Below are 56,061 nucleotides of genomic sequence, written 5' to 3'. Positions count from 1 at the left end.
GGAGGTGGACGAGGCGTTCGCCGAGATCGTGCAGGCCTGGGCCTTCCGGCTCGGCGCCCTCAACCAGATGGTCGGCTCGGTCGAGCCGCGTCCGATCGTGTGGGAGAACATCAGGTCCGAGATCGCGCGCGCGGCCCTTGCGCAGGAGCCGCCCGTGCCTGCCGAGGCTTCGCCACCGCCGCCTGTGCCGGAGTCCTCGCCGCAGATTGCGGAGTCCCCGACCGAGAGCTCGCAGTCGGCAGAGGGGCAGCATCCCGAAACCGGGCAACCTGAGACGTCGCGTCCCGAGCCGGACGCCATACCTGACATCGCGCCGCAATTCATCCCGCAGGTCCATGCTCCGGATGTCAACGTCGTCCGTGCGCCGCAGGCGCCGGTCGCCGACGACAGCAATGTGATTGGCCTCGAGGGCCGCGTGAAGCGCTGGCGCAACGTCGCGTCCGCCGTCGGCGCGCTTGCGGCCGCGCTGCTCGTCACTCTGTCGCTGCAGATCTTCCTGCCCGACGCGCTGCCGGGCGCCTTGCGTCCCGCGCCGCGCATCCAGACGGTCGAGGTGAAGACCCCGGCTGCGCCGCTCGCCGCCTCCGCGCAATATGTCGCGCTGCTGCAGGACCAGGGCGGCGGCCCCGCTTTCATCCTCACCATCGACGGCGCGACGCGGAATTTCACGGTGCGGAAGGTCGGCGCGACGCCGGAGCCGGGCAAGAGTTTCGAGCTCTGGCTGATCTCGGACAAGCTGCCGCGCCCGCGCTCGCTGGGCGTCATCGGCGCGAGCGATTTCACCGCGCGTCCGCTGCTCGCCTCCTACGATGCCGAGGTCGTCAACGGCGCGACCTACGCCGTCACCGTCGAGCAGGCCGGCGGTTCGCCGAGCGGCCAGCCGACCTCGGCCCCGGTGTTTTCCGGCAAGCTGATCGAGACGGTGCCGCCGGCCCAGCCGCAGGCGCCAGCGAAGAAATAGGTGCGCCGCTCATGCGGGCTACGACGCTGTCGCCACTGTCCATCCCGCCGTCGCATCCCGACAAGTGCCCCCGAATCCGCCCCTGATTTGAACCTCCGCTCAGTCCGCGGCGTCAAATTCCCGGAATTTGAAGTCCGTGATGCCGGAAAGGGCGAGAAAATCAGATGGATGCAGCGAGAACGCCGGGCATCTTCCTTCATCAATATGCAGGCCTGCCGCACGGCGCGGCGTTCGAACATTGGCGCGAGCGGGCCGTCGGTCCCTGCGGCCTCGATATCGGGCCGAGCCGTGGCGACAGCATCGATTGCCGGCTGCAGATCAGCGTCATCGACAACATCGCGCTCGCCATTCCGGAAGGCGCCTCGGCGCAATATTCCCGCACCCAGAGCCACCTTGCCGACGGCAGCGACGATCTCGTCCTGATCGCGGCGCAGGCGGGGCTCGTCCGCGTCGGGCAGAACGGCCACACCGTCGAGCTAGCGCCCGCACAGATGGTGCTCGTCGACATGAGCGTGACCGGGACCGTCGGCCACACCGATGCAGACCGCTTCACCACCATTCGCATGCCGCGCCGTGCGCTGCTCGATATCAATCCGCGCGCCGAGGACAAGCTCTCGCAGGTGCTCATCGACGGCGCGGTCGCCGAGACCATCTTCCGCTACCACGCGCTCGCCGCCAATCACGCGCCGCATCTCGATGCGGTCGGCCAGCGCCTGACGGCGCAGCACATGGTCGATCTCGTCGGTCTGCTGCTCGGCACCGATGCGGAGCACGCAAGCCGCGCACGCGGCCGGGGGCAGGCGGCGGCTCGCCTCGATCTCATGCGCGCCGACGTGCTGTCCGCGCTCGGCCGCAACGATCTCTGCCTCGCAGAAGTCGCGACGCGCTCGGGATTGAGCCCACGCCAGGCCCAGCGCCTGTTCGAGCAGGCCGGCACGACCTTCACCGAATTCGTGCTGGAGCAGCGCCTGCTCCATGCGCGCAAGCTGCTCGGCGATCCCCGCGCCAGGACGCGCAAGATCAGCGACATCGCGCATTCCTCGGGCTTCTCCGATCTGTCCTATTTCAACCGCGCCTTCCGCAAGCGCTTCGGCGCGACGCCGTCGGAACTGCGCGAGGCGTAAGTCGCGATTTCGTGCAATGGTACGGCGCTGCCGGATTTGGTCGATGCCGGTTGTTGAGCTATATCTGTCTGCGCGGGCAGACCGCAGGATTGCTCTGGAAAGTGGAGTAGGCGGTCATGGCGCGTATCGTCGTGCTCGGCGCCGGGTTTGCAGGCCTGTGGGCGGCCATCGGCGCTGCGCGCAAGCGCGCTGAGATCGGTGCTGACGGCGATATCGAGATCCGTCTCATCGACCGCCACCCCTATCACAATATCCGCGTGCGCAATTACGAGGCCGATCTCGGCGAGGTCGCGCTGCCGCTAGCGCAACTGCTCGATCCGATCAGTGTCAGCCACGGCGTCGGCGAGGTCGAGGCCATCGATCCGGCGCGGCGCGAAATCTCGCTCGTCACCAGCAGCGGTAAGGAGACGCTGGGCTATGACCGCCTCGTGCTGGCGCTCGGCAGCGAGGTGATGCGGCCCGACATTCCCGGCATTGCCGAGCACGCCTTCGACGTCGACACCTATGCCGCGGCGCTCCGCCTCGAAGACCATCTCACTTCGCTCGGACGCAGCGCGCCGTCGCCGGGGCGTTCGACCGTCGTGGTGGTCGGTGCCGGCTTTACCGGCATCGAGGTCGCGGCCGAGATGCCAGACCGGCTCACGCGCGCTGGCATCACCGGCAGCGGACGCATCATCCTGGTCGATCCCAATCCGGCGGTCGGCGCCACCATCGGCGCGCAAGCGCGTCCCGTCATCGAGACGGCGTTGTCGTCATTGGAGGTCGAGACGCGCCTCGGTGTGCGTGTCGCGTCGATCGATGCGGCCGGCGTGCATCTCAGCTCCGGCGAGTTCGTTGCGGCGCAGACCGTGATCTGGTGTGCGGGCATGCGTGCAAGCCGGCTCGCCGCGAGCCTTCCGGGCGCGCGCGATCGCCTTGGGCGCCTGCTGGTCGATCCCTTCATGCGCATGGCGGATCTGCCTGGCGTGTTCGCGGCCGGCGATGTTGCCTCCAGCGTGGTCGATGGGCTGCATCCGACCGTGATGTCCTGCCAGTTCGCGCGTCCCATGGGCCGCTTCGCCGGCCACAATGTGGTGGCCGACCTCGCCGGCCTGCCCATGCTCCCGCTGCGGATCGACTGGTACGTGACCGTGCTCGACCTCGGCGGCTGGGGCGCGCTCTACACCGAAGGCTGGGATCGCGAGGTGAGGGCGACCGGCGCGGCCGCGAAGGCGACCAAGCAGACCATCAATCGCAAGCGCATCTATCCGCCGCTGACTGGCAGCAAGGACGAGCTGTTCGCTGCCGCAGCGCCGATCGTGCAGGCGCCGCCGCCGTCTTATGGGGCGGGGTAGGACGCTCGCTGAAGGACGACGGCTGGGACGCCACGCTCCGTCATTGCGAGCGCAGCGAAGCAATCCAGAATCTTTCCGAGGAGACAGCCTGTATTGCTTCGCTGCGCTCGCAATGACGAGGCACCCCAGACATGAGAAAGCGCCCGTGGGGGGCGGGCGCTTTCTGTAGTCGACTTGGGGTTGGGGTCGTCTACATATCCACGTGGCGACTTTGGGGGGCTGGTAAAGAGCCGCGTGAATTCAAAAAACTCGTCAGATCTCCTCAGCGAACGAGGGACGCGTCCGAACTGGTGACAACGACCGGCTTGCCCGCCTTGATGACGCGGGCGGTCTGGGTCAAGCCTTCATCCGAACCCGAGCGCGCCGTCATGCCAAAGCCCGCCACCGCGATCCCTGCGACGAGCACCACGACCACAATCTTCAAATGGGTCGAGCGATCAGCGCTGTAGATCGAGTGGTTCATGGAAGCCTCCTGCCGCCATCTACCCGAAGTAGTCGCCGGCCCATTCAGGCAGGTTCATGCTTCCGGTGCCCAACAACCTAGTATTGACGGGATTCGTTCCCAAGGGGCGATCACAAGAGCGTGACAGGACGTGAAAGATCGCGATCAGAAGCGACCCTTGATCGTGCTTTTTTATAACTATTTCAAAGCTGTAATGTGCCTCCCGAGCGCGTTTGCCGCTTTTGGTCCACAAGGCGCCAGGAACTCAAAAACCATTTGCCTGTGGCCGAAAAACATACGGCTTCTTAAGGCAAATCAGATGCTTCCGACCGTTTTCAACCTCGCCCTGGGGTGGATTTCAGCCTGCGACAGCACGGTGGTCTGGGCCCGGAACCGTTCCACCAGGGACCGCACGAACGGCCGAATGGCTGCGGAGGTGACCAGCACCGGCGCCTCGCCTTCGCGGGCGGCGCGCTCGAAGGCCTCGCGCACGGCGGTCATGAACTCCGACAGTTTCGAAGGCTGCATCGCAAGGCTGCGCTCCTCGCCCTGGCCGATGATGGATTCGGCGAAGGCCTGCTCCCATTTCGCCGACAGCGCAATCAGCGGCAGGTAGCCGGCGTACGAGGTGTTCTGCGCGCAGATCTGCCGCGCCAGGCGGGCGCGGACGTGCTCGACCATGGTCGCGGGATTGCGCGAGAACGCCAGCGAATCCGCGATGCCTTCGAGGATGGTGGAGAGGTCGCGGATCGAGATGCGCTCGGCGAGCAGCAGCTGCAGCACGCGCTGGATGCCGGAGACCGTGACCTGGCCCGGCACGATGTCCTTGACCAGCTCACTCTGCTCCTTCGGCAGCTCCTTGAGCAGCTTCTGCACCTCGCCATAGGACAAGAGGTCCGACATGTTGGCCTTGAGCAGCTCGGTGAGATGGGTCGAGAGCACGGTTGCGGCGTCGACGACGGTGTAGCCCTTGAGCGAGGCCTCCTCCTTGAGACTGGCATCGACCCAGGTCGCGGGCAGGCCGAAGGTCGGCTCGGTGGTGTGGATGCCGGGCACCTGCACCTGGCTGCCGCCGGGGTCCATGACCATGAACTGGTTCGGCCAGATCTTGCCGGTGCCGGCGTCGACCTCCTTGATCTTGATGATGTAGGTGTTGGCTTCGAGCTGGACGTTGTCGAGGATGCGCACCGCCGGCATCACGAAACCCATCTCGATCGCGAGGGAGCGGCGCAGCGCCTTGATCTGCTCGGTGAGGCGGTCGGTGCCATCAGGGCCGTTGACCAGCGGCAGCAGCGCGTAGCCGAGCTCGATCTTGAGGTCGTCGATCTTGAGCGCGGCCGAGATCGGCTCTTCTGTCGCGGCAGCACCGGGCGCACCGGGCATCCCCGGCGCCGGAGCGGCGTGAGCGGCTTCCTCGGCCTTGACGGCGGTCTTCTTGTGGTTGCGGGCGTTCCAGGCCAGCGCACCGGCGCCGGCGCCGAGCGCGAGGAACGGGATGGTCGGAATGCCCGGCAGCGCCGCCAGCACCAGCATCACCGCCGAGGACATCGCGAGCGCCTGCGGATAGCCGGAGAACTGCTTCATCAGCGCCTTGTCGGCGGCGCCGGAGACGCCGGCCTTGGAGACGAGCAGGCCGGCCGCGGTCGAGACGATCAGCGCCGGCACCTGGGTGACGAGGCCGTCACCGACGGTCAGCAGCGTGTAGGTGCGGCCGGCGTCGGCGAAGGACATGCCCTGCTGCGCCACGCCGATGATCATGCCGCCGACGACATTGATGAAGACGATCAAGAGGCCGGCGATGGCATCGCCCCGGACGAACTTGGAGGCACCGTCCATGGCGCCGAAGAAGCCGCTCTCGTCCTCCAGCTCCTTGCGCCGTTCCTTGGCGACCTTCTCGTCGATCAGGCCGGCGGAGAGATCGGCGTCGATCGCCATCTGCTTGCCGGGCATGGCGTCGAGGTGGAAGCGGGCAGCGACTTCGGCGATGCGGCCCGAACCCTTGGTGATGACGACGAAGTTGACGATGATCAGGATGGCGAAGACGATGATGCCGATGACGAAGTTGCCGCCCATCACGAAGTTGCCGAAGGCCTCGATGACGTGACCGGCGGCAGCCGTGCCCTCGTGCCCGTGCGACAGGATCAGGCGGGTCGAGGCCATGTTGAGCGACAGGCGCAGCATGGTCGAGATCAGAAGGATGGTCGGGAAGGCCGAGAATTCGAGTGGGGCCTGGATGAACAGCGACGTCATCAGGATCAGGATCGAGAGCGTGATCGAGATCGCCAGGAACAGGTCGAGCACGATCGCGGGCAGGGGCAGGATCAGCACCACCAGGATGGTGAGGATGCCGAGCGCCAGCGCGATGTCGCCGCGCTTGAGGACGGTGACAATGTCGTTGAGGGAGGGGATGCCGGGCTTCGCGTTGCCTACGCCCTGTCCCGCGGTGACGTCAACCATGGTAGCTGCCTCCCCGCGCGACTGCCGTCCGCGCGCCCCAAACGTCTGCGCGGCGGCCGAAGGGCCGCCGTTCCGAAAGTGAGGCACCGCACTGGCGTCCACGGGGGCTCTCCCGTTCTAAACGCGGCCGACGACACTCGACTTCACCTGGCAATTTTTGCCCGGTGTATGGTTAGCAAAGGGTTAACGGAGGGGGAGGGAAGGGGGCGGTCCGGGGTGTTTCGGATCCCGTGGTGTCATTCCGGGGCGCCCGGAGGGCGAACCCGGAATCCATCGTGCGGCGGAGTTGGTGGGTGGATGGATTCTCTGATGCGCAATTGCGCATCATAGCTCGCGCCAAGGGGGCGCGCCCCGGAATGACGGCTGAGGGAGGCCGCTCCCTACTTCGCCTTCTGCATCTTGGTCACCGTGTAGCCCGACGCCGCCTCCTCGGCTTCGAAGGTCACCTTGTCGCCGACCTTCACCTGCTTGAGCATCGCCGCGTCCTTGACGCGATAGACCATGGTCATCGGCTCCTCCATGCCGAGGCTCTTGGCCGGTCCGTGCTTGAGCGTGATCTTGCCGGCGCCTTCGTCGATCTTCTTGACCTCGCCGCTGATCGCGGCACCCTCGGCCGCGAGGGTTGCAGTCGCAAGGCCGACGGTCAGCGCCAGCGCGGCAGTGATACGGATGATGCGGTTCATGTGGATCTCCTTTCGCGTTACTTCACGGTGACTTGGCCGACCATGCCGTACTCGCGATGGTCGGGAATGAGGCACGAATATTCGAAGGTGCCGGGCTTGCTGAACTTCCAGAGGATCTCGGCCGTCTTTTTTGGTGCAAGCCGCACCGCGTTGGGATCGTCGTGCTCCATGTGCGGATGCTTCTTCATCTGATCCGCATGCGCGAGGTTCTCCTTGGTCGTGGCCAGCAGGAATTCGTGGTCTTCCTTGCCGATGTTGCGCAGCACGAAGCGGATCTGCTCGCCGCGCTTCACCTCGATTTTTGCGGGCGTGTAGTCCATCTCGTTCATCAGAATCTCGATGGTGCGTGCGGGCTTCCGGGGATCGCCGGGCTCGCCGGCCGAATAGTTTCCGTGCCCGTGCTTGTCGTGAGCAACGGCCGGCGCACTCGAAAGTGCAGCCAGCGCGAGGCCGAGCTTGATCGTGGTCTTCATCGTGGTCTCCAGTTGGTGGTTCATCGAAACGCTCACATCTTGTGCTTCATCGGCGGACTGCCGGATTTGTGCCGCGCCGGCTCCGAGGCGGGTGCGGCCACTTCGTAGGCGACGGTGCCTTGCGGGAATTTGTACGGACCGGGGTCGCGGTAATCGTCGCGCGCGAGGTCTTCGCGGATCTTCATCACGGTGAACATGCCGCCCATCTCGATCGCCCCGAACTGGCCGGTGCCGGTCATCATCGGCAGCGTGTTGTCGGGCGTGGGCATCTCCATGTTGCCCATCGCCATGCCGGTCGAGCCCATGGCCATGCCGTCGGGCGCGAGCTTGCCGACGGCTTTGGCGAGATCCTTGCGCGACACGCCGATCAGGTTGCGCACATCGTGTCCCATCGCGTTCATGGTGTGGTGTGACTTGTGGCAATGGAACGCCCAGTCGCCGGGATTGTCGGCGAGCACGTCGAACACCCTGACAGCGCCGACCGGGACGTCGGTGGTCGTCTCCGGGATCTGCGCGCTCTCCTGAATCCAGCCGCCGTCGGTGCAGGTCACCGCAAAGCTGTGACCATGCAAATGGATCGGATGGTTGGTCATGCTGAGATTGCCGATGCGCACGCGCACCTTGTCGCCGAGCCTGACCGGCAGCGGATCGATGCCGGGAAAGACCCGGGCATTCCAGGTCCACATGTTGAAATCGGTCATCTCGTTGACATGCGGCAGATAGGTGCCGGGGTCGACGCGATAGGTGCTCATCACGAAGACGAAGTCGCGGTCGACGGGCCGGAAATTCGGATCGCGCGGGTGCACGACGACCATGCCCATCATGCCCATCGCCATCTGGACCATCTCGTCGGAATGCGGGTGGTACATGAAGGTTCCGCTCTTCTTCATCTCGAATTCGTAGACGAAGGTCTTGCCCGGCTCGATGTGCGGCTGGGTCAATCCGCCGACGCCGTCCATGCCGCTCGGAATGATCATGCCGTGCCAGTGCACGGTGGTGTATTCGGGCAGTCTGTTGGTGACGAAGATGCGGACCTTGTCGCCCTCGACGGCCTCGATGGTCGGGCCCGGCGATTGCCCGTTGTAGCCCCACAAATTCACCTTCATGCCCTCGGCGAACTCGCGCACCACCGGTTCTGCGACGAGGTGGAATTCCTTCCAGTCGCCGTTCATGCGAAACGGCAGCGACCAGCCGTTCAGCGTGACCACGGGGCGATAGTCGGGACCGCTGGTCGGATGCAGCGGCGGCTGCATCACCACCTTGTCCATGGTGGGCGCTTCCGGAATCGAAGCGGCCTGCACGCGGCCTTGAATAGCCGACGCGCCGGCAAGCGCGGCTGTGCCTAGAAATCCTCGGCGCGAAAACATCTTGGCCTCCATCTCAGTGGCCGCCGCCATCGGCAGGTGCTGCCGCGGCGATGGTAGTTGGATTGTCGCTGACGGCCGCCGGCGCGCCGCCGCCGTTGACGGCGGTCTGCAAATCGGCCTGGGCGAGGAAGAATCTCTGCCTGGCGTCGATGGCGCCGCGCAGAGCCGCGAGGCGCTGCCGCGCTTCGGTGAGCAGCGCGAAGATATCGACCTGCATGCTGGAGAAGCGCAGCTGCATCTCCTCGGTGATGATTTTTCGTAAGGGGATGATCTCGCGCTGGTAGTGGCCGGCGATGTCGTAGCTGGAGCGATAGACGCGGTAGGCATCGCGCGCCTCGGAGCGCACGTTGACGGCGCGCTCGGTCAGGCGGTTGAAGGCAAAGTTGTAAGTCTCGGCGGCCTGGCGCACGCGCACCTCGCCGCCGTCGAAGATCGGGATCTGGAATTGCACGTCGAAGCCGCGCTCGCGGAACGGCGGCCCTTCCGGATCCTGGGTGCGGCGCGAGATGCCGGCGAGATCGAGCAGCGTCACGAAACGCGTCGCCTCGGTGAGGTTCAGCGCCTTCGCCAGCGCGGTCAGCTCCAGCCGCGCGATCTGCAAGTCGATGCGATGCGCCACCGCATCGGCCTCGATCGTGGGCAGGGCGAGCGGCCGGCGCGGCAGCGGCGGCAAGGCGTTGGGCAGGCGGAAGTCGAGACCGTCGTCCCACAGCCCCATCAGGCGCGCCAGCCTCTCGCGCGCGCTCGCTGCCGTCTGTCGTGCGGTGGCGAGGTCGGCGGTGGTCTCGGCGTAAAACACCTGCTCGCGGGCCTGGTCGAGCTTGTTGAGCGAACCGGTCTCGCCGAGCTTGACCGCGAGCTGTGCGGTCGATTCCGCCGTCGCCTTGGCGTCGGTCAGCAGCACCACCATCTCGTTGCCGGCGACAGTGCGGACATAGGCGCGGCGGACGTCGGCGGCGAGCCGCAGCGTCGCCAGGGCCGCACGCAATTGGGCCTGCCGAAAACGTTCGCGGGCGATGTCGGAGCGGAACGGCAGGGTGGCGAGCGCGAGGATGTCGCCGACCACCTGGCGCTCGATCTCGCTGGCGCCATTCCCTGTAATCCGCGAGACCGCGAACACCGGATTGGGCGGCAGGCTCTGCTCGACGAGATCGGTCTCGGCCAGCGCCAGCTCGTTATAGGCGGCCTGCAGCCCCTTGTTGTTGAGCAGCGCGATTTGCACGGCGCTGTCTGCGCTGAGCGTCCGCGACAGCAACTGGCGAACGCGCGCGTCGACCGCGCCGGCGCCCTCGGCCGTTCGCACAAAGGCGACGTCCTTGTTGATGGCTTGGCTGGTCAGATCCGAGACACCAGTCATGCCGCTGTCGGGCGAGAAGGCGGCACAGCCGGAAAGGCTGAGCGCCGTGAGGACGAGCAGGCCTCGCGCAAGATGGCGTGTCATGGCGCGCTCCTACCTGTCCTGCTTCGGCTGCGGCGTCACCGCATCGTTGCGGCCGCGCCACGGCGCCGGCGTTGCAGGCCGCAGGCTGGTATAAGGTGCGATGGTCGAGCGATAGCCGATGCGCGCCACCTTCGCCGCCGCCGGATCGGCGGGGTCGGCGCTGGCGATCTGTGTCGTTGCCGGCATGCAGCCGGACAGCGCCAGCGCGGCAAAGGCGAGCAGCAGCCAATCGAATCGAAAATGTCGTCCACCCACCGCAGGTGCGGCGGACTTCGCCCCGGAAAGCGTAAACATGACTAGTCCTTGATCTGGAGACCACAGGTTCGCGCGCGCAAAAGCGCGCTCGGCCCGAAATCGTCGCGTCAGATCAGGCGATGGGGGGGCGGTAGTGCTGGGGCGGCGCGGCGCTGTGCAGGCTGGGCACGATCTCGGGCGCGCAGGTCGACGTCGGCTGGACCGGTGTGGCGACGCTGGGCAGATCGGCCGGCAGCGCGCTGACGCACATCATTGCACAGCACGGGCCCACCGTTCCCTTGCCGCCGTGATGATTCGGAGCAGGTGCGTCCTTCGCGGCGGTCTGGGAATCAGTTCCCACATGCTCGTGCGGAACATCGCCATGGCTCGCAGCCATGTGATGATGCACCGGAACGAGATCAGCCTCGTCACCGAGGCAAGGCGCCGGAGCACTGCCCCAAGCCAGGCTTGCGGCCGGCGCGAGCACGCAGAACAGATAGGCGAGGGCGATGATTCGCCCCACCCTGATCCGCATCGATCGTGTCAACCGCAGCAACATCCCGCCGATATGCTCCTCGCGCGGGCAATGTTGCACGCGCTTGTTGCAAACTAATGGCAAAAGACGCATTCGCCAAGAACTTATTACCGCAGTGCACCGCGCATGCCCAATATCGCGGCACGCTGGTTGACCATGCGGCGGTCCGCGAACATGGTCCTGCCCGTGCACGCGCCAAACCATCCAGGGCAAACCCCAGCCTCCTTTACCCCTGACTCCCGTCAGGCCTGGGTGCGGCTCGTCATTGCCCTCGTGATCGGCTCGATCGGCGCTGTCGGCATGTGGGCGGTCGTGGTCGTGATTCCCGTGGTGCAGGCCGAATTCGGTGCCACGCGCGGTGCGGTGTCGCTGGCTTTCACCCTGATGATGTTCGGCTTCGGGCTTGGCGGCGTGATCGCCGGCAAGATCACCGACCGATTCGGCATCGTGCCGGCGATGGCGATCAGCATCGCCTTCCTCGGAATTGCCAACGTGCTCGCGGGCCTGTCGGGCCAGCTCTGGCAGTTCGTGGCCGCCTATTTCCTCATCGGGCTCGGCACCTCCGCGACCTTCGCGCCGCTGATGGCCGAAGCCTCGCACTGGTTCGAGCGCTATCGCGGGTTGGCCGTCACCATCGTCGCCAGCGGCAATTATGTCGCGGGCACGATGTGGCCGCCGATCGTGAGCTGGGGCACGCAGGAGATCGGCTGGCGCTATACCCATATCGGCATCGGCATCGTCTGCGCTGGCCTGATGGCGGTGCTCGTGCTGATCCTGCGCGCGCAGATGGGCAACGACCATATCCGCGATCATGCCAATGCACCGCCGCCGCGGGTCGATCTGAGGCTCTCGACGAATACGCTGACGGTGCTGCTCTCGATCGCCAGCATCTCCTGCTGCGTGGCGATGGCGATGCCGCAGGTGCACATCGTCGCCTATTGCGGCGATCTCGGTTATGGCGTCGCGCGCGGCGCCGAGATGCTGTCCTTGATGATGGGCTGCGGCATCGTCAGCCGGATCGGCTCCGGCTATCTCGCCGACAAGATCGGCGGCATCCGCACGCTGCTGGTGGGATCGCTGGCGCAGGGCTTTGCGCTGGTGTTCTATCTGTTCTTCGACAGCCTGACCTCGCTGTATCTGATCTCCGCGATGTTCGGCCTGTTCCAGGGCGGCATCGTGCCGAGCTACGCCATCATCGTGCGCGAGGCGATGCCGGCGAGCGAAGCTGCAACCCGTGTCGGCATCGTGATCTTTGCGTCCGTGTTCGGCATGTCCTTCGGCGGCTGGGTGTCCGGCGTCATCTTCGATGCCACCGGCTCGTATGCCGCGGCGTTCGCCAATGGCGTGGCGTGGAATGCGCTGAACATCGGCATCGTCGTGCTGCTCTTGATCCGCGCGCGGATGGGCTCGGTCAAGGCCGGCCCGGGTTTTGCGACCTAAAGTTTGAGCATGATCTTTTCGGAAAACCGCTACACCCTTTTTCGGATCATGCTTTAAACGGCCTGTCCCGCCTTCAGCAGCGAGCAACCGGTGATCTTGTAGCTGCCGTCGCTCTGCTGCTCGAGCGTGTAGAGCGCCTCCCAGGCCTCGCCGTTGGCATCGATGATATGGACGCGCTGGGCGATCCAGCCGCCATCGGTCTTGCTCTCGCCGAATTCAAAACTCCTGTGACGATAGACCGGCGCGTAGCCGTTCTGCACCATGGACATGAAGATGTCGGGTGCGGGAAAGATCTCCTTGATCGCCGGGGCAGCGTAGGAATAGGCCGCCGCCGCATCGTCGCGAACGAAGGCCTGCTCCTGGGCGCGGATGACGCTTTGGGCCGTCGCGACATCGCCGGCAAACGCTGCGTGATGACAGGCAACGATGAGAGCGACCAGCAAGGCTGCGATGCGCATGACAGGCTCCGCGTTGAGATCCCGGCGGAGGTGATCCTAGCACATCTGCGACGCCAAGGGCGTGTACTCAGAAATCACGCGCTTGGTGGGTGCTCCAGATGCCCGCTCATCCCTCAACGGCGGCACAAGCGGCAGACATCGTCTGAAGGTCGCCGATGGGCCATCAGAATAAGCGTCACGGGTTCGCGACCATTGGGCGAGACAGACAATCACTGGCTTATGGAGCGTCCTTCGGCAGTTCCCGCTGCGCAAGGACGCGCACCGGTGGAAAGATGACGCAATCGACCACGTCGAAAACAACTTCAATGCGTCGGTCGAATGACTGCGCAAAGGCGATGGCGTCCTTGCTCTTTCCATCGGCGATGCGTGTGCCAAGAGTGCAATGGGGTGTCCAAGCGCCGGGTCGATAATGAGGTCGGCAATGGGCCGGGTTGATGGCCGCGCTGATTGATGCGTGCCACGTTCCAAGGGTTGAGCTCGCTTCAGGCTCAGCCCATAGCACGAGAGGCGGGCCTACGAACCACCTAATCCGCCTGAAAGCGATGGACAGCTGTGTTCCGCCGGCAGTTGCGCGGAGCATTGCTTCCCACGCGGTCTTCTCGTCGATTGCAGGCGAATCGTAGACCGCGAATGTGAAATGTGGCCGGTAAGCCAGGGCGCGCATCGACGGCTCGTCCTCAAAAGCCGCAACTTGGTCCCACAGTCGTTCGATCTCGCCCGCGGAAGCGTTATCCGCTCGTATATTGATAGCGACCGCCATCGAGGTCCTGCTCAAGCTCAGAAAGTCCGTCATCTTGATCGGCCGGTCGAAGGCCCGCAATGGGTCCAGAAGCTGACTTAATGGTCTGCAAACCCTAATCGTCAGAGAGCTGCCAGCTACGAGCGTCCTCGTGCTACTTTAGCGGGCATGTCGCCTTTCAGCATTCGTTCGACCCTTATGCTCGTCCTCGTCGTCGGGGGCACGTCCAGCATCTACGTGTTCCTCGGCCTCAACCTGATTATGGTACTGATAGCGTTAGGCTTAGCCTGCCTTCTGTACGTTCCGTTCGCCAAGCGCTACCGGTGGGGCAATGAAGGGCGCCTCACGAGGCATCTCAGTCGTCCGCCGTTCGAAGACGAACGACGCAGATCCAATTGATTGTGCTGGAATGGACTGGCTCATCGGCCTTGCATTTCTTGGCTTTTGTTGGTGGCGCTCAGCAAAAGCACGCGAACGAGCTGCTGAACTCGCAGCAACGGGAATTGGGCGCTCACCCTTGTATTGGGTGTCGAACGCGCTGGTTGCTGTCCTGTTGGGCCTCGTGTTGCACATTGCCCACATATACAATCAGTCGCCCGTTCCAGCTTTGCTCTGGCTCGCCGCCCTCGCGATCGTTGTGGCTTTGCTTTTCCTGCGCCGCGCGTTGAAATGGCGCTACCCTGTTTAGTGCCGATGGCCGAAATCATCCTGCGCATAATTGGCGTTTTGATCGAAGGGTTGATCGAAGGTGTGTTCGAAAGCACAGGCCGAAAAGTCCTGTCCTCTTGGGGCATAAAATCAAATCCGTTCGTTGAAGTCCTCATCGGCACATTGTTTTGGGCGGCCGTCTTTCTGTTGTTGGGTGTGCTCATCTTCACGGTCCTTGCTCACTTCCCATCTATGTCAGCTACGGGTTAAGGGCTGACGGTCGGCACGCGGCGTGACAAGGTCAGGAACCAGTCAAAGGCTGCCCTCGGCAGCTCCGCCGCGGCGTTCCGCTCTGCCCTCGGAAGCCGACCGTCCGCGGCCAAGAGGGAAGGTCAGTAACGGGCCAGAACCGGAGATTGCTCCCGATCACTTTCGCTCGGATAGTTGACAGACCGCCAAACGGAAATGATCTCTCTCTTGCAGCCATTCTATTTCGCAGCAGGCTTGTCGTAGAGCGGCTTGCCCTTGTCCACGATGTGCACCGTGAGCAGCTTTACTGTTTTATCGCCGACCACCTTAAATGCGCCATGCGGCACATCGCGGACGTTGATCGCAGCGATGCCGGTCGGGAACGGCACTTGTTTTCCATCGGGAAGTTCGATTGTGCCGCCCTCTAAGACATAGAACGACTCCTCACCATGATGGATGTGGAGGGCCGAGGTGTCGCCCGGCTTAATCTCGGAGATGCTTGTAATGACCTCCATGTTGGTGCCTGAGAGATCCGCTCGCTTTAGCTCCTTGCGAAACGGAGAATCCTGCCCGTTCGCGGGCGCGGACAAAAGAAGTGCAAAAAGCAGTCCCGTTATTGCTTTCATGACAATCCCCAGTTTCCTTGATCAGTGAAAATCACAGATCGGCAGAATTTAACTGCAATCGGTAGCTGCAGCTCAAGATTGATCGTCGCGGCACTGCACCATTAAGGCATTCGGCGAGCCCGTCCGCGTCCGCATTGCTCTGGGTCACAAGCCGCAATGCTCCGGCCGATCAGCAGATTTTCGCTCTGCCCTCAGGAGCCGACATTTCTTTTTATGCGTACACGCCGCTAGTGCTTTCGCTTCGTCGCCGGCTTCGTCGTCTTGGACGAGCGCGCCTTGACCTTGCTGGGCGGCTGCACCCGCAGTCCGTCGACGAACACGTCGAGCATCCGCAGCACCGAGGACTGCCAGCCGGGTTGGTCGTGCATGTAGCACATGCCGACGAGCGCCCTGAGCAGGTCCTCCGGGCTGATATCGGCGCGCATCTGGCCGGCCGCGACCGCGCGGTCGAGCAGCGAGCCGATCGCCTTGGTCAGCCGGTCCATCGAGAACGCCGCGAGCTCCGACGAGCTCTGGAAGGTCAGCGCCAGCGCGGCCGACATGCCTTTCTTGGTGGCGACGAATTCGACGTTGGAGCGCAACCAGCGACGCAGCGCGTCCACGGGGTCCTTGGCGTTCTTCAACTGCTCCGCGAGCTCGCTGAGCTGCTCGACCTCGCGCCGGTACACTGCCTCGAACAGATCCTCGCGCGTCGGAAAATGCCGGTAGAGCGTGCCGATGCCGACGCCGGCCCGCTTCGCCACGGCTTCCAGGCTCGCCTCCGACCCGCCCGCGCTGAACACCACCTTCGCCGCTTCGAGCACGCGCTCGCGATTGCGCACGGCATCGGCGCGGGGCTTGCGGGTCTGGTCGCTGTGGTCGTCCATGGCGCACAATGTAGATCACGAATTGGTTAGATTGAACCCTCGTCGAACCCGTAAGCGGCTGCATCGCGTTGGTGACGCACGGGCTTTTGACGAATTCCAAATATTTCCAGGCGGGCCTTGTTAAACGGAGGGTGCCTCCGTATCTTCGCTCGAGCGCCGGCTACATCGTGTTCGGACGGCGCGCAATCGACGGCGGCCACGGCGGTGGCGCGCCGCGCGATCACTCATGCCCACATCTGATCGGAGCCTTGTATGAACCACTCCATCAGCCTCACCGTGAACGGTGCGCGGCGCGACTTCGTCCTCGACGATCCGCGCGTCACGCTGCTCGATCTCCTGCGTGAGCGCCTCCATCTGACCGGAACCAAGAAGGGATGTGACCGCGGCCAGTGCGGCGCCTGCACCATTCTCGTCGACGGCAAGCGCATCAACTCCTGTCTCGCGCTCGCCATCAGCCACGACGGCGCCGACATCCTCACCATCGAAGGCGTCGCACGCGGCGATCAGCTGCATCCCGTGCAGGCCGCCTTCATCGCCCATGACGGCTTGCAGTGCGGCTTCTGCACGCCCGGCCAGATCATGAGCGCCATCGGCATGATGAGTGAGGCGCAGGCCGGCAACGATCCCGAACGCATCCGCGAATGCATGAGCGGCAATCTCTGCCGCTGCGGCGCTTACGCCGGCATCGTCGATGCGGTGCTGGAAGCGCAGGCCGGCATGGACGAAACCAATCAGAGGCGCTCTGCATGAAACAGTTCGAATATGTCAGGCCGGCGACGGTCACTGAAGCCGTTGCTGCCGCGGCCCACCCGGGCGCGGTCTATCTCGCCGCCGGCACCAATCTGCTCGACCTGATGAAAGGCGGCGTCAGCCGGCCGGATCGTCTCGTCGATGTCACGCATCTCGATGGCCTCGATCAAATCGAGACGCTCGCCGACGGGTCGTTGCGCATCGGTGCGCTGGTGAGCAATGCCGATCTCGCGCATGACGCGGATTTTGCAAAGGCGTATCCAGCCGTCGCCGAAGCGCTGCTCTCCGGAGCGTCGGCTCAATTGCGCAATGCCGCGACCGTCGGCGGCAACCTCTTGCAGCGGACACGCTGTGCGTATTTCTACGACACCGCCAGTCGCTGCAACAAGCGCGAGCCCGGCTCCGGCTGCGACGCCCGCGACGGCGAGAACCGCAGCCATGCCGTGCTCGGCTGGAGCGAGAGCTGCATCGCCACGCATCCGTCCGACTTCTGCGTGCCCCTGGTCGCGCTCGACGGGGTCGTGGAGATCGAGGGCAGGAACGGCCGGCGCGAGATCGCGCTCGACGAGCTGCATCGCCTGCCGGGCAATGCGCCCGAGCGCGAGTCCGCGCTCGAGCCCGGCGATCTCATCGTCGCGGTGCGCCTGCCGCCCGCCGCGCGCGGCTTTGCCGCGCATGCGCGCTACCTCAAGGTTCGCGAGCGCACCTCCTACGCTTTCGCTGTGGTCTCGGCCGCCGCTGCGCTGCGCATCGAGAACGGCAGGATCGCGGAGGCGCGGCTTGCACTCGGTGGCGTCTCCGCAAAGCCCTGGCGCGCCCGCGCCGCAGAGGACGTGCTGAGGAATGTTGCGCCCACGGCCGATGCGTTCCAGGAGGCGGCCTGGCGCGCGCTCGCCGACGCAAAACCGTCCGGCGACAACGCCTTCAAGATCGAGCTCGCGCGCCGCATCGTCGTGCGCGCGCTGCTGCTCGCCGCCGCCGGCACGCCCGCGCGCCTGCCGGCACTGCCGGCCTCTCCCTTTGCCTCGATCTCCGGAGCCATCCATGCCTGAGCTCAACCTCACCAGCGCGCCCGCCCATCTGCGGCACGGCTCGAATATCGGCCGGCCGCTGACCCGCCGTGACGGCATCCTCAAGGTCACGGGGCGGGCGACCTACGCCGCCGACAATCATCCGCCCGGCATGCTGTTTGCGGTGATGGCCGTCTCCAGCATTTCGCACGGCCGCGTAGTCTCGCTTGATGTTGCTGCGGCCAAGCGCCATCCCGGCGTGGTCGACGTCATGACGCCCGACCACAAGCCACCGCTCGCGATCGACCCAGACATCAAGACCAATCCGTTCGTGTTCCGGATGGAGGTGTTGCAGAGCAATGAGGTCCGCTACGCCAATCAGCCGATCGCCGTTGTGATCGCTGAGACGCTGGAGGCCGCGACGGAAGGCGCGGCGCTGCTGGCGCCGCGCTATGAGGTGCTGCCGGCGCTGGTCGGCCTCGATGCCGGCGAAAGCTTCGTGCCGCCGGTCGTCGGTGTCGGCAATCCCGCGGAGCATCACCACGGCGATGTCGAGGCGGGCCTTGCCTCGGCCGAGAAGCAGATCGAGGCGGTTTACGAGACGCCTCCTCAATATCACAACGCGATGGAGCCGCATGCCATCGTCGCCAGCTGGGACGGCGACAATCTGTCGGTCGACATGCCGACCCAGGGCTTGATGCTGTCTTTGGCGCGCATCGCCGAACTGTTCGGCATCACGCACGACAGGATCCACATCCGCAGTCCGTTTCTCGGCGGCGGCTTCGGCTCCAAGGGACTGATGGCCGGCCCGCCGACCCTCGGCATCATGGCCGCCAAGCTGGTCGACAGGCCCGTGAAGCTCGTGCTGCGCCGCGAGCAGATGTACGGCCCGGTCGGCCATCGCGCGCCGACGCGCCAGCGCCTGCGCATCGGCGCCGACGGCGAGGGACGTCTGACTGCGCTCGATCATCACGCCAGAACGGTGTCGAGCACGTTCGATGATTTCTACGAGCCCGCGGCCGATGCTTCGCACACGCTGTATGCGGCGCCCGCGATCCGCAGCTCGCACGATGCCGTGCGCGTCAACACTGGCACGCCGCTGTTCATGCGCGCGCCGGGCGAGGCGACTGGCTCGATCGCGCTCGAGAGTGCGATCGACGAGATGGCCTGGGCCTGCGGCATGGATCCGCTCGCCTTCCGCCTCAAGAACTACGCCGAGGTCGAGCCGATGACGGGAAGACCTTTCTCCTCCAAGGCGCTGCGGGCCTGCTACGAGCAGGGCGCGGCACGCTTCGGCTGGGCCAAGCGTCCGCTTCAGCCGCGGCAGATGCGCGACGATGCCGGCCTCCTGCTCGGCTGGGGCATGGGCACCGCGACCTTCCCGGCGCTGATGTTCCAGGCCGAAGCGCGCGCGGTACTTCGGCGCGACGGCTCCGGCGCCATGGAGATCGGTGCCCACGACATGGGGCAGGGCGCCTGGACGGCGCTGGCGCAGATCGCGGCGGACGAGCTCGGGCTCGATATCGACCGCGTCGAGTTCAAGTCCGGCACGTCCGATCTGCCCGATGCCGGCATCGCGGGCGGCTCGGCGCACACGGCAACTGCAGGCGCTGCGATCCACAGCGCCGGCGCGGCCGTGATCGCTGAGCTCGTCGATCTCGCCACGAACGATGAACGCTCGCCGCTGTTCGGTGCGGGCAATGCCGGCGTGATTGCGCGGGACGGCAGGCTGATCCGTCGCGACGACGAGAGTCGCAGCGAGAGCTACGCTGAGATTCTGGCGCGTGCGGGCGTCGCCGAGGTCGAAGCCCGCGGCACCGGCGCGCCGAACCCTGCGGCGATGGAGCAATATGCCATGCACGCCCACGGCGCGGTGTTCGCGGAGGTGAAGGTCGATCCCGATCTCGGCCAGGTCCGCGTCACCCGCATGGTCGGCGCTTTCGCTGCCGGGCGTATCGTCAATCCCCGCATGGTGCAGAGCCAGCTGTTCGGCGGCATGATCTGGGGCATGTCCTTCGCGCTGCACGAGGAGGCCATCACCGACCGCCGCAGCGGGCGGATCATGAATGCCAATCTGGGCGAGTACCATATCCCCGTGAATGCCGACGTGCCGCCGCTCGACGTGATCACGGTCGAGGAACACGATCCGCATGTGAATGCGCTCGGCATCAAGGGTGTCGGCGAGATCGGCATCACCGGCAGTGCCGGCGCGGTTGCCAACGCCGTCTGGCACGCGACCGGCGTGCGTGTCCGCCGCTTCCCGATCCGGATCGAGGAGCTGCTGACGCAGCGTTGAGGCAGAAGGCGGGGCGAGATCTTCTCGCTCCGCCGCGTCTTGCTAATGCAGCTTCTTGCGCAGCGCCCTGAGCGCCTCGCGCTGCATCTCGATGTAATCGGCGATGGCCTTGCGCAGCTCGCGCGAGTGGAGCTTGTCGGCATCGCGCTGGACTTCGTCGAGCGCCGCTTCTGCATTGGCGAGCGTGATCTTCATCTGCGAGCCCTGTTACGAAGCGGCCCCGGAGTGCCCAAGGAATTCTCACGTGTCCGGGGCCATAACCTCAGCACCTCTACGCCAGGGCTGCTCGGCTACGGCTCGCAATATATAGCGGTGTGGCCCGCGGAAATTGAGATGACTCAAGCCCCGTAAGAAACCGGTGGCTCCGTAGGATCCCGGATAACGCTGACGCGCGTCAGAACGTCGGTGGCGTGCAGGCCGAGATCACCTCGCACGGCTTGCCGCCGACGCATCGGAAGCGATGTGGGCGGCGGCTCTCGAAGTAGTAGGCATCGCCCGGGTTGAGGATGCGGCGCTCGTCCTCGACGGTGACTTCGAGCTTGCCGGATATCACGATGCCGCCTTCCTCGCCGTCATGGACGAGATGCACACGTCCGGTGTCGCTGCCGGGCTCGTAACGCTCCTTCAGGATCTGCAGGCTGCGGCCGAACAGATTGTCGCCGACTTGGCGATACGAGATCGGCTTCTTGCCGACCTCGGTGAGTTCCTCGGCCCGGTAGAAGATCTTGCGCCTGGACTCCGGCTCCAGCGCGAAGAACTCCGCGAGCCCCATCGGGATGCCGTCGAGGATGCGTTTGAGCGCGCCGACCGAGGGGTTCATCTGGTTGGATTCGATCAGCGAGATCGTCGAATTGGTGACCCCGGCGCGCTTGGCGAGCTCGCGCTGCGACAGCTTGTGGCGCGCCCGGATGAATCGCAGCCGTCCACCGATGTCGACGCTCATGCCCAAATCCCGTGTTGCAGGTGTTGCGGATCGCGCAAATATGGACCGGCAGCCCCAGTCAAATCAATGGTTTGCAGGTCGCCAGAAAAGGACTTGTTGCGGTTTCGAAGCCGTGGCTCTGCTAGAGGGTCAGCAAAGGAGCGCGGCCGTGACCCTTCATCAGATTCCGAACACTATCAAGACCGACTCGTTCTGGATGCCGTTCACGGCCAACCGGCAGTTCAAGAAGGCGCCGCGCCTGTTCTCCTCGGCCGAGGGCATGCACTACACCACCGTCGAGGGCCGCAAGGTGATCGACGGCTCCGCCGGCCTGTGGTGCGTCAATGCCGGCCACGGCCGCAAGCAGATCGCTGCCGCCGTCGAGCGGCAGCTGATGACGCTGGACTTCGCGCCCTCGTTCCAGATGGGCCATCCGCTGGCCTTCGACTTCGCCGAGCGGCTCGCCGAGATCGCGCCGAAGGGCCTCGACCGCATCTTCTTCACCAATTCCGGCTCGGAGTCGGTCGATACCGCGCTGAAGATCGCGCTCGCCTATCACCGCGCCAACGGCCAGGCGAGCCGCACCCGCTTGATCGGCCGTGAGCGCGGCTATCACGGCGTCGGCTTCGGCGGCACCTCGGTCGGCGGCATGGTCGCCAACCGCCGCGCCTTCGCAACCCTGCTGCCGGGCGTCGACCACATCCGCCACACCCACGATCTCACCCGCAACGCCTTCGCCAAGGACCAGCCGGAGCATGGCGCCGAGCTCGCCGACGATCTCGAGCGGCTGGTGGCCCTGCACGGCGCCGAGACGATCGCCGCCGTCATCGTCGAGCCGGTGCCGGGTTCGACCGCGGTGCTGCCGCCGCCGAAGGGCTATCTCCAGCGTCTGCGCGAGATCTGCGACAAGCACGGCATTCTCCTGATCTTCGACGAGGTCATCACCGGCTTCGGCCGCCTCGGCACGCCGTTCGCCGCCAATTTCTTCGGCGTCACGCCTGATATGATGACGACGGCCAAGGGCATCACCAACGGCACCATTCCCTGCGGCGCGGTGTTCGCGCATCGCAAGGTGCACGACGCCATGATGATCGGCCCGGAAAACGTCATGGAGCTGTTCCACGGCTACACCTATTCGGCGCATCCGACCGCCTGCGCCGCGGGCATCGCGACGCTCGACATCTACAAGGACGAGGGCTTGCTGACGCGCGGTGCCTCGATCGCCGAATATTGGCGCGATGCGCTGCACTCGCTGAAGGGCCTGCCCAACGTCATCGACATCCGCAATTGCGGCTTGATGGGTGCGGTCGAGCTGTCGCCGCGTGACGGTGCGGTCGGTGCGCGTGGCTACGACGTGATGGTCGACTGCTTCAATCGCGGGCTGTACTTCCGCATGAGCGGCGACTCCTTTGCGCTGTCGCCCCCGCTCATCGTCGAGAAGAGCCACATCGACGACATCGTGTCGATCCTGGGTGACGCCATCAAGCGGGTGGCCTGATAATTGCTCTCGCCGTTGCGAGTTTGTTTCCTGGCAGCGGCGAGCGCGATGCCGCGGGAGTTTGACGAAGCGTGAAAGTTCTGATCCTCGGCAGCGGTGTCATCGGTGTCACCTCTGCCTATTACCTCGCTCGTGCCGGTCATGAGGTGACGGTCGTCGACCGTCAGCCGGAGCCGGCCCTGGAGACCTCTTTCGCCAATGCCGGCGAGGTGTCGCCCGGCTATTCCTCCCCCTGGGCCGGTCCCGGCGTGCCGGTGAAGGCGGTCAAGTGGCTGTTGATGAAACACGGCCCGCTGGTGATCCGGCCGAAGCTCGATCCGGTGATGTGGGTCTGGCTGCTCAAGATGCTGCGCAACTGCACCAGCGAACGCTACGCGGTCAACAAGAGCCGGATGATTCCGATCGCGGAATACAGCCGCGATGCCTTGCGCGATCTGCGCCGCGACATCGGCATCCAGTATGACGAGCGCTCGCAAGGCACGCTGCAGCTTTTTCGGCAGCAGGCCCAGCTCGACGGCACGGCCGAGGACATCGCCGTGCTCAAGCAATACGGCGTTCCTTTCGAGCTGCTGAACCGCGAGGGCTGCATCGCGGTCGAGCCGGCGCTCGGCAGCGTGAAGGAGAAGTTCATCGGCGGGCTCCGCCTGCCGCAGGACGAGACCGGCGACTGCCACATGTTCACGCAGGCGCTCGCCAAGCATGCCCAGGCGCTCGGCGTGCGCTTCATGTTCAACACCGGCATCGATCGCATCGTCACCGACGGCGCGCGGGTCAGCGGTGTCGCGACCAGCGCCGGCCTGTTGCAGGCGGACGCTTACGTGCTCGCGCTCGGCAGCTGGTCGCCGCGGCTGGTGGCGCCGCTCGGCATTTCGCTGCCGGTCTATCCGGTGAAGGGCTATTCGATCACGGTGCCGATCAAGGACGCCTCCGGTGCGCCGGAATCGACCGTGATGGACGAGAGCTACAAGGTCGCGATCACCCGCCTCGGCAATCGCATCCGGGTCGGCGGCACCGCCGAAATCTCGGGCTATTCGGACAAGCTCTACGATGCCCGCCGCGCCACGCTCGATCATTCCTTGACCGACCTCTTCCCGCGCGGCGGCGATCTCGCCAAGGCGACGTTCTGGAGCGGCCTGCGTCCGATGACGCCGGACGGCCCGCCCGTGATCGGCCCGACCCACTACGCCAACCTCCACCTCAACACCGGCCACGGCACGCTCGGCTGGACCATGTCCTGCGGCTCGGGGCGCGTGCTCGCGGACATGCTGTCGGGCAAGAAGCCGGAGATCGACGTGAGTGCGCTGACCGTGGAGCGGTACAAGCACCGGTTTGGGTAAAGCTCTATCCTTTTCGTCATTGCGAGCGTAGCGAAGCAATCCAGTATCCCTCCGCGGAGACAGTCTGGATTGCTTCGCTGCGCTCGCAATGACGATGCAGAGGCAGCGCGCCCTTTATCTATCACCGTCACCCTGAGGTGTGAGCTGCGCGGCGCAACGCGCCGTGCGGCGAGCCTCGAAGGGCGACGGCCCGGCTCCATCGGGGCCGTGCATCCTTCGAGGCTCCCCGTGGGACGCGTTGCGTCCCACGCCTCGCACCTCAGGATGACGGATTGAGAGTGTGTGAGGAAGGAGGGAGGTTTACGCCCCCGTCACGCAATTTACCCACAGCACCACGGCTTTCGCATCCTGCGCCGGGTTCGAAAACCGGTGTGGCCTTCGGCTCGCAAATCTAAAACTGTCGCCCGTCTTCAGCGACCACGTCTCGCTGTCCACCGTCAGCATCATCTCGCCTTCGAGCACGAGGCCGGCTTCTTCGCCGTCATGGGTGTAGAGCTCATCGCCGGTGGAGCCGCCGGGCTCCAGATGCACCAGGAACAGATTGAGCTTGTTGTCGGCGCTGGCCGGACTCAGCAATTGTTTCGAAACGCCCGTGCGCCAGAGCTTCAGCTCCGGCCGTTGCAAGCCGCGCGTCACCACCTGGTCGGATCCGCCGTCGGCGCTCGGGCTCGCACCGAACAGCGCGGCGATGCCGACGCCGAGCACGTCGGCGAGCGTTGCCAGCACGCGCAGCGACGGCGACGACAGCCCGCGCTCGATCTGGCTGAGGAAGCCGATCGACAGCTCCGTGCGCGCCGCAACCGTCTCCAGCGAGAATTGCCTGACCCGCCTGAGATCCCTGATGCGGCGGCCGACCGCGACGTCCATCGCCGGCTCGGTCGGCTTAGCTTTGGCTTTCACCTTCCTGGCCGGCTTTGCGGCGGCCGGTTTGCGCATTCTTTTGCCACCGCTCACGTCAGACCGCTTCCTTCATGTGCATGAAAACCGCTTGCATCGTCCGCGAAAGTGTGACCAAATTTTCATATTGGTGAAAATAGGCCGAAACGGCTCGGCCCGCAACGTCTGATCACGACATGCGCGAGCGCCGTCACGGCCAGACCCAAAGGGGGATGCGATGAAGCGTTTTGTTCAGGCCGCAGTTGCGGTGCTCGCCATTGCCACAGCAGTGCCGGCTTCGGCGCAACAGGTGCTGAAGGTCGGCTCGACGCCGACGGGCATTCCCTTCACCTTCCTCGACACCAAGACCAACACCATCCAGGGCATCATGGTCGACCTCATCACCGAGGTCGGCAAGGATGCCGGCTTCAATGTGCAGATCGAGCCGATGCAGTTCTCGGCGCTGATCCCCTCGCTGACCTCGAGCAAGATCGACATCATTGCCGCTGCGATGTTCATCACGCCGCCGCGCAAGGAGGTCGTCGACTTCTCCGACCCGATCTACACCTACGGCGAGGGCCTCGTGGTGCCGAAGACCGACACCAAGGCTTACGCCACGCAGGACGATCTCAAGGGCGAGACGGTCGGCGCCCAGGTCGGCACCGCCTTCGTCGACGCGCTGAAGAAAACCGGTCTGTTCGCCGAGGTGAAGGCCTACGACACCATCCCGGACATCCTGCGCGACGTGAACACCGGCCGCCTCAAGGCCGGCTACGCCGACTATCCGATCCTCGCCTACAATCTGAAGCAGGGCGGCTTCCCCGAGGTGCGCCTGGTCGACGGCTACAAGCCGGTCACGGTCGGCTCGGTCGGCATCGGCGTTCGCAAGGGCGAGACCGCGCTGCTCGGCAAGATCAACGCCTCGCTGGCGAAACTGAAAGCCAACGGCACCATCGACAAGATCCTGGATAAATGGGGCCTGAAGGCACAGGGTTGATCGTCAGCGTCTGATCGATGAAGGCTGCCCGATGAAAGGCTTCTGGCGCGACGCCGTCGAGTTCTTCCCGATCCTGATGAACGGCGTCGCGCTGACGATCGTCGTCACGATCGGTTCGCTGCTGCTCTCGACGGTGCTCGGCCTCGTCTGGGCGATGATGCGGGTCTCCGGCATCAAGGCGCTGTCGATGCTCAGCGCCAGCCTGATCAATGTGATCCGCGGCATCCCGATCATCGTGCTGTTGTTCTACCTTTACTTCGTGATGCCCGATCTCGGCGTTACGCTATCGGCCTTGCAGGCCGCGATCCTCGGGCTTGGCATCGCCTATTCGGCCTATCAGGCGGAGAATTTCCGCGCCGGCATCGAGGCGATCGACAGGGGCCAGATCGAGGCGGCGCAGTCGATCGGCATGGGCTGGTGGCTCACCATGCGCCGCGTGGTGCTGCCGCAGGCGGTGCGCATCGTGCTGCCGCCCTACGGCAACGTCATGATCATGATGCTGAAAGATTCCTCGCAGGCCTCCACCATCACGGTGGCCGAGCTCGCATTGCAGGGCAAGCTGATCGCGTCCTCGACCTTCAAGAACACCAGCGTGTTCACCCTGGTTGCGCTGATGTATCTCACCATGAGCATTCCGCTGATCCTGCTGGTCCGTCACTTCGAGAAGCGGGCCGGCAAGCGATGATCGAGCTGAACGACGTCCACAAGAGCTTTGGCAAGGTCGAGGTGCTCAAGGGCATCAATGCGTCGGTGCAAAAGGGCGAGGTGGTCTGCATCATCGGACCCTCCGGCTCCGGCAAGTCGACCATCCTGCGCTGTATCAACGGGCTGGAGAGCTATGACCGCGGCGAGATCAGCGTCGAAGGCTTGAAGGTTGATCGCGATGCGCCGTCGATCGTGAACATCCGCACCCAAGTCTCGATGGTGTTCCAACGCTTCAACCTGTTCCCGCATCGGACGGCGCTGGAGAACGTGATTGAGGGGCCGCTCTTCGTGAAGAAGGAGCCGCGAGCCCGGGTGCTCGAGCGCGGCCGCGCGCTGCTCGCCCAGGTCGGGCTTGCCGAGAAGGCCGACGCGCATCCGCCGCAGCTCTCCGGCGGCCAGCAGCAGCGCGTCGCCATTGCGCGCGCGCTCGCGATGCAGCCCAAGGCGATCCTATTCGACGAGCCGACCTCGGCGCTCGATCCCGAGCTGGTCGGCGACGTCCTCGGCGTCATGCGCAAGCTCGCCGACGACGGCATGACCATGGTCGTCGTCACCCACGAGATGGGCTTTGCCCGCGATGTCGCCGACCGCGTGCTGTTCATCGACGGTGGCGTCATCGTCGAGCAGGGGCCGGCCAAGGCGCTGCTCAACCAGCCCCAGCACCCGCGCACGCAGGACTTCTTGCGCCGCGTGCTGCACCCGCTCTGACCGGTCTTCGCCATGACGCGCCTGCCTTTGCCGCCCTCGCTCTATGCCGACACCGCCGTGGCGCCGGTTGCCACGCCGCCGCTCGATGTCGACAAGAGCGTCTCCGTCGCGATCGTCGGCGGCGGCTACACCGGCCTATCGACCGCGCTGCATTTGGCCGAGCAAGGCGTCGAGGCGCTGGTGCTGGAGGCGCAGGAGCCGGGATGGGGCGCATCCGGCAACAATGGTGGCCACACCAATCCCGGATTGAAGCACGACCCCGATCAGATCGAGGCCGATTTCGGCGCGGAGCTCGGCCGCCGCATGATCGAGTTCTCCTACGGCACGACCAATTTCACGCATGACCTGATCCGTCGATACCAGATTCCCTGCGAGGCGCGGCAGAACGGCACGCTGCGCGCGGCTTACAATGAGACCAGCGCCGCCGCGATCGAGAAGACCGCGCAGCAATGCATCCGCCGCGGCATGCCGGTGACCTATCTGAACCGCGAGCAGCTCCGCGAGATGACCGGCACCGACCGCTACATCGGCGCCATGCTCGATACCCGCGGCGGCGATCTGCATCCCCTGAGCTACGCCCGTGGCCTTGCGCGCGCCGCGATCTCCGCGGGCGCGAAGGTCCATGGCGAGACGCCGGCATTGTCGCTACGCCGCGACGGCACGCGCTGGCGCATCGAGACGCCGCGCGCGGTCGTGCATGCGGAGAAAGTGCTGCTTGCGACCAACGGCTTCACCGACGATCTCTGGCCCGCGCTCCGCCGCACCATCGTGCCGGTGTTTTCCTCGATCGCCGCCACTGCGCCGCTGCCGGACGACGTTGCACGCTCCATCATGCCGACGCGCCCGGTGCTCTACGAGAGCGGCCACATCACCGTCTACTATCGCATCGACCAGCAGAACCGTCTGTTGATGGGCGGACGCGGCCCGATGCGCTGGATCAAGTCGCCGCATGACGTCGCCTATCTCATGCGTTATGCGGAGCGGCTCTGGCCGCAGCTCAAGGGCGTTGCCTGGACCCACGGCTGGAACAGCCGGCTCGCCATCACCAAGGACCATTATCCCCACGTGCACGAGCCCGCCGAGAGCATTTTGATCTCGCTCGGCTGCAACGGCCGCGGCGTTGCGCTCTCGACCGCGATGGGCGCGCAGCTCGCCCGCCGCCTGATCGGCGGCGCCAAGGCCGAGATCGACATGCCGATCACGGGCATCAAGCCGATCCCGATGCACGCATTCTGGCCGATCGGCGTGACGACCGCCGTGATCGCGGGCCGCGTGCGGGACCGGCTCGGCATATGAAAAGGCGCCGCCGGGTTTCAGGCGGCGCCTTCCAAGGATTGGCAGCTGGGTCTCAGCAGCGGCCCTGTTTCCACAGCCCGGGCGGGCAGCCGTAACCGCGCCAGCCGACCTTGCGCCCATGGTGCCATCCCGGCGGCGTGCCATGGTAATGATGGCCCATCTTATGACCATGACCATGGCCATGACCGCCCCCATGGCCACCCTTGGCCAGTGCAGGGCTTGTCAATGTGAAGCCGGCCGCAATGATCAGCGACGCGGCGAGCGCAAGTTTCTTCATCATGTCCTCCACTGGGGCGAGCGCACTTGTCCGTTCAATGAACGAACCCCGGGTGGGTAAGTTGCCCGCGAATGTGGAGGAGTCGTGACGCTCGCGCAGATGCGTAATCACGCGTTGGCTCAACGCGCGCTGGCATCACCTTGCATCGATGCGTCCGCTCAGCCTTCCGCGACCGCGTCGGCCCACGGCTGGAAGATCTCGACCGCGCCAAAATTCGTGTCGCCCTCGCGCATCACCACGCTCGGGCAAGCGAATTTCTGCGGCAACGTCTGCACCCGGCTTTCCTCGTAGTCGAAGCGGGCGGCCAGCGCCTTGCGTGCTTCCTCTGGAAGTCGGGCGTCTCCGATCACGATCGCGCCTTCGCTGGCGTCGATGCGCGGCTGATGGATGGCGGCGTTGAGGTCCATGCCGTAATCCATCGCGAAGGAGACGAGCTGCATCACCGAGGGTAGAATGCGGCGTCCGCCGGAGGCGCCGACGGCGAGGCGCTTGCCGTCCTTGGTCTCGGCGATGACAGGCGTGTAGTTGCAAAGGCAGCGCTTGCCGGGTGCGAGCGAGTTGGTGGTACCCGGCGTCGGATCGAACCACATGATGCCGTTGTTCATGGCGATACCGGTGTGCGGCGTCACATATTTCGAGCCGAAGGACGAGAGCAGAGTCTGCGTCACCGCCGCGATGTTGCCGTGACGGTCGACGACGGAGAAATGCGTCGTGCAGGCGGGTGCCAGATATTCCGCGCCGAGCGAGCGCTTGCCGTCGGCATCGCCCATGTCCTTGAGCCGCTCGCGGAAGGCCGCTTGCAAGGCAAGCGCATACTCGACATAGGCGGCGGCATCCGGCGCGCCTGCGGGCGCCAAGCTCTGCTGCAACAGGCGCAGCGCATGCGCCATCGTCGGCCCCGCCGTGAGCTCCGGCGTCGCGAGCACCTTGCCGCCGCGATAGGGGATCGCCAGCGGTTCGCGCAGGTGGCTACGGAACGCAGCGAGATCCTCCACCGATAGCGAGCCGCCGTCCGCCTTGATGTCGGAGGCGATGCTCCTGGCGAGATCGCCCTGGTAAAAGTCGCGCGGGCCGGCCTCGGCGAGATGTGACAGCGTAGCCTTCAGGGTGTCCTGCGGCAGCCGTGTTTCGGACTTGATGCCCCATGGCGCGCTCGGCGGCAGTCCGTCCTTCAGGAACGCGGCCGCGCTTGCGGGATAGCGCCTGAGATCGGCCGCCGAGCCCGAGACCGTCAGCGTGGTCCACCAGTCGACCAGCAGGCCTTCGCCGGCGAGCACGGCGGACGGCGCGACCAGATCCTTCCACGGCATTTTGGCGTAGCGGCGATGCGCTTCTTCCATTCCGGCGACGACGCCGGGTACGGCAATGGAGCCGGGACCATGGATGTTGCGATCATCCTTCACCCGCGGCCAGGGAAACAGGTCGGAGGCGGCGCCTTCGCCGCTGAGCGGATAGTCGGCCACGCGCAGGCTCTGCGGCGCGCACATGCCGTAGTCGATCACCTCGTAGCGATTTTCCTTCGCGCGGTAGAGCACCATCGCACCGCCGCCGCCGATACCGCTATTCCAGGGCTCCAGCACGTTCAGGGCAAACGTGGTCGCGACGATCGCGTCCACGCAGTCGCCGCCCACGGCAAGCACCTGCGCCCCGACTTCGGCAGCCCGCCGCGATTGCGAGGCGACGATGCCGCCATTCGATTTGACGGCGGGCTTGCGGACGGTTTGGTTGAGGCTGAATTGGTGAGGCATGATGTCGTCTTGATGTTTGCGGTCTGTTGTCTTGGCTGCGCTGCGTTGACGTCGAGGCTCCGCAATTGGCGAAGCCCGCGGACAATGGCACATTGCGGCCAACGAGAACATCGAAAGGAAGGCGCGACATGGCTGGTGTGAAACAGGCGCGGGATGGCGCGGTTGGAATCTTGACTCTCGATGAGCCCGCGAGCCTGAATGCGATGACGCCGGACCTGCTCGGCGCACTTGCCGCCGCTGTCGCCGAGATGACGCAGGACGAAGACATCCGAGCCCTGATCCTCACCGGCGCCGGTCGCGGTTTTTGCTCGGGACAGAATTTGAAGGCATCGGCAGCACTCGGCGAGGACATCGCGGCCGGCGTGATGCGTTTCTACTGGCCCGCCTTCAAGGCCTTGCGCGAGTGCCGCGTGCCCGTGGTCGTCGCCGTCAATGGGGTGGCGGCCGGCGGCGGCTTCAGCCTCGCCATGGCCGGCGACATCATTGTTGCGGCGCGGTCGGCGAACTTCATCCAGGTGTTCAGCCGCATCGCGCTGGTGCCAGATCTCGGCTCGACCTGGCTGCTGCCGCGGCTGATCGGCCGGCAGCGCGCGCTCGAGCTGATGCTGATCAACGAGCCGCTGACGGCGGAACGCGCGCAGGAGATCGGCCTGGTGCGGCAGGTCGTCGACGACGAGAAGCTGATGGGGGAGGCGTTGGTGCTGGCGCGCCGCCTGGCGGAGGGCCCGACGCGCGCTTTGGTCGCAACCCGCGCGCTGGTCGAGGAGAGCGAGCATTCGACCTACGAGGTGCAGTTTCGCCGCGAGATCGAGCTCCAGGCCACGATCCGCAAGAGCGCGGACGCCATCGAAGGCCGCAACGCCTTCATCGAGAAGCGCAAGGCGAGGTTTACGGGGAGGTGAGGTGCGGGGCTGCTCCCCAATCTCGTCATGCCCGGGCTTGACCCGGGCATCCACGTCTTTGCATCCCCAGAACGTGGATGGCCGGGACAAGCCCGGCCGTGACGAAAAATACAGATGTGTGAAAAAGCGCCTGCTCAGCGCATGCGATCCAGCCGGCTGGCCTGATATTTGGCGTGCCATTTCGGGCCAGGTCCGCGCATGTAATGCAGCTCGGGGCGGTAGGGGTTGCCCGCGACGCGGATCAGCGTCTGCCATTTGGTGGCGACGAAGCTGAGGGGCTGGCGGAGCAGGCTCAAGGAAGCGAGCAACATGGCATCACCTCAATGCGGCTTGCCGAGCATGGCGGTGAAGGGGAGATCGAAAATCTCCTCGCCATCGTCATCGCTGACATGGATCACCCAGTCGCGCCAGTCTTCGGCACCGGGCGTCTGGATCATCGAGTTCATGATCTGGGTGGCGCGGTCGCGCGCCTCGGTCAGATTGGCGACGGCGGCGCCGTAGCGGTCGATCAGTGTGCCCTCGGTGTTGGAGCAGTGAAAATAGACCTGGACCATAAGCGCCTCCTGTAGAAAGCGATTGGGACGGCAAATCGATACCACCCCAAGCATTCGCGAAACATTCGGGTCGAGCCCGGTAAGGGAATTTACGGAGATTGGTCGGCACCAAGGTCGTTATAGGTTTAATCACAGACGGGTGATGACTGGACGGGGCCCAGGCGGCATGAAACAACGTCCGCGGGAAGTCGGGAGCGACCGTGAACCAGTTCACATTCGAGAGTGGACGGCGAAATCTGAGCTTGCTTGCAGCGGTCGTCCTTGCAGCGGTTTTGGCCGCCGCGCTGCTCGGCGTCGCCCCGGCCTCGTCCGAACCGGTCAGGAAGAGCGGCTACGCGATCGGCACGGAATCCTGCGGCAGCGGCGATCTCGCCTTCCCCAGGATCCAGATCGACATGAAGGCGGGCTTCTGCGCCGGCCTCGTCGCCAGCGAGGAGGACCGCCTCAAATTCCCGCGCTCGATCGTCAAGGTGCCCGGCCGCGATCTGTTCGTCGTCGCCGACATGGGCGGCTGGGGCCACACCGATGGCCGGCTGCTGCTGCTCGATCCGCATGCCCCCCGGGGGCAACGCTTCAAGGAGCTGCTGAGGGGACTCGAATATCCGTTCGGCCTCGTCATCGGCCCGGACAGGAAGCTCTATGCCTCGACCGCGGAGGCGATCTTCCGGTTCGATCCGCTCGACGACAATCCACGGAGCACGGTCGAGACCATCATCCGCCGCATGCCCGGGCGCCGGATCACGCGGCCGGATGGCACGAGGCTCGATGAGAGCGCCCACCCGCTCAAGCAGTTCGTGTTCGACAGGAACGGGCGGCTGTTCGTCAATGTCGGCTCCCACAGCGACGACTGCATCACGCCGGCGCCGATCACAAAACCCTGCGCGGCGGCCGAGGGCGCGTCCGCGCTGGCATCGATCTGGCTGTTCACGCCATCAGCAGGCGGTGTCTTTCCGGCATTGAAGCCTGGCGATCCCGACCCGCCGCACACCGTCTATGCGCGCGGTCTGCGCAATTCGATGGCGCTGGCGCTGCATCCGATGTTTCCGGATGCCGGCTACGCCTTCCTGCAAGCCGAGAACGCCCGTGACCTGCCCGATATCTTCAAGCCGAACGAGGAGATCAACGCGATCCAGCAGGGCAGGCACTACGGCTGGCCCTATTGCTACGACCTGTCGACGCCGAGCCCCGAATTCAGGCTCGTGCTGCAGTCGGGAATCTACAAGTCGCTCTGCACGGCCAATGCGCTGTACAAGCCGCCGCTCTCGCTGATGCCGCCGCACGGCGCGCCGCTCGCGATGCTGTATTATCACGGCGGGAAATTCCCGGAGCTTGAGGGCAAGTTGCTGGTGGGCCTGCACGGCTATCGGCCGACCGGCAGCCGTGTCCTCGTCTACGATGTCGACGATCACGGCTTTCCAAAGCCGAGCGCTCCGCCGGTGCGATATCACGTCAGCTGCGCGGCCGATCCGAGGCGCGGTTTCCAGACCGACGCCGGCGAGGTCGCCGCCGCGCCGTTCGAGGAGCTGATTGCAGGCTGGCACCGCGTCAACGGTGCGCGGCCGCAAGGTGCGCCCGTCGGCATGACGGTTGCCGAAGACGGCGCGATCTGGCTGGTCGAGGACAAGAACAAGACCGTGATCCGCATCGATCGCGCCGCGGGCGATGCGCCGGCGCCGCTTCCTTGCGATGCGCGCAGCCAGGCCATGATCGAGCAGCTCGCAGCCTTTGTCGCCAGGGATGCGCAGAACAGCGCCCGGCTGACGACGCTGCGCAAGGGCCTCGTCGAGAAGCATTGCGTCGGCTGTCATTCCGATTTCGGTCTGAAACCAGGCCAATCGGAGGCGGAGAAGGACGGAGCCGTGCTCCGTTTCATGCTGTCGCAGGACGGCTGGATCTATCCCGGTGATCCCGACGCCGGCAAGCTGCGCACGCGGCTGCGCGGTCTCGGTGCGGAGAAGCTGATGCCGCCAGGTGGCGAGAGCCTGCCAAAGACCGAGCCCGGCTACAAGCGTCTGCTGGATGCGGCGGATCTGCTCGTTGCGAAGATGGTTCCGGGCACGCGGATGCGGATCAAGCCCGGCCCGCCGCAGCGCAAATTCTACGGCAGGACCAACAGGGAATGCGGCGAAATACCGGCCGCCAAGGTCGTTGTCGTGACACAAAGGAGCGCTGTAGACAGACCCGGCTTCAGCCGATTCTTCCGGCCAGCCGATCCCTATCTGAACGGCGAGTGCTCCGACGGCGATGGCTATTACATCCGGCAGGAATTTCTGGTGCCTGTGCAGTAGCATTTTGCTCGTCGCGACGCTGCCGGCCGCTGCCGAGACCAGGCTGTTCGAAAGCGTGCAGGTAACGCCCGCCGGCGAATACACGTTCGGCATCGAAGGGCCTGCCGCCGATCTCGACGGCAACCTCTTCGTGGTCAATCTCGGCAAGCCCGGCACCATCGGCAGGCTGCCCGCGGGCGGCGCAGCCTCGGAGCTGTTCACGACGCTTCCCGAAGGCAGCGTTGGCAATGCGATCCGTTTCGATCGCAGCGGCACCATGTTCATCGCCGATTACAAGAAGCACAACATCTTCGCGATTGCGAAGGGCGCGCCTGTGCCCGCCGTCTGGTTTCACTCCGACGAGATGAACCAGCCCAACGACATCACGATCGCGCGCGACGGCACGATCTATGCGAGCGATCCGAACTGGAAGGGCAGGCAAGGCCACATCTGGCGCATCGCGAAGGCGGCCGACGGCACGGTGCAGGGGCAGATCATGCCGGCGCCGCGTGCGATGGGCACCACCAATGGCATCGATCTCAGCCCTGACGGCAAGACGCTCTATGTCGGCGAATCCAGCAGCGGCCAAATCTGGTCCTATGCGATCAGCGGCAACGAGCTGACGGCTGCAAAGCTCGTCAAATCGTTTCAACCCGACACCATCGACGGCCTGCGCACCGACGTTGCCGGCCGTCTCTATGTTGCGCGCATTCTCAAGGGCACGATCGCGCTGATGAAGCCCACTGGCGCCGTCGAGCGGGAGATCGCGCTGAGGGCTAAGGAGCCGACCAACCTCGCCTTCGGCGGCAGCGACGGCAAGACCGTCTTCGTCACCCAGCGCCAGGGTGGCTTCATCGAATCCTTCCGCACCGACCAGCAGGGCCGCGAGCACTGCCTCCAGCGCGGGCGCTGCTGAGCTTCGCGAGCGGTCTGCTCTCGGCGCAGGGCAGCGCGACGAGGGGCGGCATTCTTCTTGCTTGCATCTGGCGGCCGCGGCGATCAAGACTCTGCGGCACGTCCAGTAGCGACCCACGGAGTGTTTGAGTGAAAGCCGTCCATACCGAACTGCACCGCAGCCACGATCCGCAATTCTTCCTGGTGCGCGGTGTCGTCAAGCGCACCACCGAGCAGCCCGAGCGCGCCGACCGCCTGCTCAAGGGATTGCGGGATGGCAAGCACCAGCTGGTCGAGCCGACCAAGTTCGGGCAGGGGCCTCGCGCACGCATCCACAGTCCGGAATACCTGTCGTTCCTGAGCGAAGCCTGGGACGCCTGGACCGCGCTCGGCGATTCCGGCCCGGAGATGATCGGCAACATCCATCCCGTGCGCCATGCCGCAACCTATCCCACCCACATCGTCGGCAAGCTCGGCTGGCACACCGCCGATACCGCAGCGCCAATCGGCCCCGGCACCTGGGCTGCCGCCTGCGCCGCGACCGACGTTGCGGTGACCGCCGCGCAGATGGTGATGGATGGCGAGAACGCGACCTATGCGCTCTGCCGTCCGCCCGGCCATCACGCCTATCGCGACATGGCCGGCGGCTTCTGCTTCCTCAACAACAGCGCCATCGCCGCGGCGCATCTGCGGCAGAAGCACGAGCGCGTCGTGATCCTCGACGTCGATGTCCATCACGGCAACGGCACGCAAGGCATCTTCTATGCCCGGCCCGACGTCTACACGATCTCGATCCATGCCGATCCCGTCGCGTACTATCCCTACGTGTGGGGCTATGCGCATGAGCGCGGCGAAGGACCGGGCCTAGGCACTAATCTCAACATTCCGCTTCCCATCGGCACTGGCGATGACGGCTACATCCAGGCGCTGGATCTCGCGCGCAAGGCGATCGAATCCTTCGCGCCCGGCGCCCTCGTCATCGCACTCGGCCTTGATGCCTCCGAGCACGATCCGCTGAAGGGCCTTGCCGTCACCACGCCAGGCTTCCGCCGCATCGGCCAAGCCATCGCGAAGATGGGCCTGCCGACCGTGTTCGTGCAGGAAGGCGGTTATCTCTCGGACATCCTCGGCGCGAATTTGACTTCGGTGCTGGCCGGATTCGAAGAGGCGCGGTGATGCTTACCTCTCCCCGCTTGCGGGGAGAGGTCGGAATTTGCGCAGCAAATTCCGGGTGAGGGGGTACAGGTCTCGCGGCGATTTCCCGTGCGGAGAGAGGCCCCTCACCCCGACCCTCTCCCCGTAAGAAACGGGGAGAGGGAGAAGAAGCCGCGTCGCTCGCGACTCAAAACATCCCACTTCGCGCACGCGCCTTGCAGACACGCGGCGACGTCATTCAGCCGCTTCCCGGAGCGGCCAGGCATGGCGGCTGATGGGAAGGCCGCCGTCCGCACGGGAGCCATCGGCGATCGCGAGGCGATGCGAGGGCGACGGCGAGCACAGCGAGAAGCGCCAGCCGTCCGGATCGTCGACGATGTCGGGCTTGAAGCTGATCTCGATGGCCTCGCGTGACACCTGCATCGCGAAGGCGTCGAGCGGCAAATTGAGCCCGAAGCCCCTGGCCTTCAGATAGGCCTCCTTGAGCGTCCAATAGTCGAAGAAGCGCTCGATCGCCGCGGGCTCCGGCAGTCCGCGCAGCGTTTCGACCTCCTCCGGCGCAAAGAAGCGATGCGCGGTGGACAGCGGGGCGACACGCCGTGACACGGTTTCGACGTCGACCCCGACGGCCTCATGCCGCGACACGACGCAGGCGACGCAGCCGTCGGCATGCGACAGGCTGAAATGCAGCGCGGTCGAGGTGACGGGCGCTGCGACGAACGGTCGCCCATAGCGGCCCGCGCCGAACGACCAGTCGGAGGGCGCGACGTTGGAGGCGACCTGCGACAGCGCCAGGCGCAACATGGCATGTGCGAAGATGTACTGCCGCCGATGCCGCTCGAACATGAAGCGATCGGCCCGGGCCCGTTCGTCGACCGAGAGCAGACGTCGGCACGCCTCGACTGCGCCCGGCGCGTCGATGGTCTCGATCAGCCCGACAAAGAGTTCAATTCTGTCGTGTGCCATCAATTGGGCCCATGGCGTCAGGCGAGGCCAAATCCCCGGTCCCGACGGAAGAATCAGCTGAGCAAGAAGCAACCAAGTGGACCATTTCCTAATGGTCCACCCGGGCGAATTCTTGTCGATTTGCAGGCCGGTTTACAGACGCAAGCTTGTGCGAGACCCCAACTCGACGAGCGAGCGGCCGCTCTGCGAAGACTCGTACGGCGTCTCCGACCGACGAATTTACTTCTTCTTCTTGGACTTCTTCTTCTTGGACGCGCGCAGAGCTTTTAGGCTGTCTTCGACATCCTTCAGCTCGTCCTTGAGTTTCTGCTTCTCGAAATTGAGCAGGTCCTGCAGCGCCTTGCGGTCCTCCTCGCTGAGCGAGGTCTTCTTCGTAAATTTGATGAAACCCATAACACTCCCCCGGTTGAAAATAATCGTCCAAATCAAAACGCGAGAATAATCTTGCGCGGTGACGCCAAATAATCAAGATGCAACTTGATCATTCACAGCTCCGGCACGTGAAATCCGTACGCGTCCGCGATGTAACACCGCTTTAGGCCGCGCTGCGCGCGAGTAACCTGCCGAGCGGTGCATTGGGTCGGGCGACGGCCGCCGTCAGCAGCGCGACCAGATCCTCCATCCACTCGCCGACCATTCGGCCCTCGAGCAACTCGCGCTTGTAATTGCATGAGCCGGTGATGCCGGTCGGGCGCTCCTTGAGCATCAGCGACAGCCAGGTCTGGTCGATCGGCAGCACCGGCTGGCCCTCGCGCGCGATGTTGCCGATCGATCCTGTCGCGAGGTCTGGGAGATCGAGCGGCTGGCGCAGCGGATTCTGCAGTGTGAAATAGACCTGGAGCAGCGAGGCCGGATCGATCCCCTCCTGCTCCAGATGATCGGCCAGGACGTTGAACGGCAGCTCCTGCCGCGCATGCGCGTCGAGCACGCTCTCGCGCACCCGCGCCAAGGCCTGCGCGAACGACAGGTCCGGCGTGATTGTCGTGCGGACGATCACTGTGTTCTCGAACGGGCCGATGATTCGGTCGGTGTCCGGCTCGGCACGATTGGCCATGGCGGTCGCGACCACGATGTCGGTGCGGCCGGTCCGGGCCAGCAGCATGGCCTTCAGCGCGGTGAGCAGGCACATGAACAGCGTGCAATTGTGCTGGCCGGCGAACCCCGTGAGCCGTCCGATCAGCTCACGCTCGAGGTTGACCGGATGGTGCCCGGTGGACGCGCCCGCACTTGATTCGCCGTCGAAGACGGGGCCCGCTCCGCGTAAATTCTCGGTCCAGTCGGCAGCCTGGCGGCGCGCGGCGTCGGTGCCGCACCACCAGCGCTGCCAGCGTGCGACATCCGAAAACGCCGGCGAAGCCTTCGGCAGCGGCGCCGATGGATATCCGGCCAGCGCCGCATAGCGGCTCGACAATTCCTCGAACAGCACGCCGATCGACCAGCCATCGACAATGGCGTGATGCAGCGTCAGCAGCAGCACGTGATCGTCGCCATGGAGCCGCAACAGCCGGGCACGCAACAGCGGCGCGCGTGTGATCTCGATCGGGCTATAGGTCTCCTGCTCGATCAGGAGATTGATCTTCCTGAGCTCGAGCGCCTTGCGCCGCTTGTTGTTATGGGGATGACCATCGCCGATCGCCTCAATGGTCATGACACGGCCAAGGGCCCGCGGCGCGACAATGCGGCTTTCGGGCTCATCGCCGTTCCAGGCGAACGCGGTGCGCAGCGATTCGTGCCGGCGCACGACGTCGTCGATCGCCTTTGCCAGGGCGGCCGAATCGAGCGGGCCCTGAAGGCGGAAGGCGAAGGGCAGGTTGAACAGCGGTAGCCCCGGCAGATTCCGCTCGATCCGCAGCATCTGGTCCTGCGCAATGGAAAGCGCAGGAAGCCCGCTTGCAGCTAATCGCGGCACGCTTGCGGCAGGCTTGCGCGGCTTCGCCGCTACGGCCTCGTCGACCCGCCGAGCGAGCGCTTCGATCGTCGGTGCCTCGAAGATGGTCTTGATCGGCAGCGACACGCCGAGCGCGCGCGCAACGCGCGCCATCACCTGGCCCGCCAGCAGCGAATGGCCGCCGAGATCAAAGAAATTGCCGGTGACACCGAGGCTCTCGACCTTCAGCAGGTCGATCCAGATGTCGGAGAGCACCTTTTCGGTGAAGCGCCGCGCCGGCACAGCCGCGTCCGGTCCGGACGTTTCCGGCTGCGCGGGCGCCGGTAGCGCCGAGCGGTCGACTTTGCCATGGGCGTTGAGCGGCACCTGATCCAGGAACAGGAAGGCGGACGGGATGGCGTGCGCAGGCAGTCTGACTTTCAGGAATTCGCGCAGTTCGCTGGCGCTGCTCCGGCTGCCGGGCTTGGCTACGACATGGGCGATCAGCCTGATATCGCCGCTCGCCTCGCGGCGCGGCTCGACGATGCCGGCGCGCACGCTTGGATGCTCGGCCAGCGCGTTCTCGATCTCCTTGAGCTCGATACGATAGCCGCGGACCTTGACCTGATGATCGGCGCGGCCGAGGCATTCGATCGTCCCGTCGGCGCGGCGCCGGGCAAGATCGCCCGTCCGGTAGAGCCGGCTGCCTGGCTGGCGCGAGAACGGATCGGGCAGAAAGCGCTGCCGGCTTTGCGCGGGGTCGTTGACGTAGCCGCGGCCGATTCCGGCGCCGCCGATGCAGAGCTCGCCGGTCACGCCGATCGGTTGCGGCTGGAGGTTTGCGTCGAGCACGTAGAGCTGGGTGTTCGGCAGCGGCGCGCCGACCGGAACGTTGGTCGCCGCGATCGCCGGCGCCTTGGTCAGGCGATGCAGGGAGGCGTCGTCGGAGCATTCCGATGCGCCATAGGCATTGATCAGCGGCACTCTTGGGCAACGGGCGAACCAGGCGCGGCAGAGGTCGACGGGCAACGGCTCTCCGGTCGAGATCAGCAGCCGCAATTTGGAGAAGGCACGCTGCACCTGCGCCTCGTCCATGCGATCGAGAATGACGCGCAGCAGCGAAGGCACGATCTCGATCACCGTGATGCCCTCGCGCTCGATCTCCCGCGCCAGCAGGATCGGGTCCTGCACGATCGCGTTGCCGCAGACATGCACGCGCGCGCCGACCATCGGCCCCGCGAGGAATTGCCAGACCGAGATGACGAAGCTCTGCGGTGCGGTCTGCGCGATCACGTCTTTGGCAGTGAGGTCGAGTTCGGAGATGAGCGAGGCGAGATGGTTCGACAGGCCGCGCTGCTCGATCATGACGCCCTTCGGCGCACCGGAGGAGCCGGACGTATAGACGAGATAAGCAAGGCTCGAGGCTGCACGCCGCGCGGCGCGGGCCGGCTTGGTCGCGCCTGGCGCGATCGTGTCGTCGAGTTCGGCCACCTGGATGCGCTCGACCAGCGGCTCGAGCAGGGCCTCGACCATGGCGGACTGGGCCCGCCCGGTCAGCAGCACGCGGGCGCAGCTTGATCCGAGGATGCTCGCAAGCCTTGCCGGCGGCTGGTCGGGATCGAGATTGAGGAACGCCGCGCCGACGCGCTGCACCGCGATCATCGCGGCGAGCAGGTTGGGCCCGCGCTCCGCCAGCAAGGCGACGACGCTCTCGGCGCCAACACCCTCGCGGGCCAGCCAGCGTGCGGCCGCCTGGCTGCGGCGTGCCAGCTCGCGATAGCTCAGGGACGTGCGGCCGTCCGACACCGCAACGGCGTCCGGTGTCCTCTTCGCCTGGCGATCGAAGCGTTCGCTCAAATTGCCGCGCGTCGTGAAATTGGCCGGCACGCCCCGGCCTTTCGCCAGGAGCCGTTGGCGTTCGGCCTCGGTCAGGAGCGGCAGGCGCGAGATCCGCTGCTCCGGATCAGCGATGACGGCCTTGAGCAGCGTCTTGAACTGGGCGGCCATGCCTTCGATCGTCGCCGCATCGAACAGGTCGGTGGCGTATTCGAGGAAGCCGGTGAAACGGCCGTCGGCCTCGACCAGTTCGAGCGTGATGTCGAAGCGCGCCACCTTCGGATCGACTTCCAGCCGCCGCGTCGACAGGCCCGGGAAGCGTGCCGCCTCGATCGAGGCGTTCTGGAGGATGAACATGATCCGGAACAGCGGATTGCCGTCGCTCCGCCGTGGGATCTGGAGCGCGCGCAACACCTCCTCGATCGGGAGGTCCTGGTTGCGGTAGGCGTCCAACGTGACCTGCCGCACCCGCCGCAACATCTCGCCGAAGCTCGGATCGCCGCCCAAATCGTTGCGCAGGATCAGGGTGTTGGCGAACAGCCCGATCAGGCGCTCGCTCTCGATCTGGTTGCGGTTGGCGATCAGCGAGTCGGTGGCGACATCCTCATGCGAGGTGTGGCGGAACAACAGGCACTGGAAGACCGCGAGCAGGGTCATGAACGGCGTGACGCCCTGGTTCTGGCTCAGCGCGCGCAGTTGGCCCGACAGCGTCTTGGAGAATTCGAGATAGTGGCGCGCGCCGTGACCGCTCCAGACCTCCGGCCTCGGCCTGTCGGTTCGTAGCGGCAGCGTGGTGACGCCGTCGAGCTGGGCCCTCCAATAGTCGAGCTGCTCCTTCGCCGCCGGTGTCTGCGCCCAGCTCTGCTGCCAGAGCGCAAAGTCGCGATACTGGAAGGCAGGCGCAGGCAGTGCGGCCGGGTGCTTCTTGCGCGCCGCGGCGTAATGGATCGCGAGCTCCTGCCAGAACAGCCGCTGCGACCAGCCGTCGGTGACGAGGTGATGGACGTTGATCACCAGTGCATGGCTGTTCTTGTCGAACGACAGCAGTGAGACCTTTAGCGGCGGCTCGCGGGCGAGATCGAACGGATGTTGCGCGAGCTTGAGCGCCTCGCGCCTGACAACCGCGGGCCGCTTCTCCGCAGGGCAGGGCTTGAGCTTGATGCGCTCGAACCGCGGCGGCGATGACAGCACAAGCTGTACCGGTTCGCCCTGGCGTTCGACGAAGACCGAGCGCAGCGCCTCATGGCGCGTGCAGATCGCAGTGAGGCTCGCAGAAAGCGCGGCAACGTCGACCGCGCCGTCGAGGAGCGCGACTTCGATGACATTGTAGTTGTAGCCGGTCGGATCGAGCCGCGAGAGCACGTACATCCGCTGCTGCTGGAACGACAGCGGTGCATCTGCATCCGCGGCCTGGCGCCAGGCCGGCAGCGCCGTCTCGCGCCGGCTTGCGGCGGTTTCAATCCGGGCCGCAAGCGCTGTGACCGCGGAGCAATCGAAGATGTCCTCGAACGAGAAGTCGACATGAAAGCGTTCGCGCAGGCGCGAGCGCATCTGAGTCACCGCGAGCGAGTCCGCACCGAGTGCGAAGACATCCTGGTCGACGCCGACCTGCGGCAGCTCCAGGAGGCCGGCCCAGATCTCCGCGAGCTGGGTCTCCAACGCGTTCCGCGGCAGGTGCATCTCGCCGGCATCCGTCGGCTCCGCGATCAACCCGGCTAGTGCGTTACGCTTGACCTTGCCGCTGGCACCTTTCGGCAGCGCCGCCACACTGCGGATCAGGCTGGGTACCTTGTAGGCTGCAAGTCGCCTTCGCGCGAACTGGCGCAACTGGTCGGAGCTCGCCTCGGAATTCGGCCGCAACACCACGACGGCGACGACGTTCTCGCCGAGCTTTTCGTGCGGGACGGCGAACACGCCGGCCTCCAGCACTGCGGGATGGCTGAGCAGAACCTCTTCCACCTCCAGCGGCGAGATCTTCTGCCCGCCGCGGTTGATGACGTCCTTGATGCGGCCGGCGATGAAGAGATAGCCGTCGGCATCGAGATAGCCGAGGTCGCCGGTCCGGAACCAGCCGTTGCGGAACGCGGCCTGCGTCGCCGCATCGTCATTATAGTAGCCACGGCTCATGTTTGGTCCGCGCAGCATGATCTCGCCGTGCGCGCCGCTTGCGAGCGGGCGGCCCGTCTCGTCCATGATCGCGATCTCCGGGCCGGCGGCGCGGCCGACCGATCCGACCTTGCGCAGCTCGAACGGATTGGCCGCGATCTGCGAGGCCGCCTCGGTCATCCCGTAGGTCTCGAGCACGGGAACGCCGAACGTCGCCTCCAGCCCTTCGAGAATCGCCGGCGCGAGCGATGCCGAGGCCGAGCGGATCACGCGCAGCGACGACGGTCGGGCGCGGTCCGGGTTCGCTTCTGCTGCGGTCAGCAGGGCGCGATGAATGGTCGGCACCGCCGTGTACCAGGTCGGTTGCAGCTCCCGCATCCAGCCAAAGAAGGAGGATGCGTCAAAACCGTCGGTGCAGATCACGCTGGAGCCCGCGGCCAGCGCCGTGAGAAGACCGGAGATCAAGCCATGGGCATGAAACAGCGGGAGGACGTTGAGCAGGCGATCGTGCGACGTGAGCGACAGCACATGGCCGGCATTGTAAGCGGACAGGCAGACATTGCGATGCGTCAGCGGCACCATCTTCGGCCGCGCCGCCGTGCCTGACGTCAACAGGATGAACGCATCGTGCTCGCCCCGGGCGGCGCCGTTGGCATTCGCCGGCCCGATCGTCGGAGCGATGAACGCGCAGCCACCGAGATCGTCGACCGGCCCCGCCACGAAATCGATCACCGTGATATCGAGCACCCTGGCGACGTCGCGGCTCGCCGAGTTCATGTCGGCCCGGCTCACGAGCGCCGTCAACTTCAGTTCGCTGAAATAGCGTTGCAGCTCGTCCGCGGTCAGATCGGGATTGACGGGGACGCAGGCGCAGGTTGAGGCGACCGCGATCAATGCCAGCGCACTGTCGGCGCCGCGCGGCAACGCAACCGCGATGCGGTCTGCGGCGCCGATGCCGAGCTCACGCAAGGTACGGACCAGTTGCCGGATCGATCCGTCCAGCGCGCCATAGCTGAGGACCGGCCGGCCAGGGGCGAGGAGTGCGGGCGCCGCCGGTGTCTTGCGGGCGTAAAATTCGAGAAGGCCGCCGATATGCGCGAATATCCTGGTTTCGGCCGTCGTACCGGCTGATCCCTCGTCCGCTCCGGATGCAATGTCCGACAACGCCATTCCCTTTTGATCCGATTGAGCTATTCTTCCAAGAAGTTAGGGAATGCGTCCAGTCCGAGGTGAAGTTTGGACCCCAAAATCTGTGGTTGAGGGGGCCCTAAAGCCCTTCGACGGAGTGATGGTCGGGCAGAATCACCATGCTGGAGAATGAGCCGGGCACGGGATCGGAAAGCGGGCTGAAGCGCTGGCTCGAAGGTATCGGCCTCGGGCACTACACCGATCTTTTCGCGCAGCACCGTCTCGATCTCGACGTCATCGCGGACCTGACCGAATCCGATCTGGTCGAGCTTGGATTGCCGCTCGGCGATCGCAAGCGGCTCCAGCGGGCGATGGCGGCGCTGTTTGAAGCAGAAACGGCGGAGGCGCCAACCGCGGCGGTGCGTCCGCAAACACGGGCGGAGGTCGGTGCCGAACGGCGCCAGCTTACCACCATGTTCTGCGACATGGTGGATTCCACCTCGCTTTCCGCGCAGTTCGATCCGGAAGACGTCCGCGACATGATCGCGGGATTTCGCGAGACCTGCGTCCGCGTGGTCAAATATTACGAGGGCTTTGCCGCCCGTTTCGTCGGCGACGGTATCCTGGTCTATTTCGGCTATCCGACCGCACATGAGGACGATGCTGAGCGAGCGGTGCGCGCCGGGCTCGAGATCGTGCGGGTGCTGTCGACTGCGCGCGCGGTCGAGCCGCGGGGCGCGCTCAGCCATTCACCCGCCGTCCGCATCGGGATCGCGACCGGCCTCGTCGTGGTCGGCGACCTCGTCGGGCAGGGCACCGAGGAACGCGACTCCGCGGTCGGGGAGACCGTCAATCTCGCGGCGCGCCTGCAAGCCCTGGCGCCGCCCAACGGCGTCGTGATCTCCGCTTCGACGCAGTCGCTGCTGAAGGGGAAGTTCGATTACCGCAATCTCGGCGTCCATGTCTTGAAGGGGATCCCCGAGAAGGCGCAGGCCTGGCACGTGGTGCGCGCATCGCGGGTGGAGACCCGCTTCGCCGCCGCGATGGGCACGCGGCTGACGCCGCTCGTCAACCGCGAGGAGGAGATCGCGCTGCTGATGGGACGCTGGCAGCAGGCCAAGGACGGCGACGGCCAGGTCGTGGTCAAGTTCGGCGAGCCCGGCATCGGCAAGTCGCGTATCATCCAGGAAATCTTCGAACGGATATCGGGCGACCGCCATGGACAAGTCTCGCTCCAGTGCTCGCCTTACTACACCTCCACGGCGTTCCATCCGTTCGTCGAACAGCTCAAATTCTCCCTCGGCCTCGATCGCGAGGATCCGTCAGCGCTGTCGCTGGCGAGCCTGGAGACCGCGATTGCCGCCGCTCATGGCGATATCGATCAGGTCACGCCGCTGTTTGCCACGCTGCTGTCGATACCGACCGGAGACCGCTATCCGCCGCTCGAACTGTCGCCGCAGCAGCAGAAGGATGCGACTGTCGCGGCGCTGGTGAACCATTTCCTCGGCCTTGCGCGTGAGATGCCGCTTGTGATCGCGTTCGAGGATTTGCACTGGATCGACCCGACGTCCCGCGAGGTGATCGACCTCCTGGTCGGCCGGATGCAGAACCGACCGATCCTGGTCATCATGACCGCGCGCTCGGAATTCCAGCCGAGCTGGAACGCGCATTCGCACATCACCACCCTGGTCCTGAACCGCCTGAGCCGGCAGCTCCGCACGACGCTGGTCGAGCGCGTTGCGGGACGCGAGCTGCCCAAGGAGGTCGTCGAGGAGATCATCGTCAAGACCGACGGCGTGCCGCTGTTTCTGGAAGAACTGACCAAGACGGTTCTCGAATCTAACCTCCTGACCGAGCGGCACGGGCGCTATGTGCTGTCCGGACCGTGGCGGCAGCTCGCCATCCCGGCAACCTTGACCGACTCGCTGATGGCGCGGCTCGACCGGATGGGGCCGTTCAAGCGGATCGCGCAGATCGGCGCCACGATCGGCCGCGAGTTTTCCTACGAAACGCTGCACGCCGTCGCCAATACGCCGGCCGAGCAGATCGAGGCGGCACTCAATCATCTGGAGGAGGCGGGGCTGATCATGCGCCGCGGCCATCCGCCGGACGCGCTCTACTCCTTCAAGCACGTGATGATCCAGAACGCCGCGCATGCGAGCCTGTTGCACAGCGAGCGGCGCAAGCTGCATTCCCGGATCGCCCAGGTGCTCGCCGAGATGTATCCGGAGAAGACCGAGCGCGAACCGGAGCTGCTCGCCCATCACCTGACCGAATCCGGCCAGAGCGAGGGTGCCGCCAGCTTTTGGCTCAAGGCCGGCAAGCAGGCGGCCAAGACTGGCGCCAATCTGGAGGCGATCGGCCATCTGCGCCGCGGCCTCAGCGTCGTGCAGGCCAACGCCCGCATGCAGGGCGCGGACGAGATGGAGCTCGAGCTGCGCATTGCGCTCGGCAATGCGCTGATCGCCGCCAAGGGCTATGCGGTGCAGGAGGTCGAGGAGAACTACATCCGCGCGCTCGAGCTCGGCCATCAGCTCGATGACGACGAAAAGGTCTTCGCTGCGACTCGCGGGCTCTGGGTGTGCCATTTCATTCGCGCCGATCTCACGCGCGCGCACGATCTCAGCGTCGAGCTGCTGAAGTTCGCCAAGCGCGAGCGGCTGAACGACCGGACGCAGCCGGCGCAGCAGACCGGCTATCTGATCGAGGCGCACCGCGCCATCGCGATGACCATGCTCTATCGCGGCCGCTTCGGCGCCTCCCAGCATCATTTGCATCGCTGCATCAACCTCTACAGCCCCGATTTGCACTCCGATCTGATGGAGCGCCACGGCATCGACCCCGGCGTGGTCTCACTGTCCTATCTCGGCTACCTCCTGTGGTTCCTCGGCCGGCCCGACGCGGCGCGCCAGCACAGCGAGCAGGCGATCGCGAATGCGGAGAAGATCCGCCATCCGTTCACGCTCGCCTTTGCGCTCGTGTTCGGCGCTTATCTTTGCCAGCATCTGCGCGACGTCGAAGGCACGCGCGACCACGCCAACCGCGCCATGATCATTTCCACCGAGCACAATTTCCTGCACTGGAAGCAGCAGGCGGCGATCCTGCGCGGCTGGGCTCTGGCTCAGCTTGGGGAAGCCGACGAAGGTCTCAGCCAGATGCGCTTCGGCCTCGACGAGTACGAGGCGATGGATTCCTGGCTCGCCGGCTGCTGGTTCCGCTGCCTGCTCGCGGAAACCTACGCCAAGGTCGGGATGCGCGATGCCGCCTTGCGCGCGCTGGACGGCGCGCTCGCGACCGCAAGGCGGACCGGCGATCACTCCTATCTCGCCGAGGTCTACCGCCTGCAAGGCGAGATCACGCTGTCGGATGGCGATCCGGCCTCGGTGCAGGAGGCCGAGGACCTGTTTGGCCTATCGCTGGAGATCGCGCGCAAGCAGGGTGCGTTGTCCTGGGAGCTTCGCACCGCGGTCAGCCTCGCGCGCCTGTCGTATCAAGCCGGCAAGCGCGAGCACGCAAGTCTCCTGCTCGTGCCGATCGTGAACAAGTTCAGCGAGGGTTTTTACACACCGGACCTGAAGCAGGCGATGCAGCTCGTCAACGAGCTCGGTATGGATGCACCCGTTCGCGAACAGGTGACATGAGCGATCTTGTCGCCGCGCGTGCGCGCTATGTGGAGCTGATTGCCAGGCGCGAGCGGATTTCCTCGAAGCGCCTGCGCGACGCGCTTGCCGCCGTTCCGCGCGAGGATTTTCTGCCGAGGGGCCCTTGGCGCATCAAGAGCGAGACGGCGCGCAACTATCGGCTGACGCCCAACGCAGATCCCGTTCATCTCTACGACAATGTGCTGGTCGCGATCGACGCCCGCCGCAGGCTCGACACCGGACTGCCGAGCCTGTGGGCGCATTTCATCGACATGCTCGACATCGGGGAGAAGGATCGCGTCGTGCAGATCGGCTGCGGACTGGGTTATTTCTCCGCTATGCTTTCGAAGATTGTCGGCCCAAGGGGCAGCGTGCATGCGATCGAATGCGACGAGCGGCTCGCGGCCCGTGCGGCAGACTGCTTGCGCGGTTATCGCAACGTCACGGTCGTCAACGGCGACGGATGCAAGGACGTCGGCGAACCCGCCGACGTGATCATCGTGCATGCCGGCTTCTCGCAGCCGCACCCGCTCTGGCTGCAATCGCTCCGTCCGCGCGGCCGCCTCCTGGTGCCGCTGACCCAGCGGGACCGCGAAGGCGCCGCCCTCAGGATCACGCGGAGGGCCAAGGGCTTTGAGGCTGAGGCGATCCAGCAAATCCGGATATTCCCCGGCCAGGGCCGCGGTGTGACCGCCCTCGATGACCGCGTCGCCGACTGGTGGCAGCGCGCCTCAGCTCTGGCACCGCTGCGCTTTCGCGCGCTGGAGCAGGGATTGCCGTCGAATGGTTAATACTTCGTTTCATTTTACCTTGATTGGGATAGCAAGTTTCCAACGTCCGCCATTGCCGCTATGACTACGGCCTAATGGCCATTTGAGCGCGCCCCCCATGCATTCCGTTGCCCTGCTGACTGCCAGCTATGCCAAGGACATCGAACGCTTTTCGCTGCTCAGCGAGAGCATCGACACCTGGCTGACGGGATACACGCGGCATTATGTTCTCGTTAACGATGAGGACGTGCCGCTGTTCGCGCGGTTCGCCTCCGACAAGAGGGTCATCGTCCCGGCCTCGCGCTATTTGCCGAAATGGCTGTTTGCGCTGCCGCCCAGCCTCCAGTTCGGTAACCGGCGCGTCTGGCTGTCGCTGCTGTCGTCACCGGTGCACGGCTGGCACATCCAGCAGATCCTGAAGATCGCCGGCGTCCTCAATGCGCCGGAGCAGCGCGTCTGCATCCTGGATTCGGATAATCTGTTCTTCCGCGAATTCGATGTCGGCCGGTATGCCGGCGCCGAGAAGGCGCCGCTGTTCGTCACGCGCGAGGCGATCGGCGCCGATCACCCCTTGCATGGCCTCTGGCTCCGCACCGTCGATCAGCTTCTGGATATCAAGGAGCGCTCGTTCCCGGCGGACGATTATGTCGGCAACGCGCTGGTCTGGGACAAGGACACCGCGCGCGCGATGACCGACGCGATCAAGTCGGCGACGGGCCTGAGCTGGGCTCTGGCGCTGTGCCGGAAGAAGAAATTCTCCGAGTATCTGCTTTACGGAAACTTCGTCGCGAACTCGCCGGAACATCTGGTGAGACATCGCATCACCGAAGACAGCATCGCGGTCTCGCACTGGGATGATACGCCGCTCGACCGCCCGGCTATCGACGCGATGATGCGCACGGCCTCGCCCGAGCAGGTCGCGCTTTGCATCCAGTCCTATTCGTCGACCTCGATCGACGACATCCGCGACGTGTTCCGTCTCTCCTCGCGCGATCGTCGCAGCCCGAGCCTGGTTCCCGATCACATCGGAGATGCGCCCGAGCTCGCAGTGCCGAAGACACGCTAGCGACAGCTGCTCAAGCGTCCTTCGTGAACTTGCTGATGACGTCCATGAACGGCTTCGGCTTGAACTCGCCGTCGAGCGGCAGGGGGCGGTTCGGCTGCTTGTCCTTGCGGGCGAAGGTGCCGTTGATCCAGCTGTACCGGTCCGAGATGCCCCAGGTCAGGATCGAGCGCACCGGGCCGCTGGCTGACATGGCCGTCAGCAGATCGTCGACGCGCTTGGCGACGACGGCGTCACGCTCCGCCGGAGTGCCCGTCAGCTTCTGGTCGTCGACGTCGAGCTCGGTGACGAGCACCTCGAGTCCCCAGGAACGCAGCTCGGTGACGAATTCGGCAAGCCCGTGCGTATCGATCTCCAGCTCGGCGTGCAGATGCGATTGCAGCCCCACGGCATGGAGCGGAACACCCTGGTCGAGCAGATCCATGATGAGGTTGCGATAGGCCGCCCGCTTGGCGATGAATGAATCTTTCGCCGATTCGATGTCATATTCGTTGATCGCGAGCTTGACGTAGGGATCGGCAGCAGCCGCCGTTCGGAACGCCAGCGGAATCCAGCCGTTACCGAAATGCTGCGTCCAGAACGTGTCGCGCCGGTCTTTCGGGCTGCGGGGGTTATCCGGGATCGGCTCGTTGACGACGTCCCACGACGTGAGCTTGTCCTTGTAGTAGGAGACGACGGTGCCGATGTGGTCGAGATAGGCGCGCTCGACGCCGCGGGTCGCCTTGATCTGCTTGGTCCAGTCCGGAATGTCATGATACCAGGCGAGTGCGTGGCCGCGCATCGTCAGGTCGTTGTCTCGCGCGAAATCCAGGATCGCGTCGGCGCGCTCGAAAGCGAACGTATGGGCGTCCGGCCGCAGCATCGGCCATTTCAGCTCGAGCACCGGCACCACCTGCGTGCAATAGGTGCTGATGGCCTCGCCGAGCCGCGGATCGGCTTGCAGGTCCCAGAGCGTCGCCGCAGCGCCAAAGCCGGGGCGGCGCTGGGCGCGTTTCGACGCCGGCACTGCGGACGCAGATCCGCCCGCCGCGAGGGCTGCGGCGCTGCCGAGGAGAAATTGGCGTCTGTCGAGCCTGGTCACGTTGGGACGTTCCTTCTGCAACCAACGCGCCTTCGTACCAAGCGGCGCCTTGCATCGCCCGGGTTTCATGTCGTTGGGTTAACTGTTGCCGGAGGGACCTCGTCAGCGCCTGTGACGTCCAGGCAGCGGAAAACGCGCAGAACGCGCGGAAACATGGTTTCTTTTGGGTTGTCGGTCCTCCCGTTCAGCACAGGGCAAATTTAACGCTAACGCGCGAAAGCCGCTTCAAAACCTCATTCGCCGCCCGATCTGCAGACTTATGTGACACTCTTGAGAGATGCTGCGGCGCAGTTCGTTCGCCCGCCAGGATCCAATTGGATCAACCGTCGCCACACTCGCAAGACCGCTGCCGGTCCCGTGCTCGCATGCTGAACCGCCATTTCTCGATCTATCTGGTCGCCTACATCCTGCCTGCGGCGGTGGGCTTCTTCGCTGTCACGGCCTATACGCGGCTCCTGAGCCCGGCTGAGTACGGCGTCTATGTCGTTGGCATCAGCCTTGCCGGCATTCTGGGCGCGATCTTCTTCGCCTGGATCAAGCTGTCGGTGTCCCGCTATCAGGCGATGTCGGCGGAGGTCGATTTTCGCGGCACGGCGATGGTCGCCTTCGCCCTTACGGTCGCGGTGCTCTGTGCCACCACCCCGCTGGTCTTCCTGTTCCGTAGCGACATCAGTGTCGAGCTGCTGCTCGCCAGCATCTTCGTCGCGATCATGGCGAACGCGGTCGATGTCGGCCAGGAGTTCGAGCGCGCCAAATTGCGTCCCTACCGGTTCGCGGCGATCTCGATCGTGCGCAGTGTCTCCAGCGTCGGCTTCGGTCTGCTCGGCATCTGGCTCGGCTGGGGTGGATTGGGGCTGCTCGCCGCCTTCGGCCTGGGGTCGCTCACCGGCATCGTCCTGAACCTCGTCGGCGATCGCACGAAGATCGCGCGGTTTCAGCGCAGCCAGTTCTTGCAGCTGGCGCGCTACGGCCTGCCGCTGACGCTGGCAGGATTGTCTGTTGCGGTCTATTCGGCCTGCGACCGGCTCATTGTCGCCTATCTGCTTGGCAAGGACGCTGCCGGCATCTTTGGCGTTGCCGCCGATCTGCCGCGCCAGTTCATGGTGATGATCGCATCCAGCGTTGCCGCGGCGACTGTGCCGCTGGTGTTCCGGTCACTATCCGAGCACAACAACGAGACGACGCGGGAGCGGCTGAGCGAAAGCCTCGAGCTGCTGCTGGTGGTCGTTGCACCCGTTGCGGTCTGGCTCGCGCTTGCGGCGGACCAGGTCGCCGGTACGCTCGTCGGCATCGACTTCCGCGCCGGCGTCTCGGCGCTGCTGCCGACGCTGGTGCTCGCCCGCTTCTTCGGTATCGCCAATCAGTTCTACGTGCAGATCAGCTTCCAGCTCGCCGAGCGGCCCTTCATGCTGGCGGCGCAATCCTTTCTCACGCTGGTGATCAGCGTGATCCTGATGTTCGCGCTGATCGCGGCTCACGGTCTTTACGGCGCGGCGCTGGCGACGCTGGCAACCGAGGCGATTGGCTTCCTCGTTGCCGTCGTCCTGATGCATCGGGCCCACCCGGTCCCGTTCGAGTTCAATCGTCTCGGCGGCGTTGCCGCCTCCGCAGCGGCGATGGCGGCCGCGATTCTGGTTGCGCGATCGCAAGCGGGCGGCACCGGCCTCGTGTCGCTTGTCATCGTCAGCCTTGCCGGCGGCCTTGCTTATGGGGCTGCGGCCTGGTTGCTGAATGTTGCGAACGTGCGAACCTTGTCGCTGCGTTTCCTGCGAACGTTGAACCGCAAGGCTCTCGGCGTTTAGCGAGGATCGGGGAGGGCGTGCCGCCCGGCGTCGGCTCGTACATCTGCACCAAGAGGTACCCGGACATTCTGCCGCAGCGATCGAGGCCAGCTCCGGGCCAGCCTCGCCCGAAGGCCGCCTTCCGCGGGCGCGAACCGTCGTATATGAAAGATTTGTCGCCGGAACGTGCCGAATCTCGCCACAGACGGAACGTAAGGCGGCTGCGACTTCTTAATGCAATGATTCCAATCTGACACGTGAGCGGCACAGGCGGACTGGCATTTCGACCGAGGATGGCATGAAAAACCTGATGACAACGGCGCAATCCACCGTGGCGATGCGGCGTTGGGGGCCTCCCGGAATTGTGGCGCTGGCGGCGATGGTCGCATTGACGGCGGCGGCCCCGGCGACCGCTGCCAAGCAGCCGCGCCAGGTCGCCGAGGCGGTGGCGCCGCGCGTGGCCGGCGATCCGATCATGGCGATCGTGTCGATCAAGAGCCAGCAGGTCACTTTCTACGATGCCGACGGCTGGATCCTGCGCGCGCCGGTGTCGACCGGCACCACGGGACGCGAGACGCCGGCCGGCGTGTTCGCCATCGTCGAGAAGGACAAGGACCACCGCTCGACCATGTATGACGATGCCTGGATGCCGAACATGCAGCGCATCACCTGGAACGGTATCGCGCTGCATGGCGGACCGCTGCCCGGCTATGCCGCCTCGCACGGCTGCGTGCGCATGCCGTTCGGCTTTGCCGAGAACCTGTTCGACAAGACGAATATCGGGATGCGGGTGATCATCTCGCCATACGACACGGTCCCGACTGACTTCTCTCACCCCTCGCTGTTCGTGCCGAAGCCGGAGGCCATCGCGGCCGTGCCCGCTCGGGCCGACAAGCTCTCCGCCGAGGCCGAGGAGGCCACAAGGGCAGCCGACGAGGCCAAGAAGGCCGCGTCCGCCGCCGCGAAAGAAGCTGCCTCGCTCCCCGCCGCGCTGCGCAAGCTGGAGCAGCAGAAGGCCCGCGCAGATGCCGAGCTCGCCTTCGCCGACAAGACGCTCGCGAACGCCAGGAACGATCAGGCCCGCGCCAAGGCGGAGGAGTTGAAGCAGAAGGCGGCGGCCAAGGCCGCCGACGCGGCAACGCAGCTCGACGCCGCCAGGGCCGCCGCGCAGCCGAAGCGCGATGCCGTGGCTGCCACGAAGGAAGCCGCGAAGGCGGCCGCGGCCAGGAAAGCCGACGCCGTCAAGGCGGCGACCGACGCAAAGCTCGCGGGCGAGCCGGTCTCGGTTTACATCAGCCGTGCGACGCAGAAGCTTTACGTGCGGCGGAACACACACAAGCCGGCGCCCGACGGCGGCGGCGAGGTGTTCGACACCAGCATCGAGGTTCCGGTCACGATCCGTAATCCCGACCTGCCGCTCGGCACGCATATCTTCACGGCGATGGCGAAGACCGCTACGGGTCTGCGCTGGAGCGTTGTCTCGATCGAAAACGGCGACGATGCCCGCAATGCGCTCGACCGGGTCACGATCCCGCAGGACGTGTGGGATCGCATCGGGCCGACCGCGTTGCCGCGCTCCTCGATCATCATCTCGGATGAGCCGCTGAGCAGCGAGACCAATTACCGGACCGAGTTCGTCGCGGTGCTGAGCAACGAGCCGCAGGGCGGTTTCATCACGCGCAAGCCGACCGCGCCCGCCATGATCGCCAGCGACGACGGCTGGGACAACGGCGGCAACGGCTTCGGCTTCTTCTTCCAGCAGCGTGATCCGTACGTCCAGCCGGCCAATCCGCGCCGGCGCAGCCAATACCAGTATTATCAGCCGGCGCAGCCGATGCAGCGGGGCTTCTGGTAAGGACGTGCTGCGTCGGTCGACGCCCGCAAGCTACGGGCGCGCCTCGATCACGATCGCCTGGATCTTGCCTTCGACTGGGCCGGATCCATGGCGCCTCCGGATCGCCTCGGCAACGATATCGGTTGCAGCCTGAAGCTTGCTGGCATCCCGTGCCTCGATCTCGCTGCGCAGCGGCGTGCCCTGGCAGAGCGCAATGGCGACACATTCGGCTGAAGGCGCACGGCTGATTTCGGATCGGGTTTCGATCGCTATGTGGCGGAAGCCCGCTCGTTCGAGATCGCCCCTGATGACGGCCTTGTCATGATAGCCGTGCGGCGTCCGGATCATGAAGCGCGGCGGATCGTCGGGAAACAGTTTTTCGAGCGCGACGGTCGCTTCATGCGTCAGCACATTGTCCTCGATGCGATCCCAGACGTTGAAGACGAACGTGCCGTCGCCCTTCAGGACTCGCTTCACCTCCCCGTAGGCCTTGATCCGGTCCGGAAAGAACATCGCGCCGAACTGGCAGCAGACCACGTCGAACTCGGCGTCACCGAAGGGCAGGGCCATTGCGTCCGCCTGGCGCCAGGTGATGCGATCATCACCCGCCTGGCGCTGCGCGGCAACCGCGAGCATCGGTTCGTTCAGATCGGTCGCAACGTAGCGGATGCCGCGCGGCAGCGCCGCCGCGACGGCGCGTGTCACCGCGCCCGTGCCTGCCGCGATCTCCAGCAGCACGGAGGGAGAGCACGCAGCGACGCGCCGGGCCATGTCCTCCGCATAGACGGCGAAGATCATCGGCACCAGATATTCGTCGTAGAGTTTTGGGATCGAGCCGGCGAAAACCTTGTCAGTGTCGGACATGCTTAAGTCTCGCTGAAGGTTCGGACGCGGCCTTACGTTAACATGGTTTTCTCCCTGCCGCGCCGGCAACGACGTAAATCTTGCCGGTGATCGTCCCTATGATCGGCCGCCGCCGACCTCGCGGATCGGCCGCGTGCCGTCCCAGCTCACCGCGGCCTGCCGGACCTTCTCGAAGAACGGTCCCTTGGTGCCGCTGATGTCGGAGATCTCGATCACCGTTCCCGGATGCGCCTGCGTGTCGAAATAGGCAAAGCGCCCCTTGTCGCCGCCGATCTGGCCCTCATGGCCGATCCTGTAACCGAGGCCGAGCGCCTTGTCGTAGAGCGCCTGATAGTCGTGGCTCCAGTAAGACATGTGCTGAAGGCCTTCGTGCCCGGTATCGAGAAACTCCTTGTAGAGCGAGGGCGCGTCGTTGCGCTGCTGGATCAGCTCGATCTGGAGATCGCCGGAATTGGCGAGCGCAATGCTCATCTCGACCGCGGAATCCTGGCCGCGATGGCGGAACCAGTCGGTCTTGACCCGGTCCATGTAGTACCAGGGACCCACGCCCATGACCTCGATCCAGTGCCTCATCGCGGCGTGGATGTCCCGCACCACATATCCGTTCTGGCGCACCGCGCCGAAGATGCGACTCATGCCCGCGCTCCTGTTGTCAACCTGCTCACTTGACCTCGATGCCGGCGTCCTTGGCAACCTGCTTCCAGGCCGCGATGTCGCGGGCGTTGATGTCGCGCTGCTCCTCGCCGGAGACGAATTGCGCCGTGATGCCGAGCTTCAACAGCTTCTCCTTGACCTCGGCATCGCCGAGTGCGTCTTGCAGCGCCGCCGATAGTTTCCTCGCGATCGGTGGCGCGA

50 protein-coding genes (2 of these 50 cut by a window edge) are annotated in these 56,061 nt (G+C 65.3%); 24 read left to right on the top strand and 26 right to left on the bottom strand.

Annotation, left to right across the window (positions count from 1 at the left end; all coding sequences use genetic code 11):
* From ACVIIV_RS36295 to ACVIIV_RS36285, 3 genes are all read left to right on the top strand, one after another.
* Positions 1–961: the 3' portion of an anti-sigma factor gene (locus ACVIIV_RS36295; protein ID WP_456748915.1), read on the top strand. The gene continues 92 nt to the left of window position 1, outside the view; 961 of the gene's 1,053 nt are visible here — the last part of the coding sequence; its start codon lies beyond the left edge, outside the window; its stop codon occupies positions 959–961.
* A gap of 164 nt (positions 962–1,125) precedes the next feature.
* Positions 1,126–2,085, top strand: a complete 960-nt coding sequence (locus ACVIIV_RS36290; protein WP_456748489.1) for an AraC family transcriptional regulator — start codon at positions 1,126–1,128, stop codon at positions 2,083–2,085.
* Between the two features lie 116 nt (positions 2,086–2,201).
* The gene (locus tag ACVIIV_RS36285) at positions 2,202–3,419 is read left to right on the top strand and encodes an NAD(P)/FAD-dependent oxidoreductase (RefSeq protein ID WP_456748488.1); all 1,218 of its coding nucleotides are present in this window, start codon (positions 2,202–2,204) and stop codon (positions 3,417–3,419) included.
* A 262-nt stretch (positions 3,420–3,681) separates the two neighbouring features.
* Here the strand turns inward: ACVIIV_RS36285 and ACVIIV_RS36280 are convergent, their stop codons facing one another.
* The 8 genes from ACVIIV_RS36280 to ACVIIV_RS36245 form a co-directional block, all read right to left on the bottom strand.
* Entirely contained in the window at positions 3,682–3,882 is a 201-nt protein-coding gene (locus tag ACVIIV_RS36280) for a hypothetical protein (RefSeq protein WP_456748487.1), read from the bottom strand.
* A 294-nt stretch (positions 3,883–4,176) separates the two neighbouring features.
* Complete coding sequence (gene flhA / locus ACVIIV_RS36275) at positions 4,177–6,318, bottom strand: flagellar biosynthesis protein FlhA (RefSeq protein ID WP_456748486.1); 2,142 nt, start codon at positions 6,316–6,318, stop codon at positions 4,177–4,179.
* Positions 6,319–6,698: 380 nt separating this feature from the next.
* Positions 6,699–7,001, bottom strand: a complete 303-nt coding sequence (locus tag ACVIIV_RS36270; protein WP_456748485.1) for a copper-binding protein — start codon at positions 6,999–7,001, stop codon at positions 6,699–6,701.
* 17 nt (positions 7,002–7,018) lie between these two features.
* The gene (locus ACVIIV_RS36265) at positions 7,019–7,474 is read right to left on the bottom strand and encodes a cupredoxin domain-containing protein (protein ID WP_456748914.1); all 456 of its coding nucleotides are present in this window, start codon (positions 7,472–7,474) and stop codon (positions 7,019–7,021) included.
* 32 nt (positions 7,475–7,506) lie between these two features.
* Entirely contained in the window at positions 7,507–8,841 is a 1,335-nt protein-coding gene (locus ACVIIV_RS36260; RefSeq protein WP_456748484.1) for a copper oxidase, read from the bottom strand.
* A gap of 13 nt (positions 8,842–8,854) precedes the next feature.
* The gene (locus ACVIIV_RS36255; RefSeq protein WP_456748483.1) at positions 8,855–10,282 is read right to left on the bottom strand and encodes a TolC family protein; all 1,428 of its coding nucleotides are present in this window, start codon (positions 10,280–10,282) and stop codon (positions 8,855–8,857) included.
* A gap of 9 nt (positions 10,283–10,291) precedes the next feature.
* The gene (locus ACVIIV_RS36250) at positions 10,292–10,576 is read right to left on the bottom strand and encodes a hypothetical protein (protein WP_456748482.1); all 285 of its coding nucleotides are present in this window, start codon (positions 10,574–10,576) and stop codon (positions 10,292–10,294) included.
* 73 nt (positions 10,577–10,649) lie between these two features.
* A complete protein-coding gene (locus tag ACVIIV_RS36245) occupies positions 10,650–11,051 on the bottom strand; it encodes a hypothetical protein (RefSeq protein ID WP_456748481.1) in 402 nt (133 codons plus the stop codon).
* Between the two features lie 174 nt (positions 11,052–11,225).
* Between ACVIIV_RS36245 and ACVIIV_RS36240 the strand changes: the two genes are divergently transcribed.
* The gene (locus tag ACVIIV_RS36240; protein ID WP_456748913.1) at positions 11,226–12,491 is read left to right on the top strand and encodes an MFS transporter; all 1,266 of its coding nucleotides are present in this window, start codon (positions 11,226–11,228) and stop codon (positions 12,489–12,491) included.
* Positions 12,492–12,544: 53 nt separating this feature from the next.
* Here ACVIIV_RS36240 and ACVIIV_RS36235 read toward each other — a convergent pair whose 3' ends face one another.
* Entirely contained in the window at positions 12,545–12,949 is a 405-nt protein-coding gene (locus ACVIIV_RS36235) for a DUF4864 domain-containing protein (RefSeq protein ID WP_456748480.1), read from the bottom strand.
* Between the two features lie 217 nt (positions 12,950–13,166).
* Positions 13,167–13,742: a 2'-5' RNA ligase family protein gene (locus tag ACVIIV_RS36230; RefSeq protein WP_456748479.1), complete on the bottom strand. Its 576-nt coding sequence runs from the start codon at positions 13,740–13,742 to the stop codon at positions 13,167–13,169.
* 355 nt (positions 13,743–14,097) lie between these two features.
* On the opposite strand from ACVIIV_RS36230, the gene ACVIIV_RS36225 reads away from it, so the two are divergent.
* Positions 14,098–14,376: a hypothetical protein gene (locus ACVIIV_RS36225; RefSeq protein WP_456748478.1), complete on the top strand. Its 279-nt coding sequence runs from the start codon at positions 14,098–14,100 to the stop codon at positions 14,374–14,376.
* A gap of 5 nt (positions 14,377–14,381) precedes the next feature.
* Entirely contained in the window at positions 14,382–14,606 is a 225-nt protein-coding gene (locus ACVIIV_RS36220) for a hypothetical protein (RefSeq protein ID WP_456748477.1), read from the top strand.
* Positions 14,607–14,824: 218 nt separating this feature from the next.
* Here the strand turns inward: ACVIIV_RS36220 and ACVIIV_RS36215 are convergent, their stop codons facing one another.
* Entirely contained in the window at positions 14,825–15,211 is a 387-nt protein-coding gene (locus ACVIIV_RS36215) for a cupin domain-containing protein (RefSeq protein WP_027571792.1), read from the bottom strand.
* 227 nt (positions 15,212–15,438) lie between these two features.
* Positions 15,439–16,077, bottom strand: a complete 639-nt coding sequence (locus ACVIIV_RS36210) for a TetR/AcrR family transcriptional regulator (RefSeq protein ID WP_456748476.1) — start codon at positions 16,075–16,077, stop codon at positions 15,439–15,441.
* A 252-nt stretch (positions 16,078–16,329) separates the two neighbouring features.
* Between ACVIIV_RS36210 and ACVIIV_RS36205 the strand changes: the two genes are divergently transcribed.
* From ACVIIV_RS36205 to ACVIIV_RS36195, 3 genes are read left to right on the top strand one after another with little or no spacing between them, the layout of a single operon-like run.
* Positions 16,330–16,827 (top strand): (2Fe-2S)-binding protein, encoded by a 498-nt coding sequence (locus ACVIIV_RS36205; RefSeq protein WP_456748475.1) that lies wholly within the window; start codon positions 16,330–16,332, stop codon positions 16,825–16,827.
* Complete coding sequence (locus tag ACVIIV_RS36200; RefSeq protein WP_456748474.1) at positions 16,824–17,879, top strand: FAD binding domain-containing protein; 1,056 nt, start codon at positions 16,824–16,826, stop codon at positions 17,877–17,879. Before ACVIIV_RS36205 ends, ACVIIV_RS36200 begins: the two co-directional genes overlap by 4 nt.
* A complete protein-coding gene (locus ACVIIV_RS36195; RefSeq protein WP_456748473.1) occupies positions 17,872–20,133 on the top strand; it encodes a xanthine dehydrogenase family protein molybdopterin-binding subunit in 2,262 nt (753 codons plus the stop codon). The genes ACVIIV_RS36200 and ACVIIV_RS36195 overlap by 8 nt, the downstream gene beginning before the upstream one ends.
* Positions 20,134–20,175: 42 nt before the next feature.
* Here the strand turns inward: ACVIIV_RS36195 and ACVIIV_RS36190 are convergent, their stop codons facing one another.
* Together ACVIIV_RS36190 and ACVIIV_RS36185 are read right to left on the bottom strand one after the other, a co-directional pair.
* Positions 20,176–20,328: a hypothetical protein gene (locus ACVIIV_RS36190; protein WP_164937244.1), complete on the bottom strand. Its 153-nt coding sequence runs from the start codon at positions 20,326–20,328 to the stop codon at positions 20,176–20,178.
* 199 nt (positions 20,329–20,527) lie between these two features.
* Entirely contained in the window at positions 20,528–21,076 is a 549-nt protein-coding gene (locus ACVIIV_RS36185; protein ID WP_018646206.1) for a cupin domain-containing protein, read from the bottom strand.
* Positions 21,077–21,224: 148 nt separating this feature from the next.
* On the opposite strand from ACVIIV_RS36185, the gene ACVIIV_RS36180 reads away from it, so the two are divergent.
* On the top strand, positions 21,225–22,553 hold the full coding sequence (locus ACVIIV_RS36180; protein WP_456748472.1) for an aminotransferase class III-fold pyridoxal phosphate-dependent enzyme: 1,329 nt from the start codon (positions 21,225–21,227) through the stop codon (positions 22,551–22,553).
* A gap of 71 nt (positions 22,554–22,624) precedes the next feature.
* Positions 22,625–23,890 (top strand): D-amino acid dehydrogenase, encoded by a 1,266-nt coding sequence (locus ACVIIV_RS36175; RefSeq protein ID WP_456748471.1) that lies wholly within the window; start codon positions 22,625–22,627, stop codon positions 23,888–23,890.
* A gap of 300 nt (positions 23,891–24,190) precedes the next feature.
* Here the strand turns inward: ACVIIV_RS36175 and ACVIIV_RS36170 are convergent, their stop codons facing one another.
* A complete protein-coding gene (locus tag ACVIIV_RS36170) occupies positions 24,191–24,826 on the bottom strand; it encodes a helix-turn-helix domain-containing protein (RefSeq protein WP_456748470.1) in 636 nt (211 codons plus the stop codon).
* Positions 24,827–25,004: 178 nt separating this feature from the next.
* Between ACVIIV_RS36170 and ACVIIV_RS36165 the strand changes: the two genes are divergently transcribed.
* From ACVIIV_RS36165 to ACVIIV_RS36150, 4 genes are read left to right on the top strand one after another with little or no spacing between them, the layout of a single operon-like run.
* The gene (locus ACVIIV_RS36165; RefSeq protein ID WP_456748469.1) at positions 25,005–25,763 is read left to right on the top strand and encodes an ABC transporter substrate-binding protein; all 759 of its coding nucleotides are present in this window, start codon (positions 25,005–25,007) and stop codon (positions 25,761–25,763) included.
* 31 nt (positions 25,764–25,794) lie between these two features.
* Positions 25,795–26,448 (top strand): amino acid ABC transporter permease, encoded by a 654-nt coding sequence (locus ACVIIV_RS36160; protein WP_456748468.1) that lies wholly within the window; start codon positions 25,795–25,797, stop codon positions 26,446–26,448.
* A complete protein-coding gene (locus ACVIIV_RS36155) occupies positions 26,445–27,176 on the top strand; it encodes an amino acid ABC transporter ATP-binding protein (protein WP_456748467.1) in 732 nt (243 codons plus the stop codon). The genes ACVIIV_RS36160 and ACVIIV_RS36155 overlap by 4 nt, the downstream gene beginning before the upstream one ends.
* 12 nt (positions 27,177–27,188) lie before the next feature.
* Positions 27,189–28,472 (top strand): NAD(P)/FAD-dependent oxidoreductase, encoded by a 1,284-nt coding sequence (locus ACVIIV_RS36150; protein WP_456748466.1) that lies wholly within the window; start codon positions 27,189–27,191, stop codon positions 28,470–28,472.
* A 52-nt stretch (positions 28,473–28,524) separates the two neighbouring features.
* On the opposite strand, the gene ACVIIV_RS36145 is transcribed toward ACVIIV_RS36150, so the two are convergent.
* On the bottom strand, positions 28,525–28,860 hold the full coding sequence (locus tag ACVIIV_RS36145) for a hypothetical protein (RefSeq protein WP_456748465.1): 336 nt from the start codon (positions 28,858–28,860) through the stop codon (positions 28,525–28,527).
* A 47-nt stretch (positions 28,861–28,907) separates the two neighbouring features.
* Positions 28,908–30,497, bottom strand: coding sequence for a gamma-glutamyltransferase family protein (locus ACVIIV_RS36140; RefSeq protein ID WP_456748464.1), 1,590 nt, complete (start codon positions 30,495–30,497; stop codon positions 28,908–28,910).
* Positions 30,498–30,625: 128 nt separating this feature from the next.
* Here ACVIIV_RS36140 and ACVIIV_RS36135 point away from each other — a divergent pair, with 128 nt between their 5' ends.
* The gene (locus ACVIIV_RS36135; RefSeq protein ID WP_456748463.1) at positions 30,626–31,399 is read left to right on the top strand and encodes an enoyl-CoA hydratase-related protein; all 774 of its coding nucleotides are present in this window, start codon (positions 30,626–30,628) and stop codon (positions 31,397–31,399) included.
* Positions 31,400–31,533: 134 nt separating this feature from the next.
* Here ACVIIV_RS36135 and ACVIIV_RS36130 read toward each other — a convergent pair whose 3' ends face one another.
* Positions 31,534–31,710: a hypothetical protein gene (locus ACVIIV_RS36130; RefSeq protein WP_456748462.1), complete on the bottom strand. Its 177-nt coding sequence runs from the start codon at positions 31,708–31,710 to the stop codon at positions 31,534–31,536.
* Positions 31,711–31,719: 9 nt separating this feature from the next.
* Positions 31,720–31,953, bottom strand: coding sequence for a DUF6894 family protein (locus tag ACVIIV_RS36125; RefSeq protein WP_027571536.1), 234 nt, complete (start codon positions 31,951–31,953; stop codon positions 31,720–31,722).
* A 200-nt stretch (positions 31,954–32,153) separates the two neighbouring features.
* Here ACVIIV_RS36125 and ACVIIV_RS36120 point away from each other — a divergent pair, with 200 nt between their 5' ends.
* From ACVIIV_RS36120 to ACVIIV_RS36110, 3 genes are all read left to right on the top strand, one after another.
* Positions 32,154–34,241: a PQQ-dependent sugar dehydrogenase gene (locus tag ACVIIV_RS36120; RefSeq protein WP_456748461.1), complete on the top strand. Its 2,088-nt coding sequence runs from the start codon at positions 32,154–32,156 to the stop codon at positions 34,239–34,241.
* Positions 34,198–35,136 carry an SMP-30/gluconolactonase/LRE family protein gene (locus ACVIIV_RS36115; RefSeq protein WP_456748460.1) on the top strand — a complete coding sequence of 313 codons (939 nt, stop codon included), beginning with the start codon at positions 34,198–34,200 and terminating at the stop codon, positions 35,134–35,136. The genes ACVIIV_RS36120 and ACVIIV_RS36115 overlap by 44 nt, the downstream gene beginning before the upstream one ends.
* A 128-nt stretch (positions 35,137–35,264) precedes the next feature.
* Positions 35,265–36,290, top strand: a complete 1,026-nt coding sequence (locus ACVIIV_RS36110; RefSeq protein ID WP_456748459.1) for a histone deacetylase family protein — start codon at positions 35,265–35,267, stop codon at positions 36,288–36,290.
* A 213-nt stretch (positions 36,291–36,503) separates the two neighbouring features.
* On the opposite strand, the gene ACVIIV_RS36105 is transcribed toward ACVIIV_RS36110, so the two are convergent.
* The 3 genes from ACVIIV_RS36105 to ACVIIV_RS36095 form a co-directional block, all read right to left on the bottom strand.
* Complete coding sequence (locus ACVIIV_RS36105; RefSeq protein ID WP_456748458.1) at positions 36,504–37,235, bottom strand: 4'-phosphopantetheinyl transferase family protein; 732 nt, start codon at positions 37,233–37,235, stop codon at positions 36,504–36,506.
* A 219-nt stretch (positions 37,236–37,454) separates the two neighbouring features.
* Complete coding sequence (locus ACVIIV_RS36100) at positions 37,455–37,628, bottom strand: hypothetical protein (protein ID WP_456748457.1); 174 nt, start codon at positions 37,626–37,628, stop codon at positions 37,455–37,457.
* Between the two features lie 142 nt (positions 37,629–37,770).
* On the bottom strand, positions 37,771–44,214 hold the full coding sequence (locus tag ACVIIV_RS36095) for an amino acid adenylation domain-containing protein (RefSeq protein ID WP_456748456.1): 6,444 nt from the start codon (positions 44,212–44,214) through the stop codon (positions 37,771–37,773).
* A 137-nt stretch (positions 44,215–44,351) separates the two neighbouring features.
* Here ACVIIV_RS36095 and ACVIIV_RS36090 point away from each other — a divergent pair, with 137 nt between their 5' ends.
* The 3 genes from ACVIIV_RS36090 to ACVIIV_RS36080 all read left to right on the top strand — a co-directional run bounded on the left by ACVIIV_RS36090 (position 44,352) and on the right by ACVIIV_RS36080 (position 49,649).
* Positions 44,352–47,813, top strand: coding sequence for an ATP-binding protein (locus tag ACVIIV_RS36090; protein ID WP_456748455.1), 3,462 nt, complete (start codon positions 44,352–44,354; stop codon positions 47,811–47,813).
* Positions 47,810–48,604, top strand: coding sequence for a protein-L-isoaspartate O-methyltransferase family protein (locus ACVIIV_RS36085; protein ID WP_456748454.1), 795 nt, complete (start codon positions 47,810–47,812; stop codon positions 48,602–48,604). Before ACVIIV_RS36090 ends, ACVIIV_RS36085 begins: the two co-directional genes overlap by 4 nt.
* Before the next feature lie 97 nt (positions 48,605–48,701).
* The gene (locus ACVIIV_RS36080) at positions 48,702–49,649 is read left to right on the top strand and encodes a DUF6492 family protein (RefSeq protein ID WP_456748453.1); all 948 of its coding nucleotides are present in this window, start codon (positions 48,702–48,704) and stop codon (positions 49,647–49,649) included.
* 10 nt (positions 49,650–49,659) lie between these two features.
* Here ACVIIV_RS36080 and ACVIIV_RS36075 read toward each other — a convergent pair whose 3' ends face one another.
* Positions 49,660–50,727, bottom strand: a complete 1,068-nt coding sequence (locus tag ACVIIV_RS36075; protein ID WP_456748452.1) for an endo-1,4-beta-xylanase — start codon at positions 50,725–50,727, stop codon at positions 49,660–49,662.
* A gap of 365 nt (positions 50,728–51,092) precedes the next feature.
* Between ACVIIV_RS36075 and ACVIIV_RS36070 the strand changes: the two genes are divergently transcribed.
* Positions 51,093–52,529, top strand: a complete 1,437-nt coding sequence (locus ACVIIV_RS36070; protein WP_456748451.1) for a lipopolysaccharide biosynthesis protein — start codon at positions 51,093–51,095, stop codon at positions 52,527–52,529.
* A 277-nt stretch (positions 52,530–52,806) separates the two neighbouring features.
* Complete coding sequence (locus ACVIIV_RS36065) at positions 52,807–54,363, top strand: L,D-transpeptidase family protein (protein ID WP_456748450.1); 1,557 nt, start codon at positions 52,807–52,809, stop codon at positions 54,361–54,363.
* Between the two features lie 30 nt (positions 54,364–54,393).
* Here the strand turns inward: ACVIIV_RS36065 and ACVIIV_RS36060 are convergent, their stop codons facing one another.
* The 3 genes from ACVIIV_RS36060 to ACVIIV_RS36050 form a co-directional block, all read right to left on the bottom strand.
* Positions 54,394–55,206, bottom strand: a complete 813-nt coding sequence (locus ACVIIV_RS36060; protein WP_456748449.1) for a class I SAM-dependent methyltransferase — start codon at positions 55,204–55,206, stop codon at positions 54,394–54,396.
* Between the two features lie 96 nt (positions 55,207–55,302).
* Positions 55,303–55,842, bottom strand: a complete 540-nt coding sequence (locus ACVIIV_RS36055; protein WP_456748448.1) for a VOC family protein — start codon at positions 55,840–55,842, stop codon at positions 55,303–55,305.
* Positions 55,843–55,867: 25 nt separating this feature from the next.
* A protein-coding gene (locus ACVIIV_RS36050) for a Bug family tripartite tricarboxylate transporter substrate binding protein (RefSeq protein ID WP_456748447.1) crosses the window boundary here: on the bottom strand, positions 55,868–56,061 show its final stretch. It continues 775 nt past the right edge of the window; the window shows 194 of its 969 coding nt (coding positions 776–969); its start codon lies beyond the right edge, outside the window; the stop codon is at positions 55,868–55,870.

This window comes from Bradyrhizobium sp. USDA 4354, assembly GCF_054060315.1.
The sequence above is the reverse complement of the archived record's forward strand: the minus strand, read 5'-3'. Positions and strand labels throughout refer to the sequence as shown.

Excerpts from the sequence above, each read along its gene's own strand:
- ACVIIV_RS36290 (WP_456748489.1), top strand. The coding sequence starts at position 1,126 with ATGGATGCAGCGAGAACGCCGGGCATCTTCCTTCATCAATATGCAGGC.
- ACVIIV_RS36285 (WP_456748488.1), top strand. The coding sequence starts at position 2,202 with ATGGCGCGTATCGTCGTGCTCGGCGCCGGGTTTGCAGGCCTGTGGGCG.
- ACVIIV_RS36280 (WP_456748487.1), bottom strand. The coding sequence starts at position 3,882 with ATGAACCACTCGATCTACAGCGCTGATCGCTCGACCCATTTGAAGATT.
- flhA (WP_456748486.1), bottom strand. The coding sequence starts at position 6,318 with ATGGTTGACGTCACCGCGGGACAGGGCGTAGGCAACGCGAAGCCCGGC.
- ACVIIV_RS36270 (WP_456748485.1), bottom strand. The coding sequence starts at position 7,001 with ATGAACCGCATCATCCGTATCACTGCCGCGCTGGCGCTGACCGTCGGC.
- ACVIIV_RS36265 (WP_456748914.1), bottom strand. The coding sequence starts at position 7,474 with ATGAAGACCACGATCAAGCTCGGCCTCGCGCTGGCTGCACTTTCGAGT.
- ACVIIV_RS36260 (WP_456748484.1), bottom strand. The coding sequence starts at position 8,841 with ATGTTTTCGCGCCGAGGATTTCTAGGCACAGCCGCGCTTGCCGGCGCG.
- ACVIIV_RS36255 (WP_456748483.1), bottom strand. The coding sequence starts at position 10,282 with ATGACACGCCATCTTGCGCGAGGCCTGCTCGTCCTCACGGCGCTCAGC.
- ACVIIV_RS36250 (WP_456748482.1), bottom strand. The coding sequence starts at position 10,576 with ATGTTTACGCTTTCCGGGGCGAAGTCCGCCGCACCTGCGGTGGGTGGA.
- ACVIIV_RS36245 (WP_456748481.1), bottom strand. The coding sequence starts at position 11,051 with ATGCGGATCAGGGTGGGGCGAATCATCGCCCTCGCCTATCTGTTCTGC.
- ACVIIV_RS36240 (WP_456748913.1), top strand. The coding sequence starts at position 11,226 with ATGGTCCTGCCCGTGCACGCGCCAAACCATCCAGGGCAAACCCCAGCC.
- ACVIIV_RS36235 (WP_456748480.1), bottom strand. The coding sequence starts at position 12,949 with ATGCGCATCGCAGCCTTGCTGGTCGCTCTCATCGTTGCCTGTCATCAC.
- ACVIIV_RS36230 (WP_456748479.1), bottom strand. The coding sequence starts at position 13,742 with ATGACGGACTTTCTGAGCTTGAGCAGGACCTCGATGGCGGTCGCTATC.
- ACVIIV_RS36225 (WP_456748478.1), top strand. The coding sequence starts at position 14,098 with ATGGACTGGCTCATCGGCCTTGCATTTCTTGGCTTTTGTTGGTGGCGC.
- ACVIIV_RS36220 (WP_456748477.1), top strand. The coding sequence starts at position 14,382 with ATGGCCGAAATCATCCTGCGCATAATTGGCGTTTTGATCGAAGGGTTG.
- ACVIIV_RS36215 (WP_027571792.1), bottom strand. The coding sequence starts at position 15,211 with ATGAAAGCAATAACGGGACTGCTTTTTGCACTTCTTTTGTCCGCGCCC.
- ACVIIV_RS36210 (WP_456748476.1), bottom strand. The coding sequence starts at position 16,077 with ATGGACGACCACAGCGACCAGACCCGCAAGCCCCGCGCCGATGCCGTG.
- ACVIIV_RS36205 (WP_456748475.1), top strand. The coding sequence starts at position 16,330 with ATGAACCACTCCATCAGCCTCACCGTGAACGGTGCGCGGCGCGACTTC.
- ACVIIV_RS36200 (WP_456748474.1), top strand. The coding sequence starts at position 16,824 with ATGAAACAGTTCGAATATGTCAGGCCGGCGACGGTCACTGAAGCCGTT.
- ACVIIV_RS36195 (WP_456748473.1), top strand. The coding sequence starts at position 17,872 with ATGCCTGAGCTCAACCTCACCAGCGCGCCCGCCCATCTGCGGCACGGC.
- ACVIIV_RS36190 (WP_164937244.1), bottom strand. The coding sequence starts at position 20,328 with ATGAAGATCACGCTCGCCAATGCAGAAGCGGCGCTCGACGAAGTCCAG.
- ACVIIV_RS36185 (WP_018646206.1), bottom strand. The coding sequence starts at position 21,076 with ATGAGCGTCGACATCGGTGGACGGCTGCGATTCATCCGGGCGCGCCAC.
- ACVIIV_RS36170 (WP_456748470.1), bottom strand. The coding sequence starts at position 24,826 with ATGCGCAAACCGGCCGCCGCAAAGCCGGCCAGGAAGGTGAAAGCCAAA.
- ACVIIV_RS36165 (WP_456748469.1), top strand. The coding sequence starts at position 25,005 with ATGAAGCGTTTTGTTCAGGCCGCAGTTGCGGTGCTCGCCATTGCCACA.
- ACVIIV_RS36160 (WP_456748468.1), top strand. The coding sequence starts at position 25,795 with ATGAAAGGCTTCTGGCGCGACGCCGTCGAGTTCTTCCCGATCCTGATG.
- ACVIIV_RS36155 (WP_456748467.1), top strand. The coding sequence starts at position 26,445 with ATGATCGAGCTGAACGACGTCCACAAGAGCTTTGGCAAGGTCGAGGTG.
- ACVIIV_RS36150 (WP_456748466.1), top strand. The coding sequence starts at position 27,189 with ATGACGCGCCTGCCTTTGCCGCCCTCGCTCTATGCCGACACCGCCGTG.
- ACVIIV_RS36140 (WP_456748464.1), bottom strand. The coding sequence starts at position 30,497 with ATGCCTCACCAATTCAGCCTCAACCAAACCGTCCGCAAGCCCGCCGTC.
- ACVIIV_RS36135 (WP_456748463.1), top strand. The coding sequence starts at position 30,626 with ATGGCTGGTGTGAAACAGGCGCGGGATGGCGCGGTTGGAATCTTGACT.
- ACVIIV_RS36130 (WP_456748462.1), bottom strand. The coding sequence starts at position 31,710 with ATGTTGCTCGCTTCCTTGAGCCTGCTCCGCCAGCCCCTCAGCTTCGTC.
- ACVIIV_RS36125 (WP_027571536.1), bottom strand. The coding sequence starts at position 31,953 with ATGGTCCAGGTCTATTTTCACTGCTCCAACACCGAGGGCACACTGATC.
- ACVIIV_RS36115 (WP_456748460.1), top strand. The coding sequence starts at position 34,198 with ATGGCTATTACATCCGGCAGGAATTTCTGGTGCCTGTGCAGTAGCATT.
- ACVIIV_RS36105 (WP_456748458.1), bottom strand. The coding sequence starts at position 37,235 with ATGGCACACGACAGAATTGAACTCTTTGTCGGGCTGATCGAGACCATC.
- ACVIIV_RS36100 (WP_456748457.1), bottom strand. The coding sequence starts at position 37,628 with ATGGGTTTCATCAAATTTACGAAGAAGACCTCGCTCAGCGAGGAGGAC.
- ACVIIV_RS36095 (WP_456748456.1), bottom strand. The coding sequence starts at position 44,214 with ATGGCGTTGTCGGACATTGCATCCGGAGCGGACGAGGGATCAGCCGGT.
- ACVIIV_RS36090 (WP_456748455.1), top strand. The coding sequence starts at position 44,352 with ATGCTGGAGAATGAGCCGGGCACGGGATCGGAAAGCGGGCTGAAGCGC.
- ACVIIV_RS36085 (WP_456748454.1), top strand. The coding sequence starts at position 47,810 with ATGAGCGATCTTGTCGCCGCGCGTGCGCGCTATGTGGAGCTGATTGCC.
- ACVIIV_RS36080 (WP_456748453.1), top strand. The coding sequence starts at position 48,702 with ATGCATTCCGTTGCCCTGCTGACTGCCAGCTATGCCAAGGACATCGAA.
- ACVIIV_RS36070 (WP_456748451.1), top strand. The coding sequence starts at position 51,093 with ATGCTGAACCGCCATTTCTCGATCTATCTGGTCGCCTACATCCTGCCT.
- ACVIIV_RS36065 (WP_456748450.1), top strand. The coding sequence starts at position 52,807 with ATGAAAAACCTGATGACAACGGCGCAATCCACCGTGGCGATGCGGCGT.
- ACVIIV_RS36060 (WP_456748449.1), bottom strand. The coding sequence starts at position 55,206 with ATGTCCGACACTGACAAGGTTTTCGCCGGCTCGATCCCAAAACTCTAC.
- ACVIIV_RS36055 (WP_456748448.1), bottom strand. The coding sequence starts at position 55,842 with ATGAGTCGCATCTTCGGCGCGGTGCGCCAGAACGGATATGTGGTGCGG.